Here is a 57,671-nt window from a genome sequence, read left to right as displayed (position 1 = left end):
CGGATCCGGGCGTCGAGCTGGTCCGCCGACGCCCGCCCCTGCGCCAGGTCCCGGTACAGCGAGTCCAGCCGCTCCTCCCCGTACTCGCTGGCGACGAATGCGGCCAGCGACCAGGAGGATTCGTAGGCCCGGCGCGCGGTGTCGCCCCCGGCTCCGAAGTCCGCGTCCGTCGGCAAGGCCGTCGGCGGACCGTGGGCGGCCACCGCGGCCGCCAGCGTCGGCGCGAGCGCGCCGAACGTCGCTTCGATGCCGCGGTAACCGACGTAGTCGGCGTACCCCTCGAGGATCCACAGCGGCGACCCGTCCTGGGTGACCGTGCGTGCGGCGATGTGCGTCAGTTCGTGCCGCAGCACCGACACCCGGGTGAGGTCCGTCAGCCGGTCGGCGGCCCCGGGGCTGAACACGATCCGCTGACCGGACGCGGTCCGCGACCGCAGGTCCACCGCGTCCGAGACCGAGACGGCGGCGATGTCGGCGCCGCTGTGCGCGGTGCCGACCAGCGACGCGAACTCCTCCTGGGAGCCGGCGACCACCACGACCGCCCGACGGGACCAGTCCTGGCCCCACGCGTCGGTGACGTGAGCGACCGCCTCGCCGAGATCACCGGCGAGGCGATCGACCATCGCCGACTGTCCCGGGTGACCAAGGACGATCGACGACCGACCCTCCTCACCGGGCACGACGCGCGCGATCATCGGGCCGAAATCCCAAGGGCCTCGCCAGGTTTCACGACCGGATCCGGGAACGCCCGCGTCGCTGACGAGCTTCCACTCGTCCCCGCGGCGGGCCAGCAGGAGTGCGACGGGCTTTCGCGTCGGCTGGGCGTCGGCGCCGGCGATCGCGTACCGGAAGTACACCGTCGGCGCCCACACGTCCGACGCACCGAGTTGGTCGGCCATCGCCGACCCGACCGGGACCTCCGGGTCGAGCCCGATGTCGTAGCCGAATTCGGAGAACGGCACCTGGGACGCGTTCCGGGCGCGCCGGATCTCCGCGTCCAGGAACCCGGGCGCCGCAGCGGAATCGAACAGCCCCGGAAGCGCCGCGGTGTCACCGGACCGCACCGCCCGCGCCCACTCGTCGAGCACGGCCTGCGCACCCGCGCGGCGCCCGTCCTCGTACGGGTTGGCGACCGGCGCGGCGTCGCGAACGTCGGGCACGTCGGCCTCGTGATCGAATGCCGTCAGCGACAGCACGAGCGCCACGGCGATGCCGAGGCCCCCGAGCCCCACCCACTCCCATCGCCGCACACGCCGCTTCGGCGGGGGGCTCGAGGTGTGATCTTCAGCGGACACGACCGAAAGTGTAGGAGCCGGAAACGCGAAAGGGCCCGATACCCCTGGATATCGGGCCCATTCGCGGACCGTGTATCGGATCGACGCCGACGTTTCAGTAGCGACGCGCCCCGTAGAACGGCATCGACGCCATCGATTCGACCTTCACCGGCGTGCCGTACGTCGACGCGTGCAGGACGTTTCCGTCGCCCGCGTACAGGCCGACGTGCGACGCGTCGCTGTAGAACAGCACGACGTCGCCGGGCTGCAGCGCGCTCCGGTCGACGGGGATGCCACCCTGAGCCTGCGCCTGGCTCGACCGCGGCAAGGTCTTGCCGATCTGCCGGTACGCCCACACGACCAAGCCGGAGCAGTCGTAGGCGTCGGGTCCCGTCGCACCCCAGCTGTAGGGCTTGCCCACCTGGGTGAGACCCGCCTGCAGCGCGGCGGATCCGGATCCCGGGGTCAGGCCGGCCAGGATACGACCGGCGTCGAAGCCGGACGGGAACGACGTGCCGGCGAGCTGCGCCTGCTCGGCGCCGGTGAGCCGGTCGTACGCCGCAGTGACCGAGTCGATCTGCTTCTGCAGCTCGCTCTGCTTGCTCTGCAGCTCGTCGCTCACCACCTTGGCCTGCTCGGTGGCCGCGCGCGCCGTGTCCGCGGACACCCGCGACGCCTCCGCGGCCGCCTCGGCGTCGGTCGCAGCCGCCTTGAACTGCGAGACCGCCTTCGACGTCTCGTTCGAGATCGCGTCGAGCGCCGACATCTGGTCGAGGAGTTGCTGCGGCGAGTCACTGACCATCACCGCGAAGAGCCGGTTGGTGCGCGCGCCCTGGTAGCTGGCGGCCGCGAGTTTGTTCACCGTGGGCCGGAACTGATCCATCCGAGCCTGTGCGGCTGCGAGAGCATCTCGGTCACCCGCGAGGCGGGCTTCGGCGTCGCGCTGCGCCGTCTGCTTGCCGTCCAGGTCGATCTGCGCGTCGTGCAGGGCCTCGGTGGTGCGTTCGGATTCGCGCGACAGCTCGGCGAGCCGCTCCAATGCCTCGGTCGGGTTGTTCACGACGGGGTCTGCGCCGGCCGAGGCGGCGGGCAGTCCGACGAGGGTCAGGGAGAGGACTCCCGTCGCCAGGGCAGTACACATCGAGCGCTTCATCTTCTGCGAGGGCACAGCAGCGCGACTCTCCGTTTCTGGATTCGTCTCCACCACACAGACCGGCGATGGGTTCCGCAAGGTCTCGAACAGGTTACGGAATGGCATATGTCCGTGTCTACTTCGGAGTCGGACAAATCGCGCATCGTCGTGAATGCCACAAACCACGCACGAAAAACGCCCGCAAATGCACGCGGGGCGGTCCCGACCGATGTCGGAACCGCCCCGCCCGCAAGAACTCCTAGCGCATCACGCGTAACGACGCGCGCCGTCGAAGGGCATCGACGAGACCGGAGCCATCTTCACCGGCTGACCCGCGGTCGACGCGTGGATGACGTTGCCGTTACCGGCGTAGATGCCGGAGTGGCTGCCGCCGTAGAACGAGATCACGTCGCCGATCTGGAGAGCGTCGCGCGAGACCGGGACACCTGCGGCGGCCTGGTCGTAGCTGGTGCGCGGGAGGCTCAGGCCGACCTGCTTGTAGGCCCACTGCACCAGACCCGAGCAGTCGAACGCGTCCGGGCCGGCCGCGCCGTACACATAGGGGGCGCCGAGCTTGCTCTCGGCAGCCTTGAACGCCTTCTCCCCCACGCTCATCACGGGTGCGGCCACAGGAGCGGGCAGCGCAGCGGCACTTCCCGTGCCGATGCCCTGCGTCACGGACGCGATCGCGGCGTCCACCTGAGCCTGCGTGACACCGGGAACCTCGACGGTGCCGACACCCGGGACGTTGATCGCGTCGGCCAGCGCCGGCGCTGCGGTGACCGTGACCGCTCCGACGGCGAGAGCGCCGGCAACGGCTGCGCGTCGCGCGGAACGCTTGAAAGTAGATGACGCCACGAGAAAGGGAACTCCGTTTCTTCCGTTCGTCCGCCGACCGAGTTAGCTGACGGGTTCGGGCTGGGAAGATCAGCCCTACCCGCCGACACCGCTTGCGCGGCTTCGACGGGATTCACCCCAGAGAAACTTGGGTTCCCGGCACGTCGCCCCCGAGGAGGCTTCGATTAGGCGGGCCCAGCGATGCCGCTCCGGGTGGGGCGGCAGACTCCGCTAGGTCTCGAGAAGATTACGAAAGCGCATCCGTCATGTCGATTCCAACGCGCGGAATTCGCCGCGTTCGCCCGTTTTGTCCGCCTTCGGCGCGGATCGGGCGACGCGAGATCACGACCGGATAACAAGCGGTTCGGTTTCACCGCGCCCCGGGGCGCCCCGGCGACGCCGCGGCGATCGGGACCCGACCGGCCGCGGTCGGCGTCGGCACTGGTCACCACCACTTCCGCCCGCGCGCCCGGCGGATCCACACCGCACCGCCGGGCCGCTCCCGGAGTCCCGCACACGGCGTCGAAACCGCTCTCGCACAACAGAGATCGCGAACCCCGCAGGCGTGGACGCGAAAGTCGAATTGTGATGCTCGTCTCTTCCCCGCGAAACAGGGTCCAAGGGCCCTGTCGGTGGACGGCCCTAGTGTCTCGTGACGTGAGTTCACCGCGCACCGCCCGCTCGACCGACGACGGTCAACTGACCTTCGACGAACTGGATGCCCCGCTGCGCGACACCACTTTCGTCGTCGTCGACCTCGAGACCACCGGCGGCAGCGCCGATTCCGACGCCATCACCGAGATCGGGGCGGTCAAGGTCCGGGGCGGCGAGATCCTCGGCGAACTGGGCACCCTCGTCGACCCCGGACGAGCGATCCCGCCGTACATCGTGGAGATCACCGGCATCACGACGGCGATGGTGCGCGGGGCCCCGCGGATCGACACCGTCCTGCCGACCTTCCTCGAGTTCGCCCGCGGGGCGGTGCTGGTCGCCCACAACGCCGGATTCGACGTCGGCTTCCTCAAGGCCGCTGCCGCCCGCGCCGGGATCCCCTGGCCCCGTTTCCAAGTGCTCTGCACCGTCAAGCTCGCCCGCCGGGTGCTCAGCCGGGACGAGGCTCCCTCGGTGAAGCTGTCGGCGCTCGCGACGCTGTTCGGCGCCGACACGACGCCGACACACCGCGCCCTCGACGACGCCCGGGCCACCGTCGACGTCCTCCACGCCCTCATCGGCCGCGTCGGTAACCAGGGCGTGCACAGCCTGCCCGAACTCCTCGACTACCTGCCGCGCGTGTCGGCGGAGCAGCGCGCCAAGCGCACGCTCGCGAGCAATCTGCCCCGCACTCCGGGTGTCTATCTCTTCCGCGGGCCGTCCGACGAGGTGCTGTACGTCGGGACGGCCGTGGATCTGCGCCGGCGCGTCCGCACCTACTTCACCGGCTCCGAGACGCGCGGACGTATGAAGGAGATGGTCGCGCTCGCCACCCGGCTCGACCACGTCGAGTGCGCGCACGCACTCGAGGCCGGCGTTCGGGAGCTACGTCTGCTCAGCGCGCACGTGCCGCCGTACAACCGGCGATCGAAGTTCCCGATGCGCGGATGGTGGGTCACCCTCACCGCGGAGACGTTTCCGCGCCTCTCCGTGGTCCGTACGCCCACCGCGGACTCGCTGGGCCCGTTCCGGTCCCGGACCGACGCCACCGACGCGGCGCTGACCGTCGCCGAGTTCTGCGGACTGCGGACCTGTACGACGCGGATCGGGAAGGGACAGCGGCACGGACCGAAGTGCCCGCCCCGCGAGATCGGCGGCTGCCCCGCGGTCGCCGACGACGAGGAGGGGTACAGGATCGCCCCCGACCTCGCGCGGGCACTGATTCGGGGCGAGGACGACACGCCGCTGCGGCACATGCGCGCACGCGTCGAGGAGCTCGCGGCCGCCGAACTGTTCGAGAGCGCGGCCCGGTTGCGCGACCGCGGGGCGGCCCTCGGGCTCGCCCTGCGCCGCATGCAGCGCCTGGCGGCACTCGCCGCCGTCGACGAACTGATCGCCGCCCGCCGCGCCGCCGAGGGCGGCTGGGAGGTCGCCGTCATCCGTTCCGGACGCCTGGCGGCCGCCGGCGTCGCCCGGCGCGGCATTGCCCCCATGCCGGTCGTCGAGGCGCTGGTCGCATCCGCCCAGACCGTCCTGCCCGACGCGACGCCCCTGCGGGGCGCCTCGCCCGAGGAACTGGCGGTCATCGCCCGTTGGCTCGACGGCGACGGCGTGCGGATCGTCCGGACGAGCCACGGCTGGTGCGAGCCCGCCCACGGGGCCGGGTCCTGGGAGCCCTGGTGCACGCTCGCGCGGGCCGCGCAACCGCCTACTGTGTTGATCGAACGTCAGCACAGTTAAGGAGCGACATGATCAACGCGATCGTCCTGATCCACGCCGAGGCCGACCGGATCCCGGAGACCGCGCAGGCGGTGGCCGACCTCGACGGGGTGTCCGAGGTCTACTCGTGCGCAGGCGACATCGACCTGATCGCGATCGTGAAGGTCCGCGACCACGCGCAGATCGCGGAGGTCGTCACCGAGCGCATCAACAAGGTGGCGGGCGTCATCAAGACCGCGACCCACATCGCGTTCCAGTCGTACTCGAGCGCGGACGTCGAGGCGGCCTTCTCGATCGGCGAGTAGGACCGCCCCCGACCGCGCGTGCCGGGCTCAGCGGGGGGCGGCCGCCAGTTCGACGGTCAATGCCGCCCACCGCTCGAGCAGGGCCGCGGCCGCCCCGGAGTCGATCGCGTGGGCGGCCTTGGCCAAACCGGCGGTCAGCGACTCCTCCAGACCCTTCTCGAGGCCGTCGAAGGCGGCGATCGCGCCGGCCGCGTTCAGCAGCACCGCGTCGCGGACCGGGCCCGCGTCGCCGGCGAAGATCCCGCGCGCGACCCTGGCGTTGTCGGAGGCGTCACCGCCCCGCAGGGCGTCGAGCGACACCCGGGCGATACCGAGGTCGGTCGGATCCAGCTTCTGCATGGTGACGGCGCCCCCGGACACCACGTGCACGACGGACGTGGTCGACGTGGTCAGCTCGTCGAGGCCGTCGTCGCCCCGCACCACCAGCGCGGAGTTGCCGCGCTCGGCGAGGACGCCCGCGATCACCTCGATCAGGTCCTCGAATGCGCAGCCGATGAGTCCGGCGCGCGGGCGAGCCGGGTTGGTCAGCGGGCCGAGGACGTTGAACACCGTCGGGATACCGATCTCCTTGCGCGGCGCTCCCGCGAACCGCAACGCGGGGTGGAAGACTGGCGCGAAGCAGAAGCCGATGCCGACCTCCTCGACGCACCGCGCCACGTCCGCGGCACCGAGGTTGATGTGCACGCCGAGCGCCTCGAGCACGTCGGCGCCGCCGCTCTTCGACGACGCCGCTCGATTGCCGTGCTTGACCACGCGGATCCCGGACGCCGCGACCACGACGGACGCCATGGTCGAGATGTTGACGGTGTTCGACCGGTCGCCGCCGGTGCCGACGATGTCCACCACGTCGGGCGACACCGGCACCGTGCGGGCGTGCCCGAGCATCGAGTCGGCGAGACCGCGCAGTTCGGCGGGCGTCGGACCCTTCATCTTCAGGGCGACGCCGAACGCCGCGATCTGCGCCGACGTCGCGGCGTCGGACATGATCTCGTCCATCGCCCACGCCGTGTCGTCGGCGGTCAGGTCCCGGCCGTCGGTGAGGGCGCCGAGGATCGCGGGCCAGCTCCGGTCGACTGCGCCCGCCACTCGATCCGTGCCCTGCGCTACCGACTGCCGCACCATCGCGATCCCTTTCGCTTTCGCTGCCCGTTCACCCGGTACCCGGTGGGCACCGTCGCCCCGCAGCTTAGTGCGCGTGCGCGCGACGTTGATCACTCACTGGCCGCGGACGGCTGCAGCCCTTCCCAGCCCAGCGCGGTCCCGTCCAGTCGCTGGGCCAGCCCGGCCATGCGCGAGCGCTCCTGCGAACAGTGCAGGGCGTCGAGAACCTGCACCCGCTCGAGCCGCAGGAGCACGTTCGTGTCATCCGACGGCTCAGGATCACCGACGGGTCGGTATCCGTCCTGGGCCGCGATGTCGACTGCCTGCTCGACGGCGGCAGCCGGCAGTCGCAGATGATGTCGGAGGACGGCCTCGGCGTTGGGAATCCACGCGGGATCGCCCACCGCACCGCGCTCGAGCACCGTCGAACAGGCCTCCACGTCATCGAATCCGGACGCCACCACGATCAGGTCCGGACGGGCCCGATCGAGCGGCGCGGGCGAGCGCCTGGACAGAATTCCGCCTATCCAACGAGCGACACCACGCCTGAGTTCCATGTGCCTACTTTGTCACGTCCGCCGATGGCCGCCTCGACCGCAGCGGAATAGCCCCTGACCTGCATCGACGCGCCGAGGCAGGACCCGGGTGGCTTTCCTTTACGACGAAGCGTCATACTTCTCAGCGTGACGAGCGCAGTAGGGACTTCAGGATCGGCAATCACCCAGCGCGTGCACTCGCTGAACCGGCCAAACATGGTCAGCGTCGGCACCATCGTGTGGTTGTCAAGCGAGCTCATGTTCTTCGCAGGGCTCTTCGCCATGTATTTCGTTGCACGAGCACAGGCGAATGGGAACTGGCCACCGGAGCCGACCGAGCTCAATCTCGCATTGGCCGTGCCGGTCACTCTGGTGCTGATCGCGTCTTCCTTCACCTGCCAGATGGGTGTGTTCGCGGCAGAGAAGGGTGACGTCTTCGGTCTCCGGCGGTGGTACACGCTCACCCTCGCCATGGGCACGTTCTTCGTGCTCGGCCAGGGCTACGAGTACTACCACCTGGTGCACGAGGGCACGACGATCTCGAGCAGCGTGTACGGATCGGTCTTCTACATGACGACCGGCTTCCACGGCATGCACGTCATCGGCGGCCTGATCGCGTTCGTCTTCTTGATCGTCCGCACCAAGGTCAGCAAGTTCACGCCTGCACAGGCCACTGCGGCGATCGTCGTTTCGTACTACTGGCACTTCGTCGACATTGTGTGGATCGGCCTGTTCGCCACGATTTATTTCATCCGTTAGCCAGCTGAACGACCAGGCAGCCCCCTGACGCTTCAGTCGTCCCGACAGACCAAAGGGATACAGATGAGTTCATCCCCCCCTCCCGCAATCGAGGGTGACATGCCCAACCGCACGACAGCAGGTTCCGCCGCCAAGGCGCGCCGCCAGCGCAAGCTGCGCCGCCGCGTCACCGGCGCGCTGATCCTCATGCTGGGACTCGTGAGCGCCGGTTTCCTCGCCTCCGCACTGACGCCTGCGCCGCAGGTCGCCACCGCGAGCGACGATTCCGCAGCGCTGATCCGCGAAGGCAAGCAGCTCTACGACACCTCCTGCATCACGTGCCACGGCGCGAACCTGCAGGGTGTCCAGGACCGCGGCCCCAGCCTGATCGGTGTCGGCGAGGCAGCCGTGTACTTCCAGGTGTCGTCCGGTCGTATGCCGGCCGCCCGCAACGAGGCGCAGGCTTCCCGCAAGCCCGCCAAGTTCGACGCCCGCCAGACCGACGCCATCGGCGCCTACGTCCAGTCGCAGGGCGGCGGCCCGACCCTCGTCCGTGACGAGAACGGCGAGATCGCACAGTCGTCGCTGCGTGGCGGCGACGTCGCGCGCGGTAGCGAGCTGTTCCGCATGAACTGCGCGTCGTGCCACAACTTCACCGGACGCGGCGGCGCGCTGTCCTCCGGTAAGTACGCCCCCGTTCTGGATCCGGCCAGCGAGCAGCAGATCTATGCCGCCATGGTCACGGGCCCCCAGAACATGCCCAAGTTCTCCGACCGTCAGCTGACGCTCGAGGAGAAGAAGGACATCATCGCCTACGTCAAGCAGTCGGGCGAGACCAAGAGCCCGGGTGGTTACGGTCTCGGCGGCATCGGACCGGGGTCCGAGGGCCTCGCCATGTGGGTCATCGGCATCGTCGCTGTCGTCGGCGCAGCACTGTGGATCGGAGCAAGGTCATGAGCGACGCCGGCAGCGGCGGCACGCCGAAGAAGTACACGGACGACGAACTCGACCGGATGACCCGGGACGAACTCGTCGAGCTCGGTACCAATCTCGACGGCGTCGATGTGGCGTTCCAGAAGGATCGCTGGGCGGTCGAGGGCACCAAGGCCGAGAAGCGCGCCGAGCGCTCGGTGGCCTTCTGGTTCACCCTCGCCGGCATCTCGGCGATCGCCTTCATCGGCATCTTCCTGTTCTGGCCCTGGGAGTACGCGGGCGAGGGCGACGACACCTACTGGGCGTACAACCTGTACACCCCGCTGATCGGCTTCACCATGGGTCTCGCGATCCTCGGTGTCGGCGTCGGCGCGGTGAAGTTCACCAAGAAGTTCGTCCCCGAAGAGGTCTCGATCCAGGATCGCCACGACGGCGGTTCGGCCGAGGTCGACAAGCGGACCCTCGGGGCCCAGCTGACCGACACCCTCGACAAGTCGACGCTCGGCCGTCGCAAGATGATCAAGCGCAGCCTGATCTTCGGTGGCGGCGCTGTCGGCATCATGGCGGTCATGCCGCTCGGCGGCATGATCAAGAACCCGTGGGCCAAGGGCGACAACTCCCCGCTGTGGGTGTCCGGCTGGACCCCCCGCTACCCGGGCGAGACGATCTACCTGCGTCGCGACACCGGTCGTCCGCACGACATCGTGCTGGTGCGCCCCGAGGACCTCGACGCCGGCGGCATGGAGACGGTGTTCCCGTTCCGTGAGTCCGAGCGTGGCAATGACGAGGAGCTGTTCAAGGCGCTGCGCGGCATCCGCAACGCGGTCATGCTGATCCGTCTGCGCACTGTGGACGCCCAGCGGGCCGTCAAGCGCAAGGGCCAGGAGAGCTTCAACTACGGCGACTACATCGCCTACTCGAAGATCTGCACCCACCTCGGCTGCCCCACCTCGCTGTACGAGCAGCAGACCAACCGAATCCTGTGCCCCTGCCACCAGTCGCAGTTCGACGCGCTGCAGTACGGCAAGCCGATCTTCGGTCCCGCCGCTCGTGCTCTTCCGCAGCTGCCTATTACTGTGAACGAAGAGGGCTACCTCGTCGCCAACGGTGACTTCATCGAAGCCCTCGGCCCGGCATTTTGGGAGCGTCGACCGTGACCACTACCACTCCATCCAGAGTTGCCGCCCAAGCAGAGGCAGTCGACTCTCGCTACCATCTCGCGGCCGGTATGAAGCGGCAGATCAACAAGGTCTTCCCGACCCATTGGTCGTTCATGCTCGGCGAGATCGCGCTGTACAGCTTCATCATCCTGTTGATCTCGGGCGTGTACCTCACGCTGTTCTTCGACCCGTCGCTGGCCGAGGTCACCTACAACGGCGCATACGAGCCGCTCCGCGGCGTCGAGATGTCCCGCGCGTACGAGACCACGCTGAACATCTCCTTCGAGGTTCGCGGCGGTCTGTTCGTCCGGCAGATCCACCACTGGGCTGCGCTGATGTTCGCCGCGTCGATCATCGTGCACCTGCTGCGCATCTTCTTCACCGGCGCGTTCCGTCGCCCGCGTGAGGCGAACTGGGTCATCGGCTCGCTGCTGCTGATCCTGGCGATGTTCGAGGGCTTCTTCGGCTACTCGCTGCCTGACGACCTGCTGTCCGGTACCGGTCTGCGCGCCGCGCTGTCCGGCATCACCCTGAGTGTTCCGATCGCCGGCACCTGGCTGCACTGGCTGATCTTCGGCGGCGACTTCCCCGGCGAGCTGATCATCCCGCGTCTGTACGTCGCGCACGTGCTGCTGGTTCCGGGCATCCTGCTGGCCCTGATCGCCGCGCACCTCGCGCTGGTCTGGTACCAGAAGCACACGCAGTTCCCCGGCCCCGGCCGCACCGAGCAGAACGTCGTCGGCGTCCGGATCCTCCCGGTGTTCGCCCTCAAGGGCGGTGCGTTCTTCGCGTTCACGTTCGGCATCCTGGCCATCATGGGTGGCGTCCTGCAGATCAACCCGATCTGGAACATCGGCCCGTACAACCCGTCGCAGGTGTCGGCTGGTTCGCAGCCCGACTTCTACATGATGTGGACCGACGGCATGGCGCGTCTGTGGCCGGCGTGGGAGATCTACCTGTTCAACCGGTACACGATCCCCGCCGTGTTCGCTGTCGCGCTGATCATGGGCATCGTGTTCGCGCTGCTGATCGCCTACCCGTGGATCGAGAAGAAGTTCACGAAGGACGACGCGCACCACAACCTGCTGCAGCGTCCGCGTGACGTCCCGGTCCGCACCGGTATCGGCGCGATGGCCATCGCGTTCTACCTGGTGCTGACGATCTCCTGCGTCAACGACATCATCGCCTACCACCTGGACATCTCGCTCAACGCGATGACCTGGATCGGTCGTATCGGCATGGTCGTGCTGCCTCCGATCGCGTACTACGTGACCTACCGCTTCTGCCTGGGTCTGCAGCGCAGCGATCGCGCGGTGCTCGAGCACGGCATCGAGACCGGCATCATCAAGCGCCTGCCGCACGGTGAGTACGTCGAGATCCACCAGCCGCTCGGCCCGGTCGACGATCACGGCCACCCGATCCCGCTGGAGTACCAGGGTGCTGCGATCCCGAAGAAGATGAACAAGCTCGGTTCGGCCGGCAAGCCCGGTTCGGGCACCCTGCTCACGCCCGACCCGGTCGAGCAGAGCCAGGCGCTCGAGGCTGCGCACCACGCAGCCGAGCACGAGCAGCTGCAGATTCTCACGGAGTACCAGGACCGCGTCCGCGGAAACGGCTCCGGCGACGGCGAAGCGCACTAGTTCGCCGAGACCGACGAGGAAGGCCCCGAACCGATTCCGGTTCGGGGCCTTTCCCGTTCTCGGGGGCCTGGTGTGGGCGACCTCTCCCCCGTCACGTCCTGACGGGCGTGGGCCTCAGGCGACCAGAAAGTTCGGGTCGTCGCGGTTGGATTCGACGTCGGCGCTCATCTCGATCATGTAGTAGCCCTCGGCGTCCGGCACGAGTGTGCGGTCCCCCCGACTGTGCCGGTTGATCGCGTTGTGCGCCACGAGCCGATTGTCGGTGCCGTACACGGTGAACGACCAGAACTCACCGACGTCGGGAGCAAGGAACCGGGCTCGGTACTTCTTTCCACCGGAAGCGTTGACGGGCAGACCGTCGGATCCTGTCTCGACTTTCATGTACACGGATTCCACCGGGGGCAGACCCCACTGGCCGAGGTACGTGCCCTCCGCGAACAGATCCCGCGCACCGTCCTGCAGAGCCTCCCCGGTGCCGAGCAACTTTCCGGCGCTCGTCAACGTCGGCGCGAGATCGACGAGGTGCTGCATACCGAGCTTCTCGCCGCGTGCGGCGGCCTCGAGCTGTTCATCGGTGAACTCGGTTCGCCCGGACCCCAGCCCGACGGTCCGATACTTGTCGAGCCATGCCGAGTCGGCGTCTCGTACAGAAACTTGTAGACCTCGTCCATCGAGTACGCGTACAGGTATGCGTCCCTGGCCAACTCGTCGGAAATCCCGGTGGTCTTCACACGGTCATCCTTCCGTCGTCCAGCACGACCTTGCCCACGTGTCATTACGCCATTGGTGACCTTGCCGACAATCGCATGGTGCGGTACGGATCTCGAGCACGACACGCCTGCATCGCTCGACCCTCGAGGATCACCCCGCTCGGGTGCTGGTGCGGCCCCCGGCGGCGTGACTTATCCTCACGGCTACCGACCACGTCGTGCAGGAGGCAGTTTTGAACGATCACAACAACGCACTCACTCCCGAATCCTTCGGAATCAGCGTCCCGGACCGGATCGAGACGCCGGTTGGCTCCTTCGACTTCTTCGACGGTGTGCCGTTTCCCGAGACGACCCGCAACCTGTACGACGGCCTCGACTTCCTCCGCGGGGTCGAGGCCTTCCTCAACGCGATGCCGGGTGCGTCTCTGGTCGCGATGCGCAAGGGATTTCGCAGCGTCGGCATCGACGGGCTGCACATGCTGGCGTACACCGATCCCCGCGCGAACTCGGGGGGTTTCTTCCTCACCCCGAACACCGAGACCACCTACGGGTCGATGTTCATCGACCTGCGCGACGGCCCGGTGGTGATCGAGCCGCCGAAGGAGTCGTTGTGTGTGGTCGATGACTTCTGGTTCCGCTACGTGGCCGACATGGGGATCGCCGGACCGGACAAGGGTGCGGGCGGCAAGTACCTGTTCCTGCCGCCCGGATACGAGGGCGACGAGCCCGACGGCTACTTCGTCTACCGGCCGCCGACCTACACGAACTGGGTTGTGTTCCGCGCCCTCGGCGGTGTCGAGGCGATGCGGCAGACCCGCGTCTACCGGCTCGCGGACGCACAGAACCCGCCGGACCTCACGTTCGTCAACATCGCGGACAAGAAGTTCAACACCGTGCACGCCAACGACTTCTCGTTCTTCGAGGAGGTCGCCGAACTGGTCGATGAGGAGCCGGCCGACTCGCTCGACCCCGAGCGGGCCGGACAGCTCGCCGCGATCGGCATTCAGCACGGTCGGAAGTTCGCCCCGGACGAGCGACTGCGCGGCATCCTCGACTCGGCGGCGAAGACGGCCGCCGGCATGAGCCGCGCGCTCGTCTATTCCCCCCGCAATCCGGACAGCTTCGTCTTCGAGGGGTCGTCGTGGAAGGAGGCGTTCGTCGGCGGTAGCTACGAGTTCCTCGACCGGAACGCGCGACTGCTCGATGCGCGCGCCCAGTTCCACTACTTCGCCACCGTGATCACCCCGGCGATGGCGCACGCGCAGGTCGGTGCCGGGTCCGCCTACGCCTACACGGCGGAGGACTCCGCCGGGCGGATCCTCGACGGCGGCAAGACCTATCGGCTCGTTCTGCCGCCGAACCCACCGGCAAAGAACTTCTGGTCCGTCGACGTGTACGACACGCAGACCCGGTCGCTGCTGCAGACGGACAACCCCTATCCGAGCCTGATGAGCCTGTCCGGCACGGTCGAGGCCGAGGACGACGGGTCGATCGTGCTGTGGTTCGGGCCGGCCGCGCCTGCGGGCAAGGAGGCCAACTGGATCCAGACGGTTCGGAACAAGAGTTGGTTCCCGATTCTCCGCCTGTACGGCCCGCTCGAACCGTGGTTCGACAAGACCTGGCAGCCGAGCGAGCTCGAACGGATCGACATCCCCCGGGCCTGATCCCGACAGCGAAACCGTCGAAGGCGCCGAACCCCTCGCGGGATTCGGCGCCTTCGACGGTTGTGGTCGAGCGAGAGCTAGTGCTTCTCGGGTCCGAGGTGGTACTCGAAGACCAGTCCGGCAGAGGCGGTGAGGACCAGCACCACTGCGATGACGATCATCCACGGCTGGAAGAAGGCCAGCGAGATCGCGGCGAACGCGGCGGCACCGGCCAGCAGGATGGGCCAGAAGCTACCCGGGCTGAAGAAGCCCAGATCGCCGGAGCCGTCGGAGATCTCCGCCTCCTCGTAGTCCTCGGGGCGGGTGTCGAGACGACGCGCCACGAACCGGAAGTACGTTCCGACGATGAGGCTCAGACCCGCCGACAGGACGATCGCGGTCAGGCCGGCCCACTCGATTCCGGTGCGCGACATGGCGGTGAAGACGCCGTAGACGATCGCAACGAGAATGAAGAACACCGTCAGGATCTCGAAGAGCTTGGCTTCGATCTTCATATCAGTTCTTGTCCTTGGTCAGGGGTGCTCGGGCGGTCAGTTGCCGCTGGCCGATGCCTCGCGCACGGTGCGGTCGGTGTGGAACGGCGAGGTCGAAGTCGCGGTCGGCGACTCACCGATCGACGCCAGTGCCTCGGCAGTGTTCAGGCCCTTGCCGCCTTCCTCGACGGACTTGCGAGCCTCGATGTACTTCTCGAACTTCTCGGGGGTCACGGCGCGGACCTCGAAGTTCATCATCGCGTGGAACGTGCCGCACATCTCGGCGCAACGGCCCACGAACGCGCCTTCCTTCTCGATCTCACTGATCTGGAAGACGTTGTCCGAGTGGTTCTCCTTCGGGTTCGGGTTCACGTCACGCTTGAACAGGAACTCCGGAACCCAGAAGGAGTGAATGACGTCCGAGGACGCGAGCTGGAACTCGATGCGCTTGCCGGTCGGGAGAACGAGGATCGGAACCTCGTTGCTGGAGCCGACGGTCTCGATCTTGTCGTAGTGCAGGTAGGACAGGTCCTGCGTGTTCTTGCCGTGGATCGGGCCGACCTTCTCCTTGCCGTGCTCGTCGACGCCCTCCGGCTTCGACGCGGCAAGTGCGGCCGCGGTGGCCTCCTCGTCGGTGCCCTCGTACTTGGCGGCGCCGTTGCCGAGGTCGATGGTGCGGTAGCCGAACTTCCAGTTCCACTGGTACGCCGTGACATCCACGACGACGTTCGGGTTGTCCTTCTTCTCGGTCACGTAGTTCTGGACGACCACGGTGAAGTAGAAGAGCACAGCGATGATCACGAACGGTACGGCCGTGTAGAAGAGCTCCAGCGGCACGTTGTATGCCGTCTGACGCGGGAACTCGGGCGAGTCCTTCTTCTTACGGTGGAAGACGACCACCCAGAAGGTGAGGCCCCACACGATGACACCCATGACGAGGGCGGCGATGACCGACCACGTCCACAGTTCGCGCATACGTTCGGCCTGCGGGGTAACTCCCGATGGCCACCCGAAGCGAAGCACCGAATTGTCGATTGAACAACCCGACAGCAGCATGGCAGCTATGCCCAGAGATGCTGCCAGCCCGGCTCGCCGAAGGATCCGACCTTGCGCCACGTTCACGCCTTCCTGATCGCCGCAATTCCACTAGGGCACACCCGAAGGGAAGGCCCAATTACTACGCAGCGTAGACCAAAGGCGCCGATCCTCCACTGTCGGGTGGGCGCACGTGTTGCAGTCGGGACCAACGACCCTCCAACGTACGCGCCCCACCTGGGATTCAGCTGAGATCGCGACGCACACGCGCGGTCCGCCGACGGTCCCTGCGCGGAAACTGCGGCATACTTCCTTGGGGAATTCGCCGTCCGCAACGGGGCGGTCGTGTCCCGACCGACAATCGACTCTGAATCGAGGTACTGGACGCTGTGTGCGGACTGCTCGGACTACTCACCACCGACGGCACCAGCGACGACGCTGTCGCTCGCGTCGATGCGGCCATGCACTGCCTGCGCCACCGTGGCCCCGACGAGCACGGGACATGGCACGACGACGACCTGATCTTCGGCTTCAACCGGCTGTCGATCATCGACCTCGAGCACTCGCACCAGCCGCTGCGCTGGGGACCGCCGGAGAACCCGGAGCGCTACGCGCTCACCTTCAACGGCGAGATCTACAACTATCTCGAGGTCCGCGCCGAGCTCGCGAAGGATCACGGCGCCCAGTTCCGCACCGAGGGTGACAGCGAGGCCATCGTCGCCGCGTACCACTACTGGGGCGCCGACGCGGTCCGCCGGCTGCGCGGCATGTTCGCGTTCGCGGTGTGGGACACCGAGACCCGCGAGCTGTTCGTGGCCCGCGACCCGTTCGGGATCAAGCCGCTGTTCATCGCGACCGGAACGAACGGCACCGCGTTCGGCAGCGAGAAGAAGAGCCTGCTCGAGCTGGCCGACGTCATCGGCATCGATACCGACCTCGATCCGCGCGCGATCGAGCACTACACGGTCCTGCAGTACGTGCCCGAACCGGAGACGCTGCACGCGCAGATCGGTCGGCTCGAGTCCGGCTCCTACGCACGACTGGCGCCGGGCAAAGCGCCCGAGGTGACCCGCTACTTCACGCCGAAGTTCCCGGCCGTGCCGTTTGCCGCCGGCAGCGAACAGGCCCGCTATCGCGAGATCGCGGAGGCGCTCGAGGACTCGGTCGCCAAGCACATGCGCGCCGACGTCACCGTGGGCTCGTTCCTCTCGGGCGGCATCGACTCGACCGCGATCGCGGCGCTCGCGATGCGGCACAACCCGAACCTGATCACGTTCACCACCGGTTTCGAGCGGGAGGGCTACTCCGAGGTCGACGTCGCCGCGGAGTCCGCGGCCGCGATCGGCGCCCGGCACGTGGTCAAGGTGGTCTCCCCCGCCGAATTCGCGGCCGCGATCCCCGAGATCATCTGGTACCTGGACGATCCGGTCGCCGACCCGGCACTGGTGCCGCTGTGGTTTGTCGCGAAGGAAGCCCGCAAGCACGTCAAGGTGGTCCTATCAGGCGAGGGCGCGGACGAGCTGTTCGGCGGCTACACGATCTACCGCGAACCGCTGTCGCTCAAACCGTTCGAGTACCTGCCGGCGCCGCTGCGCCGGGCCGCCGGCCGGCTCTCCGATCGGATCCCGGAAGGCACCCGAGGCAAGAGCCTGCTGCACCGCGGCTCGATGACGCTCGAGGATCGCTACTACGGCAATGCGCGCAGCTTCAGCGACGCCCAACTGCGGGCGGTGCTGCGCGACTTCCGCCCCGAGTGGACACACCAGGACGTGACGGCACCGATCTACGCGCAGTCCCGGGACTGGGACCCGGTGGCGCGCATGCAGCACCTGGACCTGTTCACCTGGATGCGCGGAGACATCCTGGTCAAGGCCGACAAGATGACGATGGCGAACTCGCTCGAGCTGCGCGTGCCATTCCTCGACCCCGAGGTCTTCGACGTCGCGTCGCGGGTGCCGCTGGATCAGAAGATCACGAAGGACACCACCAAGTACGCGCTGCGACAGGCGCTCGAGGGCATCGTCCCGGCGCACGTGCTGCACCGCGCGAAGCTGGGCTTCCCGGTTCCGCTGCGGCACTGGCTGCGCGGCACCGAACTGTTCGACTGGGCGCACCAGCAGATCGCCGAGTCCGGCACCGACCACATCTTCGACAAGGCCGCGGTCACGCGGATGCTGAACGAGCATCGCGAGGGCACGTCGGATCACAGCCGCCGCCTCTGGACGGTCCTGTGCTTCATGGTGTGGCACGGCATCTTCGTCGAGAAGCGCATCGTGCCGCAGATCCAGGAGCCGGTGTACCCCGTCAGCCTCTGACGGCGGGAACCACCGCCGAGACGACTCCGCCCGGATTCCTTCTCGAGGAATCCGGGCGGACGTGTCTGCGACGGGCTACGGCAGCAGCGTGGCGATCTCGGCGGCGGCGTCCTTGCCGTACGCCTCGGTGAGGCGCTTGATCGCGTCGTCGCGCTGGAACGTCCATTCCTGGGTGCCGACGGTCTCGAGGACGTACACGGCGACCAGCGAGCCGAGCTGCGCGGAGCGCTCGAGGCTCAGGCCCGCGGAGTGCGCGAGCAGGAAGCCGGCGCGGAACGCGTCGCCGACACCGGTGGGGTCGACCTTGCCGCGCTCGGGCACGACGCCGACGCGGACCCAGTTGCCGTCGCCGTCGACGATCTCGACGCCCTTCGCACCGAGCGTGGTGACCCGCAGCCCGACCTGGGCGCGGATCTCCTCCTCCGACAGGCCGGTCTTCTGCTGCAGCAGGCCCCACTCGTACTCGTTGGTGAACAGGTACTTGGCGCCATCGATGAGCTTCTTGGCGTCGTCGCCGGACAGCCGCGCGAGCTGCTGGGACGGGTCCGCCGCGAACGGGATGCCGAGCAGGCGGCACTCGTCGGTGTGACGAACCATGGCGTCGGGGTCGTTGGCGCCGATCAGCACGAGGTCCAGGTCACCGGTCTCCTTCGACAGCGCCGCGAGCTCGATCTCGCGCGCCTCGCTCATCGCACCCGGGTAGAACGACGCGATCTGCGCCATGTCGTCGTCGGTGGTGCACACGAATCGGGCGGTGTACGCGGCGTCGGAGACCCGCACCCCGCGGCAGTCGACCCCGTTGGACTCGAGCCACGTGCGGTACTCGGCGAAGTCCATGCCCGCCGCACCGACCAGCAGCGGCGAGCCACCGAGCACACCCATCGCGTAGGCGATGTTGCCGCCGACGCCACCGCGGCGGATCACGAGGTCGTCGACCAGGAAGCTCAGCGAGATGTGCGCGAGCTGATCGGCGAGCAACTGGTCGGCGAAGCGGCCCGGGAACCGCATCAGGTGGTCGGTGGCGATGGAACCGGTAACCGCAATAGTCACGCGCGGGTGCCTTTCAGCTCTGGGTGGACGGTGAATGGGGTGCGCAGACAACGGTGCGCAACGCAGTCTGACGCGGAGCCCGCCGGTGAGGCAGACTCCGCGTCAGCGTGCGTCAAGAAGGTTGTACGGGACTCAGTTGAACGAGTCGCCGCAGGCGCAGGACCCGGTGGCGTTCGGGTTGTCGATCGTGAAGCCCTGCTTCTCGATGGTGTCGACGAAGTCGATGGAGGCGCCCTCGACGTAGGGAGCGCTCATCCGGTCGACGGCGAGGTTGACGCCACCGAAGTCGACGACGAGGTCACCGTCGAGGCTGCGGTCGTCGAAGAACAGCTGATACCGCAGGCCGGCACAGCCACCGGGCTGCACGGCGATGCGCAGCGCAAGGTCGTCGCGTCCCTCCTGATCGAGCAGCGCCTTCGCCTTCGCGGACGCAGTCTCGGTCATCGTGACGCCGTGAGTGGCGGTCTCGTTCTGCACAGTCATGGGCTCTCCCTGTCGCTCGTGCCAAACCCGTGATCGCTTCAACGGTACTCTGCGTCCCGCTATTCCTCACGTGTCGGGCCATCCAGTGCGAACCCCGACGCACCCCGCCAGCCACCTGCGACGGACGACGTCAGCGCCTCCAGCCGCGACGCCGCCTCCGCCATGGCCCGGTCGACCGATCCGGCGAAGTCCGCGACCGAGAACGTCGCCACGATGCCGGCCGCCCGGACCGACTCCCGGTCGACGGCGACCTGGCCGGCGATCACGACGGTCGGCACCCCGCCGTGGGCGGCGGCCCCGGCGAGCGCCGTGACGAGCTTGCCGCGCAGCGACTGGTGGTCGAACTTCCCCTCGCCGGTGATCACGATGTCCGACGCCGCCACCTGCGCGGCCTGGCCCGTGCACCGCGCGACGACGGACGCGCCCGATTCCCGGACCGCCCCCAGCGCGAGCAGGGCGGCTCCGAGCCCACCCGCGGCGCCCGCCCCGTCGAGGTCGGCGACGTCGCGACCGCACGCCGCCCGCAGCTCGGCTGCCCAGGCGGCGTTGCGCTGCTCGAGCACCTCGATCGCGGCGTCGTCGGCACCCTTCTGCGGTCCGAAGATCCGCGCGGCGCCGTGCTCGCCGAGTAGCGGGTGCTCGACGTCGGTCGCCGCGACCAGGTCGATCCCGTCGAGTCGTGTCCGAGCCCGGTCGAGGCCGCCGAGCGCGGCGACCATGCCACGGCCGCCGTCGGTGCAGCAGCTGCCGCCGAGTCCGACCACGATCCGCCGCGCGCCCGCGTCGACGGCCGCGGCCACCAACTGCCCCACCCCGCGACTGTGGGCGCCGAGCGCCGTCTCCGGCGTGGGCGGGCCGCCGAGGAGTCCCAGCCCGACGGCCTGCGCCGATTCGACGTACGCGACGCCGTCGGCGAGCACCCAGCGCGCGTCGGTGGCGCGGCCCAGCGGTCCGTCGACCCGTGTGGTGCGCAGACCGCCGACCGTGCCGGAAATCACGTCGACGAATCCGGGACCGCCGTCGGACTGCGGGGCCAGGACGATGTCGTCGTCCGGCCTCGCGGCCAACCATCCCGCGGCCATCGCGGCGGCCGCCTCTACCGCAGTGAGGGTTTCGCCGAACGAGTCGGGGGCGATCAGCACACGCATCAGCGCAGTGTATGGCGGCCACTCGACCTCGGCATTTCGATCCCCGGCCTGGAGGTTCGACGCGTGGTCGGTTTCGCCAGGACGTCGGTTATCCCATAGCCTGGAGGCGTGAAGCTGCTACGCCGAGGCGACTCCGACAATTCCGACAAGCGCGACGTCGAGGTCATCGAGTCCACCGCGGAGACCACCACTGGGGCGTCCGGGACGACCGAGACCGGCGCAGCATCGACGCCGGGCAAGGGCCGTCCCACCCCCAAGCGCCGCGAGGCCGAGGCCAAGCGCCGCGGCCCGATCGCGCCCGCACCGCTCACCGCCAAGGAGGCGCGCGCCCGCCGCAAGTCGACGCGCGGTTCCAAGGAGGAGCGCAAGGCAGAGGCCGCCGTCCGTCGAGCCGAGTCGGCCGACCGTCGCGCCCGCATGCTCGCCGGCGAGGACAAGTACCTGCTGCCGCGTGACAAGGGTCCGGTCCGCGCCTACGTGCGCGACCTCGTCGACAGCCGCCGCAACCTGGTCGGACTGTTCATGCCGCTGGCGCTGATCCTGATCATGGCGATGTTCCTCAGCCCCGTCATCCAGAGCTTCGTCACGCTCGGCATGCTCGTGATGATGCTGTTCATGGCCGGCGAGGGCTACTTCCTCGGCCGGATGATCAACAACCGCGTCCGCGAGCGTTTCCCGGACTCGACCGACGGCGGCTTCCGGCTCGGCTGGTACGCGTTCGTGCGTGCGTCGCAGATCCGCAAGATGCGCGCCCCCAAGCCGCGCGTGGGTCCCGGCGACGCCGTCTGACCGTCTCTTCCATCGGGCCGGTCCTCGCTCTGCGGGGACCGGCCCGACGCTGTTGGTAGCGTCTATCCCCGTGCCCTCCCCCGTTTCGAATCCCCCGCGCCGCACGCTCGTGCTCGGCGGCGCCAGGTCGGGGAAGTCCGCGCACGCGGAGGGCCTGCTCGGCGACAACGACGGGCACCCCGTCCGCTACGTGGCCACCGCGCGCCGCTATCCCGGCGACGACGACTGGGCGGACCGGATCGATCTGCACCGGCGCCGCCGGCCCACGTCGTGGACGACGGTCGAGACCGGTGGCGACGGAAGCCTCGTCGAGCTGCTCGCCGCGGCCTGCACGCACCCGCCGACGCTCGTCGACGACCTCGGCACGTGGCTCACGTGCGAGCTCGACGACGCCGCGGCGTGGGAGGCCCCGCGCGGCACGATCTCTCCCCGCACGGACGCCCTCGTCGACGCGGTCGCCGGATTCGACGGCAGGCTGCTGCTCGTCAGCCCCGAGGTCGGTCTCGGCGTGATCCCGGAGACCCGCTCGGGCCGACTGTTCCGCGACGAGATCGGCGCCCTCAACTCCCGCCTCGCCGAGGTGTGCGACGACGTCGTCCTGGTGATCGCCGGTATCGCCATGCCGCTCAAATGATCGCTGCTGAAATGAAAGGTCAAGCGTGACTAGCGAATCCGTCAGTCCGTCGGCTCCCCTCTTCGAGCCGCCCGTCCCGCCGGACGCCGAGGTCCGAGCGCAGGCGCAGGCTCGCCAGCTGCTGCTGACCAAGCCGACCGGCTCGCTCGGCCGACTCGAGGAGCTGTCGGTGTGGGCGGCCTCGTGCCAGGGCGAATGTCCCCCGCACGTGTTCGCGCGCCCCCGCGTCGTCGTCTTCGCCGGCGACCACGGCGTCGCGCGGGGCGGCGTGTCGGCGTACCCGCCGGAGGTCACCGCCCAGATGGTGGCCAACATCGAGGGCGGCGGCGCCGCGGTCAACGTACTTGCCTCGATCGCCGGTGCCGGCGTGCGCGTGGTCGACATGGCCGTGGACGCGGACACCGATGCGTCCGTCTCGACCTACAAGGTCCGCCGGTCGTCGGGGTCGATCGACCGCGAGGACGCCATGACCCACGAGGAGACCCTGCGCGCGATCGCGGCCGGGCGCGCGATCGCCGACGAGGAGGTCGACTCCGGCGCCGACCTCCTGATCGCCGGCGAGATGGGCATCGGCAACACCACGCCCGCCACCGTCCTGGTGGCGGCCGTCACCGACACCGAACCGGTCGCCGCCGTGGGGCGCGGCACCGGCATCGACGACGCCGGCTGGATGCGCAAGACCGCGGCGATCCGCGACGCGCTGCGCCGGGCGCGGCCGCACGTGCGCGACGCCGTCGGCCTGCTCCGCACGGCGTCGGGCGCGGACCTGGCCGCCATGGCCGGCTTCCTCGCTCAGGCCGCGGTCCGCCGCACGCCCGTGATCGTCGACGGCCTCGTGGTTACCGCGTCGGCGCTCGTGGCGGAGGAGTTGGCGCCGGGTGCGCGCGAGTGGTGGGTGGCCGGGCATCGGTCGACCGAGCCCGCGCACACGATCGCGCTGCGACACCTCGGCCTCGATCCGATCCTCGGCCTGAACATGCGCCTCGGCGAGGGTTCGGGCGCGGTGGCGGCCCTTCCGGTGCTCCAGGGCGCGGTGGCGACACTCGCGCACATGGCGACCTTCGACCAGGCGGGTGTGAGCAACAACACCGCACCCGAGGCCGAGCCGGAATCGGACTGACCGTGCGGGGTGCGGTCACCGGGCTGTCCCTGGCACTGTCCTGGCTGACGGTCCTGCCGGTCCGCGGCCCACAGGACATCGGCCGACCCGAGGGGCGCCGCGCGATGGCCGCGGCCCCGCTGGTGGGCGCCCTCCTCGGGGCCGGCGCAGCGGGCCTGCTGTGGCTGCTGCTGTGGGGCGGTCTGGGAATCGCGTTGGCGGGCCTGCTGGTGGTCGGGGCGCTGGCCCTGTCCACCCGCGGCATGCATGTCGACGGCCTCGCCGACACCGCCGACGGTCTCGGCTGCTACGGGCCGCCCGAACGCGCGCGGGAGGTCATGCGCAGCGGCGGCGCCGGCCCGTTCGGCGTGGCCGCGCTCGTCGTCGCCATCGGCGTCCAGGCCGTGGCGCTCGGCACGCTCGGCGCGAACGGCGCATGGGTGGCGGTGGCCGTCGCCGTCACGGCCGGCCGGGTTGCGGCCGTATTCGCATGCCGCCGTGGGATTTCGGCGTCGAGTACGACGGGTTTCGGTGCGCTCGTGGCGGACTCGCAGCCGGCGTGGGTGGCCGTGTCGTGGGCAGTGGCCTCGGCGGTCGCGGCGGTGTGGGCGGTTCCCCAGCGGTGGTGGCAGGGCCCCGTCGTCGTCCTGGTCGCACTTGTCGCGGCGTCACTGCTGGTCCGGCACTGTGTGCGCCGGTTCGACGGCATCAACGGGGACGTTCTCGGGGCCGCAATCGAATTCACGGTCGCGGCGACGGCCGTCGGGTTCCTGCTCGGAGGCTGATCCCGAACGGCATCCAGGTGAAATCGGTTCTCGAGGATCACGGGGCAATCGCGACCTGACCACCGTTGGCCTGCAAGATCGCACCGTTGATATAGCTGGCGGCCGGTGAGACCAGGAACACGACGGCGTTGGCGATTTCGTCGGCGGCGGCTGCGCGGCCGAGCGTGGTGAGCTGCCCCAAACCGTCGGTAAGCCCGGGCGTCACGGCGGTCCCGGGGGTTTCCGTCGGTCCGGCCTGCACTGCGTTCACCCGCACCCCGGAGCGACCGAACTCATCGGCCCACACGCGGGTCAACAGTTCGACGGCGGCCTTGGTCGCGCCGTAGATGCCGCCGGTACGCGCGGGTATCGCGGCGGCGATGGAGCTGAGGTTGACAACGACCCCGTGGCCTCGCTCGGACATGGCCGGCACCAGCTGCTGTACGAGGATGTACGGCGCACGCAGGTTGAGATTGACATGCTCGTCGAAGAAGGCGTCGTCGGTCTCGGCGGTGCCGGCGAACTTGTAGACACCGGCATTGTTGATCAGGATGTCGACGGGGCCGGCCTCGGCCGCCAACCGACGTGTCTCGTCAGGGTCCGATAGATCAGCCGAGACGAAGCGTGCCTTCCCGCCCGCGTCTTGGATCTCCTGCACGGTTTGGGCGCCTCGCTGCGCGCTGCGTCCGTGCACTACCACCTCTGCGTCGAGTGCTGCCAGCTGTGACGCGATCGCGCGTCCGATGCCGGCGGTCGCCCCCGTTACCAGTGCGGTCGAGCCTTCCAATGATGCCGCCATGAGGATCTCCTCCCAGCGTTCTTCCGACGTTGACTCCCCATCAAGCATGCGCTGGATGGCTGAGACCGGCTAGTACCGAGCGGGGGGTGCAGAGCACATCGGGCCCTCCCGCCGAAAGCGGAAGGGCCCGATATCGATTCGTCGGTGCGTGCGCTCAGCGCAGCTTGGTCATCCAGTCGTGGGTGTCGGCGAAGGTGCCGCGCTGGATGCCGGTGAGGGTGTCGCGCAGCGCCATCGTGATCTTGCCGGGCTCGCCGTCGGCGATCGTGAACTCGCCCTCCGCGGACTTGACCCGACCGACCGGGGTGATGACGGCCGCGGTACCGCACGCGAACACCTCGGTGATCTCGCCCGACGCGGCCTTCTCGCGCCACTCGTCGGTGCTGATCTTGCGCTCCTCGACGGCGAAACCGGCGTCGGTCGCCAGCGTCAACAGCGAGTCGCGGGTGATGCCGGGCAGCAGCGAACCGGACAGCGACGGCGTCACCAGACGTGCGTCGGGGCCCGAGCCGAAGACGAAGAACAGGTTCATCCCGCCCATCTCCTCGACGTACTTGCGCTCGATGGCGTCGAGCCACACCACCTGGTCGCAGCCCTCGTCCGACGCCTGCGCCTGCGCGAGCAGCGACGCCGCGTAGTTGCCGGCGAACTTGGCCGCGCCGGTGCCGCCCGGTGCGGCCCGCACGTACTCACGCGAGAGCCACACGCTGACCGGCTTGACGCCGCGCGGGAAGTAGGCGCCCGCCGGGGAGGCGATCAGCAGGTAGCGGTACTCCTTGGCCGGACGGACACCCAGGCCCGCCTCGGTGGAGAACATGAACGGGCGCAGGTAGAGCGAGTCCTCGCCGCCGGCGGCGGGAACCCACGCCTCGTCGACGTCGAGCAGTGTCTCGATCGATCCCACGAACAGCTCGTCGGGCAGCTCCGGCATCGCCAGACGACGGGCCGACTGACGCAGACGCTCGGCGTTAGCGGTGACACGGAACGACGAGATGCCGCCGTTCGGCTGGCGGTAGGCCTTGAGGCCCTCGAAGATCGCCTGGCCGTAGTGCAGGACCATCCCGGCCGGATCGAGCGCGATCGGCCCGTAGGGCAGCACCTCGGCGTCGTGCCAGCCGCGACCCTCGGTGTACATGATCGACACCATGTGATCGGTGAAGTACCGACCGAATCCGGGCGACTCCAGAACCTTGCGCCGCGCCTCTTCGGTAGCGGGGGAAGGATGCTGGGTACGCACGAATTCTAGGCCGTCATTCATAAGCCGTGATCCTATCTAACAGAGTTTCGCCGCTTACCTGGTGTCGGAGTGTTACTTGGTGCGGACCGGCACGAACGGCGGCGTGACGACCTCGCATCGGAGGCTACGCCCGCGCACGTCGACGGTGATCTCGTCGCCCGCCGCGACGCCGGACCCGGTGTCCAGCAGCGCCAGGGCAATACCCACCTTGAGGGTCGGCGAGAAGGTGCCCGACGTGGTCTCGCCGATCGCGGCTCCGTCCTTCGACACGGTCTGGCCCTGACGGAGCACGCCGCGGTCGAGTGCCTTGATCCCCCACATGCGCCGCGCCGGTCCGGCCGCCTTCTCCGCGACCAGCGTCTCGCGACCCCAGAACTGCGGCTTGTTCCATCCGATCGCCCACCCGCAGCGGGCCTGCAGCGGCGAGATCTCCAGCGAGAGCTCGTGACCGTGCAGCGGGTAACCCGCCTCGGTGCGCAGCGTGTCACGCGCGCCCAGACCCGCGGCCTCGCCGCCCTGGGCGCGAACAGCGTCGATCAACGCCCGGAACAGCGCCTCGCCGTCGGCCCACCGGGGCAGCAGCTCGTAGCCGCGCTCGCCGGTGTAGCCGCTGCGGCAGACGCGCACCGGCACGCCGTTCCAGTCGGCGTCGACGAAGCCCATGTACTCGATGTCGGTCGGCAGCCCCAGCGCCCCGAGGACGTCGGCGGCCTTGGGCCCCTGCACCGCGAACACGGCGTAGTCGCGGTGCTGGTCGGTGATCTCGAGACCCGCCGGTGCCGCGGCCTGCAGGCGCGCGACGACGTCGGCGGTGTTGGCGGCGTTGGGCACGAGGAAGATCTCGTCGTCGGCGACGTAGTACGCGATCAGATCGTCGACGACGCCGCCGGTCTCGGTGCAGCACAGCGTGTACTGGGCCTGGCCGGGCCCGATCTTGCCGAGGTCGGCGGTGAGGGTCGCGTTGACGAAGTCCGCCGCGCCGTCGCCCTTGACGAGCGCCTTGCCGAGGTGGCTCACGTCGAACAGCCCGACCGACTCGCGCACCGCGGTGTGCTCGGCGACGGTGCCCGCGTACGAGACCGGCATCTCCCAGCCGCCGAACGGGGCGAAGGTCGCGCCGAGGTCGACGTGAACGGAATGAATGGGGCCCTGCAGCAGCTGCGCGTCGCTCATGAGGCACAACGCTAGCCGACGCCGTCAGCGCACTAACATCGGATTTCGGCTACCAACTTCCCAATTGCCCCACCGCAGGAGATGCCCGTGCCCTCAACCTCTTCCCCCACTCGCAACCTCGGACCCGACCTGGCGCTCGCCGGCTCGCTCGCCAAGCGCGTCGACGTGCTCGTGATCGGTTTGACGACCGGCTCCGACGGGCCCGAGGCACTCGTGGGCGCCGGGGTCGACGAGGACGTGCTCGCGGGTCTGCTCGACGACCTGCAGGCCGTCGGCGCGACCGGCAAGGCCGAGGAGCTCACCCGCGTGCCGGCACCGGCCGAGCTGTCCGTCGCGAGCGTCCTGGCCGTCGGCCTCGGCGCCGCCGACAAGATCGACGCCGAGCAGGTCCGCAAGTCGGCCGGCGTGGCCGCGCGCGCCCTGTCCGGCGTCGCTACCGCGGCGACGACGTTGGCGTCGGTCGACCTCGGCGCCGCCGCGGAGGGCTTCTTCCTCGGCGCCTACGCGTTCAGCGAGTTCAAGTCCAAGTCCGCCCCCGGCGCCGATGCGCGGCCGCTCGCCCGCGTCGAACTGCTCGTCGAATCGCCGCGCGCCAAGGCGTCGAAGGACACGCTCGCCCGCTCGGCCGCGATCGCCGAATCCGTCGCGACCGCCCGCGAGCTCGTCAACACCCCGCCCAGTCACCTGTTCCCGGCCGAGTTCGCCGCCCGCGCCAAGGCCCTCGGGACCGCCGCTGGCCTGACGGTGAAGGTTCTCGACGAGAAGGCACTGGCAAAGGCCGGCTTCGGCGGCATCGTCGGCGTCGGCCAGGGCTCGTCGCGCCCGCCGCGCCTGGTGCAGATGACGTACTCGTCCGGTCGCCGCCGCGGCGTCAAGAAGGTCGCGCTCGTCGGCAAGGGCGTGACGTTCGACACCGGCGGCATCTCGATCAAGCCGGCCGCCGGCATGGAGAACATGACCTCCGACATGGGCGGCGCGGCAGCCGTCGTCGCGACGGTCGTGCTCGCCGCCAAGCTGCGCCTGCCCGTCGACGTCACCGCTTGGGTGCCGATGGCCGAGAACATGCCGTCGGCGACCGCGCAGCGCCCCGGCGACGTGCTCACTCAGTACGGCGGCACCACCGTCGAGGTCATCAACACCGACGCCGAGGGCCGACTGATCCTCGCCGACGCGATCGCGCGGGCCTGCGAGGACAACCCCGACTACCTCATCGACACCGCCACGCTCACAGGCGCGCAGATGGTCGCGCTCGGCAACCGCACCGCCGGCGTCATGGGCACCGACGAGTTCCGCGACCGGGTGGCCACGATCTCGCAGGAGATCGGCGAGAACGCGTGGCCGATGCCGATGCCGGCCGAACTGCGCGCCGACCTCAACTCGCGGGTCGCCGACCTGGCGAACGTGACCCCGCACCGCTGGGGCGGCATGCTCGCGGCCGCGATCTTCCTGAAGGAGTTCGTCGCCGACGGCGTGCAGTGGGCGCACATCGACGTCGCGGGACCGGCCTTCAACACCGGTGGCCCGTTCGGCTACACCGGCAAGGGCGGCACCGGCGTCCCGGTCCGCACGATGATCTCCGTGCTCGAGGACATCGCCGCCAACGGTTAGGCGCTCCGCGCCCGTGCGCGCTCGCGGTGGTTCCGACCACCGACAGTGCGCACGGGCGGCGCGGCCGCCTAGTCGAACTCGCGCTGGCGTTCGCGTTTCCGCTCGATCCGGCGACGGTTGTCGTAGTCGCGCATCCGCTGCGGGTATCCGGTCTTGCGCACGTCGTAGACCGGGATCTTCAGCTCCTGGCCGAGCTTGCGGGCGCCCCGCTCGCCACCGACCTTGCGCCGGGTCCATTCGCCGTCGTACGCGACGAGCACCACGGTCAGCTCCGTCACCGTGGTCTCCGGTTCGATGTAGGCCTCGACGCCGCGGTGCGAACGCGCCCAGTCCGCCAGGTGACGCGCGTCGGACTCGCCCCCCGCCTTCGGACGCGCCGCACCCCGACGCGTGAAACGGTCGAACAACCCCACGTGAACTCTCCTCCCGGCGCAGCGCGGACGACCCCGCAGCGATCTGTCCGATTTTGCCAGCCGCGGCGAGCGCCGACGAGGAAACGACCATGACCCGCCCCTCTCAGGGACACGACCCGCCCCTCGCCGGACACGCTCCGGGCATCAATGAAAGGATGGGCGGAGCGGGCAGCACGACGGGTCCGAAGCGCAGCACACCACCGGAGTGAGGCGCCTCGGAAACGTCGTACACCGCCGCCGGAACCGTGCTTCTCGAGCACAATGGTTTTCGACCACAAGTCGACAAAACTCAACAAACCCGAACACAACCGTCGAGGAGTCAAAAGAAATGGCCTTCTCCGTCCAGATGCCAGCCCTTGGTGAATCGGTCACCGAGGGAACTGTCACGCGGTGGCTCAAGCAGGAAGGGGACACGGTCGCAGTAGACGAGCCCTTGCTCGAAGTCTCCACCGACAAGGTCGACACCGAGATCCCGTCCCCCGCTGCCGGCGTTCTGACGAAGATCGTCGCGCAGGAGGACGACACCGTCGAGATCGGTGGCGAGCTGGCCGTGATTGGTGAGGCCGGAGAGGCTCCCGCGCCCGCTGCTGCTCCCGCTCCGGCGGCTGCGCCCGCTGCTCCTGCGCCCGCCCCGGTCGCCGAGGCCGCCCCGGCTCCGGCCGCTGCTCCCGCACCCGCCGCCGCGCCGGCCGGTTCCGCGACCGGCACCCCGGTCACGATGCCGGAGCTCGGAGAGTCCGTCACCGAGGGCACCGTCACCCGCTGGCTCAAGGCCATCGGCGACGAGGTCGCCGTGGACGAGCCGCTCCTCGAGGTCTCGACCGACAAGGTCGACACCGAGATCCCGTCCCCCGTCGCCGGCGTGCTGCTCGAGATCAACGCGCAGGAGGACGACACCGTCGACGTCGGCGGCCAGCTCGCTGTCATCGGCTCCGGTGCGCCCGCCGCTGCCGCCCCGACCGCTCCCGCCCCGGCGCCCGCGCCCACCCCGGCTCCCGCAGCTCCGGCAGCTCCGGCTCCCGCCCCGGCGGCTCCGGCGCCTGCCCCGGCTCCCGCCGCTGCCGTACCGGCCCCGGTCCCCGCCGCACCGGCTGCTCCCGCTCCGTCGACCGACGGCGCCCCGTACGTCACGCCGCTGGTCCGCAAGCTCGCCGCGGACAACAACGTCGACCTGTCGAAGGTGAACGGCACCGGCGTCGGTGGCCGCATCCGCAAGCAGGACGTCCTCGCCGCGGCCGATGCCGCGAAGGCTCCCGCCGCCGCACCGGCCGCTGCCGCTGCTCCCGCGGCAGCAGCTCCGGCCCCGGCCGCGACCGCCGGCGTCCGTCCCGAGCTGGCCCACCTGCGTGGCACCACGCAGAAGGTCAACCGGATCCGCCAGATCACGGCAGTCAAGACCCGCGAGTCGCTGCAGAGCACCGCGCAGCTGACCCAGACCTTCGAGGTCGACGTCACCAAGATCGCGGCGCTGCGGGCCCAGGCCAAGGCCGACTTCGCCGAGCGCGAGGGCGTGAACCTCACGTTCCTGCCGTTCTTCGCGAAGGCTGTCGTCGAGGCGCTCAAGGTTCACCCGAACGTGAACGCGAGCTACAACGAGGGCGCCAAGGAGATCACCTACCACGCTGCCGAGCACCTGGGCATCGCGGTCGACACCGAGCAGGGCCTGCTCTCGCCGGTGATCCACAACGCCGGCGACCTGTCGCTGGCCGGTCTGGCCCGCGCGATCGCCGACATCGCCAAGCGCGCGCGCACCGGTGGCCTCAAGCCGGACGAGCTGTCCGGCGGCACCTTCACCATCACCAACATCGGCAGCCAGGGTGCACTGTTCGACACCCCGATCCTGGTTCCGCCGCAGGCCGCGATGCTGGGCACCGGCGCGATCGTCAAGCGCCCGGTCGTGGTCCAGGACGAGAACGGCAACGAGTCCATCGGCGTTCGCTCGATGTGCTACCTGCCGCTCACCTACGACCACCGCCTGGTCGACGGCGCGGACGCCGGTCGCTTCCTGACGACCATCAAGCAGCGCCTCGAGGAGGCGTCGTTCGAGGCCGACCTGGGCCTGTAAGGGTCCACGACCTCACGAACTCGACGTGAGTCGGAACCGAGGGGCACCATCTCCACGAGGGATGGTGCCCCTCGGCGTTTCCGCAAGGCGTCGTTTCCGAGATCGAGGAGGACTCCCATGCGCGTGCTCATCGCCGGATCGTCCGGGCTGATCGGGGGTGCACTCGTCGGGGCACTGCGCGGCGACGGCCACGACGTCGCCCGCCTGGTCCGGCGGCATCCGACCGGCACCGACGAAATCGAGTGGAATCCGCAGACCGGTGTCGTCGATCCCGCCGCGCTCCGCGGCGTGGACGCCGTCGTCAACCTGTGCGGCGCGGGCATCGGCGACCGGCGCTGGTCGGGCGCGTACAAGCAGGCCCTCCGCGACAGCCGCCTCACGACCACCGACGTGCTGGCCCGTGCCGTCGTGGACGCCGGCGTCCCGGTCCTCGTCAACGGCAGTGCGGTCGGCTACTACGGCGACACCGGGGACCGGATCGTCGACGAGCGCTCCCCGTCCGGTGGCGGATTCCTGGCGCAGTTGTGTCGCGACTGGGAGGCCGCGACCGCCCCCGCGCGCGACGGCGGCGTCCGCGTCGTGTCGCTGCGCACCGCGACCGTGCTGTCCCCGAAGGGCGGGATGCTCGGGCGGCTGCGCCCGTTGTATTCGGTGGGGCTGGGCGGCCGGCTCGGCGGCGGTCGGCAGTACATGTCGTGGATCTCCCTGGCCGACGAGGTCGCCGCCATCGAGTTCGTGCTGACACAGAACGACCTGCGCGGCCCGGTAAACCTGTGCGCGCCCGAACCCGTCACCAATGCGGGTTTCAACAGTGCGATGAGCCGTGCGGTGCATCGCCCGGCACCGTGGATGGTTCCGGGATTCGCCGTATCGGCGTTGATCGGCGAGTTCGCCAGAGAGGCTGTTCTGATCGGACAGCGCGCCATCCCCACCGCCCTCGAACGCGCCGGATTCTCGTTCCGGCACGCAACCATCGACGCCGCACTCGGGTACGCCTTCGGACGGTGAACTGTCGAGATGCAGCGAATGCGCATGTCACGATGCGAGTCCGGTGTGGGCGCCGGACTGACCGGCTTTGCTACCCGCGGTAGCCTCGAGTGATGTCCACCACGGTCGTCGTCGAGCAGTCCCGCGCGATTCCGATCACGCTCCAGCGAGCCTTCGACCTGACCTTGCCGATCCCGCTGACTGCGATCTTCTCCCGGCGCTACGGCCTGCTGCCGCCGATCAAGCGGGTCCGCGGGCAGGACGGGATCTGGGGCCGCGTCGGACAGTCGCGCACGGTCGTCACCACCGACGGCGGAACGATGCGAGAGCTGCTGACCGAGATCGATGCCCCGCACTCGTTCAGCTACCGGCTGAGCAACATCACCGGTCCGCTGAGACCGCTGGTCGACAGCATCGACGGATCTTGGGAGTTCACGCCGAAGGGCACCGGAACCCTCATCACCTGGCGATGGGTCCTGCACCCGAAGGGTCTCGGGCGGCCCGTGATGCCCCTCGTCATCTCGATGTGGCGCGGCTACGCCAGGCAGGCATTGGAGCTGCTGTCCGAGCAACTCCTCACGCCGGATTCCGCTGAGCGCGCGCCAGGCGTCTGAGCCGCGGTCCGGCAGGCGTAACGTCTTCAGCCATGAGCAGTGCCACCGCGTCGGCCCGATTCAGTTCCCAGCCGATGGCCGTCGAGAGTCTCGGACGCATCGACTACATGGAGGCGTGGGAGCAGCAGCGCGTCCTCGCCGGATCCCGTGCCGACGACGAGGGAACCGACACCCTGCTCCTCCTCGAGCATCCCGCCGTCTACACCGCCGGCCGCCGGACCGCCCCGGAGGACCGCCCGATGGACGGCACCCCGGTCATCGACGTCGACCGCGGCGGCAAGATCACGTGGCACGGGCCCGGTCAGCTGGTCGGCTACCCCATCGTCAAGCTCGCCGAGCCCGTCGACGTCGTCAGCTACGTCCGCCGGATCGAGCAGGCGCTCATCCAGGTGTGCACCGACCTGGGCCTCACGTGCGGACGGGTCGAGGGCCGGTCGGGCGTGTGGCTCCCGGCCGAGATGGTCGACGGACAGTGGCTGCCCGAGCGCAAGGTCGCCGCGATCGGCGTGCGGGTGCAGCGCGGGGTAGCCATGCACGGCTTCGCCCTGAACTGCAACGCCGCCCTGGACGGCTTCGACAACATCGTCCCGTGCGGTATCCGGGACGCCGGCGTGACGACGCTGTCGCGCGAACTCGGCCGTGACGTCACGATCGACGACGTCACTCCGGCGGTCACCGAGTCCGTCCTCGCGGCCCTCGACGGGGCTCTGCCGGTGACGGTGCACGACATCGAGCGGGTGACGTTCGACACCGCGGTCCGGGCACCCGAGTTCACCACGGTCCGGTTCGGCTGAGGCGCTCCGCCCAGCCCGGAGCGAAAGATCGGTCAGGCGTACGATCGAGGCCGTGACTGTCGCCCCAGAAGGACGGAAGCTGCTCCGCATCGAGATCCGAAACGCGGAAACTCCGATCGAACGCAAGCCCAATTGGATCCGGACCCGCGCGAAGATGGGTCCCGAGTACACCGAGCTCAAGGGCCTGGTGAAGAACGAAGGCCTGCACACGGTCTGCGAGGAAGCCGGCTGCCCCAACATCTACGAGTGCTGGGAGGACCGCGAGGCCACGTTCCTCATCGGTGGCGAGCAGTGCACCCGCCGTTGCGACTTCTGCCAGATCGACACCGGCAAGCCGGCCGCGCTCGACCGCGACGAGCCGCGCCGCGTCGCCGAGAGCGTCCAGGCGATGGGGCTGCGCTACTCGACGATCACCGGCGTCGCCCGCGACGACCTGCCCGACGGCGGCGCGTGGCTGTACGCGGAGACCGTCCGGCAGATCCACGCGATGAACCCCGGCACCGGCGTCGAGAACCTGGTCCCCGATTTCAACGGCAAGCCGGACCTGCTGGCCGAGGTGTTCGAGTCCCGCCCCGAGGTGCTGGCCCACAACCTCGAGACGGTGCCCCGCATCTTCAAGCGGATCCGTCCCGCGTTCCGCTACGAGCGGTCGCTCGGCGTCATCACCGCCGCCCGCGACTTCGGTCTGGTCACCAAGTCGAACCTCATCCTCGGCATGGGCGAGACGCCGGACGAGGTCCACCAGGCGATGGTCGACCTCCACGAGGCCGGCTGCGACATCCTCACGATCACCCAGTACCTGCGCCCGTCGCCGCGGCACCATCCCGTCGAGCGGTGGGTCAAGCCCGAGGAGTTCGTCGAGCACTCCAAGGCCGCCGAGGAGATCGGCTTCGCGGGAGTCATGGCCGGGCCGCTGGTCCGCTCGTCGTACCGCGCCGGCCGCCTCTACGCGCAGGCGATGGCGCACCACGGTCGCGCGCTTCCCGAGGGCCAGGCCCACCTCGCCGAGGGGGGCACCGCCTCGCAGGAGGCCAGTTCGGTCCTCGAGCGTCTCGCCCGCGCCTGACGTGCACGTCCCCCTCACCGCGCGCGCAATAGTGCGCGGTGAGGGACGTATCCTGTGAGGTATGGCGAACGGCAGTAAGTCCGGAAAAGCGGGCAAGGCAAGCAAGGAAGCGAAGGCTGCGGCGAAGGCGGCCCGCAAGCAGGCGTCGAAGGAACGCCGGACTCAGCTCTGGCAGGCGTTCCAGATGCAGCGCAAGGAAGACAAGCTGCTGCTGCCGCTGATCATCGGCGCCGTGGTGCTGAGCGCGGTCGTGTTCTTCCTGATCGGCCTGATCTTCGGCATCGAGTGGTTCCTGCTGCCGATCGGCATCCTCATCGGTGTCCTGCTCGCCTTCATCATCTTCGGCAAGCGCGTCCAGAAGACGGTCTACGGCAAGGCCGAGGGCCAGGCCGGTGCCGCCGCGTGGGCGCTCGAGAACATGCAGGGCGCGTGGCGCGTCACGAACGCCGTCACCGGAACGACGCAGCTCGACGCCGTGCACCGGGTGATCGGCCGTCCCGGTGTGATCCTGGTCGCCGAGGGTTCGCCGCAGCGCGTCAAGGGCCTGCTCGCGCAGGAGAAGAAGAAGACCGCGCGCCTGGTCGGCGACACCCCGATCTACGACTTCGTCGTCGGCAACGGCGAGGGCGAGGTGCCCCTGTCGCAGCTCACCAAGCAGCTCAACAAGCTGCCGCGCAACATCGACACCAAGCGCATGGACTCCATCGAGTCGCGTCTGGCCGCGCTCGGCAGCCGCAGCGGCGCCGCGATGCCGAAGGGCCCGCTGCCTCCGGGCGCGAAGATGAAGGGCATGCAGCGCACGATCCGTCGCCGCTGACCGTCAGGTTCTACAAGCTGAAGGGACCCTTCGTGCGCTGCGAGCGCACAAAGGGTCCCTTCAGCTTGTAGCGGGCGCGGTCATCAGCGCACGCGAATCAGGCCGGTGCCGGTGGCGCGGTCGTGCATGCCGCGGCCGTCGACGTCGGTGATGACAGCGGGGACGATGAACACCATCAGCGCCTGACGGGCCAGCGCCCGGACGAATCCGACCTTGGCCGGCGCGTCGACGCGCGCGACCTGCAGCCCCAGCATGTACTGGCCCGGCGTGAACGAGAACAGCGTGACGCAGACGACGCCCACCACGAACCACAGCATCATGGTGTAGGTGCCGAGCCGCGGGTTCTGCAGCGGCTCCTCCCCGATCAGGAGCAGGACGACGCCCGCCGCGGTGAGCCAGTCGATGGCGAGGGCCGCGACGCGGCGACCGGTCGGAGCCAGCGATCCGGGACCTTCGGCGGGCAACCCCAGGAGCTCACCTCGATACGCCTGCGCCGTGGTCTGATTCTTCGGCAGTGCCGCCGAGGGTCCGGAGAGCCAGGAACCGGTCATACGTGCCATGCCGTCCAGGATAGGCGTCGACGTGCGCGGACCGGCCCGACGGAGTCGGATCGGTGCTGCTCGTCACACCGAAATGCCGTGGGAATGCTCACATCGGACCCCGTACGCGCGCCGAACGCCGACGTGTAACACCGGCGAAACATAGGCTTGATTAACGGGCAACACCGGCTCTCTACCGTCTTGCCTCGACGAAACCGCCGAAACCCGACCGGCAGGTAACCGACTGAAGGAGCACCACGTGGCTTTCACCACGGCCGAAGAGGTCATCAAGTACATCGCCGACCAGGATGTCGAGTACGTCGACATCCGCTTCAGCGACCTGCCGGGCGTCCAGCAACACTTCTCGATTCCGGCGTCCGCCTTCAACCAGGACGTCTTCGAGGACGGCCTCGCGTTCGACGGTTCCTCGGTTCGCGGTTTCCAGTCGATCCACGAGTCGGACATGATGCTGCTGCCCGACGTCTCCACGGCGCGCATCGATCCGTTCCGCAAGGCCCGCACGCTGAACATGGACTTCTTCGTCCACGATCCGTTCACCCGTGAGGCCTACAGCCGCGACCCCCGCAACGTCGCACGCAAGGCCGAGGAGTACCTGAAGTCCACCGGCATCGCCGACACCGCGTTCTTCGGTGCCGAGGCCGAGTTCTACATCTTCGACTCGGTCCGCTACGACTCGCAGATGAACGGTGCGTTCTACGAGCTGGACTCGATCTCCGGCGCCTGGAACACCGGCAACGACGTCAACGCCGACGGCAGCCCCAACCTGGGCTACAAGGTGCGCGCCAAGGGCGGCTACTTCCCCGTCGCACCGTACGACCACTACGTCGACCTGCGTGACGCGATCTCCACGAACCTGACCAACGCGGGCTTCGAGCTCGAGCGCGGCCACCACGAGGTGGGCACCGGCGGTCAGCAGGAGATCAACTACAAGTTCAACACGCTGCTCGCGGCTGCCGACGACCTGCAGCTGTTCAAGTACATCGTGAAGAACACCTGCTGGCAGTACGGCAAGTCGGCCACCTTCATGCCGAAGCCGCTGTTCGGCGACAACGGCTCGGGCATGCACGTGCACCAGTCGCTGTGGAAGGACGGCAAGCCGCTGTTCCACGACGAGGCCGGCTACGCGGGCCTGTCGGACATCGCCCGCTGGTACATCGGCGGCATCCTGCACCACGCGCCGTCGCTGCTGGCGTTCACGAACCCGACGATCAACTCGTACCACCGCCTGGTTCCGGGCTACGAGGCCCCGATCAACCTGGTGTACAGCCAGCGCAACCGCTCGGCCGCGGTCCGTATCCCGATCACGGGCAACAACCCGAAGGCCAAGCGCATCGAGTTCCGCGCGCCGGACTCCTCGGGCAACCCGTACCTGAACTTCGCCGCGCAGATGATGGCCGGCCTGGACGGCATCAAGAACAAGATCGAGCCGATGGCTCCGGTCGACAAGGACCTCTACGAGCTCCCGCCGGAGGAGGCCCGCAACATCCCGCAGGCCCCCACCAGCCTGTCCGCCGTCATCGATCGCCTCGAGCAGGATCACGACTACCTGACCGAGGGTGGCGTGTTCACCACCGACCTGATCGAGACCTGGATCTCGATCAAGCGCGAGCAGGAGATCGCCCCGGTCAACCTGCGTCCGCACCCCTACGAGTTCTCGCTCTACTACGATTGCTGATCCGCTGGGCCACCTGACCTGCACCGATCAGGTCAGGTAGCCCACTCGGTCCGCAGTACCTCCGGACGAGTCCATCCGCGCCGCGATCCCCGTGATCGCACTGCGGGTGGACTCGTCCGTGTCGTGCGCCGGACACTGGAGGCATCACCGTCTGCTCGGAGGATGACCGATGGCTCTCGACGACTTCGTTCTCGTTCCCGGCGCCGGCGGTGTGGGCCGCGTCGTGGTCGACCAGTTGCGTGCGCACGACGTGCCGGTTCGTGTGATGGTCCGTCACGACGACGAGCGCGCTGGCGACGTGCGCGCGCTCGGGGCGGAGGTGGTGATCGGCGACCTGACCCGCCCGGAGACGGTCGCGGCAGCGCTGGAGGGCGTGCGCCGACTGTACTTCGCGATGAGCGTCTCTCCGGACCTGCTGCTCGCGACGACCGTGGTGGCCACGGTCGCGCGGGAGTACGGGAAGCTCGACGCCCTGGTGAACTTGTCGCAGATGACGGTGTCCCAGATGACCGCGACGAGCACCTCCGAGTCGCGCCAGCAGCGACTGCACTGGCTCTCGGAGCAGGTGTTGAACTGGTCGGGTTTACCGGTGGTCCACCTGCGGCCGACCGTGTTCCTCGACAATCCGCTGTTCACCACTCTGGCTGCGCAGTCGATCCGGGAGCGGGGCACGCTCGCGCTGCCGTTCGGCACCGGACGGTCGTCGCCGATCGCTGCCGGCGACGTGGCGCGGACCGCGGCGACGGTGCTGCGCGACCCGGGCCCGCACATCGGACACGTGTACGAGCTGACCGGGCCGCACTCGCTCGACATGGACGGCGTCGCGGCCGAGTTCTCCCGGGCTCTGGGGCGGTCGGTGACCTACGAGGACGTGCCGCTGGACCGCTGGCGTGCCGACGTGCTCGCCAAGGCCGGGCTGCCACCGCACACCGAGCAACACATCGCGACCATGGCGCGACTGCACCGGGAGAACCGCTACGACCGGGCGTCCGACGACGTCGTGCGCCTGACCGGGACACCGCCCCGGACCGTGGAGGCGTTCGTGGCCGAGCGCAGAGACTTCTACCTCGGCTGAGCGTTCTCCCCGGACATACGACGAGCCCCGTTCACACGGAGAGTGTGAACGGGGCTCGGGTCTGTCGAGCGGGGCCCGGATCAGTAGCGGCTCGCGCCGGAGAAGGGCATCGCGTCGATCGACGAGACCTTCACGTTCTCGCCCTCGGTCGGGGCGTGGACCACCTTGCCGTTGCCGATGTAGATGCCGACGTGCTCGTTGTCGTAGAAGCCGACGACGTCACCGGGCTGCAGGTTGGCCTTGGACACCGAGGTGCCACCGCCCACCTGGTCGTAGCTGACACGGGGGACGGAGATGCCGGCCTGCTTGTGGGCCCACTGCACCAGGCCGGAGCAGTCGAAGGTGCTCGGGCCGGTCGCGCCCCACACGTACGGGGAACCGATCTTGGACTGCGCGGCGTTCGCGACGGCCTGGCCGTGCGATGCCACCTGGGTCGGCTGGAGCGAGGTGTTGCCCCAGCTCGGAGTGGTGAGGGGCTGTGCCATCGCGGGGGCGACGGGGATCATGAGGGCGCCGGCGGTCACTGCGCCGAGCAGCAGTCCACGGGTCGTGCGGGTCAGGCGGGTGGTCTTCAGGGCCATTCGAGGGTCCTCCGGGTCTTGCTTGTGGTCCGACACTTGGTCTGGCATCGGTGTTCGGGCACAACCCAGAGTTCCGGCGTTATCGGAACGAGACATCGGTAGAACTACCCGCAGGGGTACGTGTTTGCCGATGCACGTATACGTACCCGGGTTCGATCCATCCGACGGCAGGGTCGAAGAAAATCCCTCTGACCAGGAAATATCCGAGTCTCATACCGGAATCGGAGAAATCGATGTGACTGTCCGGTTCGTGAAACACCGCACACCACCACGTCCGACGTCCGGGGCCGGATAACAGTCCACGCTCGGAAATCACGCCGTGGGAGGGAGAAAATCACGGCCCCGCAACGTGGGTTGCGGGGCCGTGACAGCTCTGCCGGGGAGGTCAGGAGGCGGAGCCGCCGAGCGACGGCAGGCACCGGTAGGTGGCGACGACCGCCTTGTGATCGGTGGGCCACGGGAACGGCGACTCGACGAAGTTGTCCCTGGTGTCCTCGGCCGTGCGCTGGTTTCGGACGATCGATTCGCGCGGCCCGACGATCCCCGCGGACCGCAGTCGCAGGCGGGTGCTGTTGCTCGCGAACACATAGTCGATGCGATCGCGCTCGTCGGCCTCGGGCGCCCACGTCAACTTCGACACCGCGACGTCGGGGTTGTCCGACGGCCACGTGAACCCGGGGTGCGTCACCGGGTTCGGGTACGTCGCGCGATAGGCGTCGACGAAGCCCGCGTCCTCGAGCAGGCGGGTGGACTCCCACGGCACCACCACACCGTTGTGGTCGAACAGGTCCCGGGTGGCGGCCGTCCAGTCGAGGTGGGACGGCTCGTTGAAGTCGCCGCCCAGGATGACGACGCGTCCCTTGTCCTGCTCGGCCGCCGCGTCCGCGAGGAAGTGGGAGATCACGGCGGGTCGTCCGGATGCGGTGTTGACGCGCTGAACCGCGATCGGGTCGGTGACCGGTCCGTTCGGCATCTTGTTCCAGCCGAACTCGGAGAACTCACCGGGCGCGGGGACCCCGGCTCCGTATCCGCGGGGCAGGTAGGTGGCGTACCACTGGTACTGCAGATGCGCGGAGTAAGTCGCGACCTCGAGGTCGCCCACGGTCACGACCGCCTTGACCATGTAGTCGAGATTCGCCGTCTCCTTGATCGGAAACACCGAGAGGATCCCGGCGTCCGAGGAGGTCGCCGCCTCGAAACGCAGACCCTGCGCGCCCAGCAGCTCGGCGAGTGCCGCGGTGGCGCCGCCGGCCTCGGACAACAGCACGATCGAGGCGCGCGTCGAACGGATGATCTCGGCGATCCGCTCGAGTCCGTTCGCGATCTGCGTCCCGCCGTGCCAGGTGTTCAGGGACAGCACCCGGATGTCCCGCCAGGGCGCGGCGCCGGCCTGCGGAGCGTTCCGGATCGCTCCCGCGCCCAGTGCCGCGGTGCCTGCCGCCGCGGTCAGTACCTTCATCGCCTGCCGTCGTGTCAGTGAACTCGTCACACCGTTCTCCTCGTCTGCCACCCTGCACGGCGATGGCATCAGAGGAAGCTGAACGAGTCACGAACCAGCCGCCACCGGCACACGGGCTCACGGTGACGACAAACCGAACGCTCCGGCTCCCGGGAAGGCCCGCGCCCCTCAGGCTGGGAGTTTGCTCGCCAGAACGTCGACCTTGGTGATGCTGGGATGCGTGACGAGGAGTTCGTCGGCCCGCGCCATGAGCGCCTCCGCGACGCGGCCGGCGAGGTGCGCCTGGCGTCCGGCGTCGTCCGGGAAGGCGTCGAAGATCCCGAAGGTCGCCGGACCGAACCGGAGCGCGAACCACGCCACGGTGTCCGGTTCCTGTTGCACCAGGGCCAGTGCACTCTCGAGGAACTCCGCGACCTGCTGCTCCTTGCCGCGCTTGGCCTCTACGCGAACCAACAGTGCTGCCTTGACCATGGGACGCCTCCCGCGATCGACGAGTTCGATACCGGCACCTCTTACTGTTCTCGCGCGCGCCGAGGCCGTCAACGCGCACGCGAACAGTGGTCCGATCAGGCTCCGGAGCGATGCCCTCAGTGGGCGCCGCCGCCATCGGGATGTGCCACGCCCCACTCGACCGGAGTTCGCGGCGAGAACTTCATGCATCGCACCCGATCGTGTGACGAGAATCAACAACGCGGCCCGAACCCCGGGAAGCACCCTGGATCGCGAACGTATACATAGGTATTCGCCTGTCAGCGATGGCATAATCGGCACGTCAGACGACGGAACAGATAGATGAACAGATAGATAAGGACACCAATGACGCGCGAGGACGATCTGACGGATCTGGGAGTGCTGCTGCCGGCAGGCGCCTCGGGACGCTCCGATCAGACGTCCAAGCAGTACCTGCGCCTGCGCGCCGACATCCTCGACGGTACGTTCCCGCGCGGCGCCGCCCTGCACGAGACACAGCTCAGCGAGACGTACGGCGCCTCCCGCACGCCTATTCGGGAGGCGCTCAACTGGCTCGCCCACGACGGCCTGCTCGAACGCGCGTCCCGAGGTTTCCGAGTGCGGTCCGGCAGCCCGGAGGACGTCATCGAGATCTACGCGGCGCGCGTGGCCCTCGAAGCCGAGGCGGCCGGCGCCGCGGCCCTGCGCCACACTGATCTCGACATGGCGCGTCTCGAGCGACTGCACTCCTCGTGCTGCCACACCAACGACGACGACGCGGCCCGCACCGACAACTTCCGCTTCCACGAGGCACTGTGGCAGGCCGCGCACAACACGACGATCATGACGCTGCTCGTGCGCCTCACCACCCAGCTGCGCATCTACGACAGCGGCCCGCCGTCGAACTACGGCGAGCCGGACCTGCTGAACTCCGAGCATGAACAGATCCTCGACGCCCTGCGCGCCCGGGACGAGAGAGCAGCCCGCGAGCACATGCGCACGCACCTCGAACACAGCCGGGAGCAGCGAATCCGCCTGTTCGCGAACGGCTGAAAGCCACAGCCGCCCGACGCCACCGCGTGGCGGGGTGGGTGGACCCCACCCCGTCTCGCGCTACTCGCCCCCGAACACCCGCTGCACCACGGCCTTCGCGCGCCGGGTGACCCGCAGGTAGTTGTCGAGGAACTCGTTGGCGTCGCCACCCGGCCAGCCCGCCACCTGGGCGACCGCCGAGAGCACCTTGCCCGGGCCCGGCAGCTGGTCGGTCGGCTTGCCGCGCACCAGGACCAGCGCGTTGCGCGCCTTGGTCGCGGTCAGCCACGCGTCGCGCAGAAGCTCGATGTCGGTCTCGCTCAACAACTCCGCGGCGCCGATCGCGTCGAGCGTCTCGAGGGTAGACGTGTTGTGCAGCGACGGGACCTCGTGCGCGTGCCGCAACTGGATCAGCTGGACGGTCCACTCGACGTCGGCGAGTCCGCCGCGGCCGAGCTTGGTGTGCGTTGCCGGGTCGGCGCCGCGGGGCAGACGCTCGGAGTCGACGCGGGCCTTGATCCGTCGGATCTCCCGGACCGCCTGCTCCGACACCCCGCCCTCGGGGTAGCGGGTCTTGTCGATCATGTGCAGGAAGCGCAGCCCCAGGTCTTCGTCGCCCGCGACGGTGTGCGCCCGGAGCAAGGCCTGGACCTCCCACGACTGCGCCCACTGCGCGTAGTACGCCTCGTACGACGCGAGCGTCCGCACCAGCGGGCCGCTGCGCCCCTCGGGACGCAGGCCGATGTCGACCTCGAGCGGCGGATCGGTGCTGGGCGCACCCAGCAGGGTCCGCACCCGGTCGCCGATCAGGTTGGCCCACTTGACCGCCCGCGTCTCGTCGACGCCCGCGCGGGGGTCGCACACGAACAGCACGTCCGCGTCGGAGCCGTAGCCGAGTTCCCCGCCGCCGAGCCGGCCCATGCCGATCACGGCGAACGTCGCGGGAGCGGGTTCGCCCGACTCCGCCTCGCTCGCCCGGATCACCGCGGCCAGCGCCGCATTGAGCACCGCGGCCCACACCGACGACAGCGCCCGGCACACCTGCGGGACGTCGAGCATGCCGAGGATGTCGGCGCTCGCCACCCGCGCCAGTTCGTACCGGCGCAGCGACCGCGCCGCTCCGATCGCCCGCACCGGGTCGACGTACCGCGCCGACGACGAGAGGATGCCGCGTGCGACGTCCTCGGGCTGCGGCTCGAGCAGCCGCGGTCCGGACGGGCCGTCGGCGAACAGTCGGATGACGTCGGGCGCCTTGATCAGCAGGTCGGGGATGTAGGCCGACGAGCCGAGCACGGTCATCAGCCGCTGCGCCACCGCCGCCTCGTCGCGCAGCAGACGCAGGAACCAGGTGGCGTCGACGAGCGCGTCCGAGAGCCTGCGGTACGCGAGTAGGCCGGCGTCGGGATCCGGTGTGTCACCGAGCCATTCGAGCAGCGTCGGCAGCAGCAGCGCCTGGATCCGGCCCTTGCGCGACGCGCCGCTGGTGAGGGCGGTGAGGTGACCGAGAGCGTTCTCCGGGGCCGAGTAGCCGAGTGCGGCCAACTGCCGGACGGCGGCGTCCGGGCTGAGTCGCAGCGCCTCCTTGTCGATGCGTGCGACCGATTCGAGCAGCGGGCGGTAGAACAGCTTGGCGTGCAGGCGCCGGACCCGGTGGGAGTTGCGCTTGATCTCCGCCTTCAGCACCCCCAACGCGTCGTTGCGCCCGTCGGGACGCATGTGGGCGGCGCGGGCGAGCCAGCGCAGCGCCTCCTCGTCCTCCGGCGGCGGCAGCGTGTGCGTGCGCTTGAGCTTCTGCAACTGGAGGCGATGCTCGAGCAGCCGCAGGAACTCGTACGAGGCCGTCAGGTTCGCGGCGTCGTCGCGACCGATGTACCCGCCGGCCGCGAGGGCGGTGAGCGCGTCGACGGTGCTCTTGACGCGCAGCGACGTGTCCGCGCGGCCGTGCACCAACTGCAGCAGCTGCACCGCGAACTCGACGTCGCGCAGGCTGCCGCGCCCCAGCTTCAACTCGCGCTCACGCAGTTCCGGGGGCACCGAGTCCTCGACCCGCCGCCGCATGGCCTGCACCTCGGGCACGAAGTCCTCGCGCTCGGACGCGGTCCACACCATCGGTCCCACCGCGTCCGCGTACTGCCGACCGAGCTCGAGGTCGCCGGTCATCGGCCGAGCCTTGAGCAGCGCCTGGAACTCCCACGTCTTGGCCCACCGCTTGTAGTAGGTGACGTGCGAGTCGAGGGTGCGCACCAGCTCGCCGCGCTTGCCCTCGGGACGCAGCGCCGCATCGACGTCGAAGAACGCCGACGACCCGACGCGCATCATCTCACCGGCGATGCGGCTCGACAGCGCGTTGGACGGCTCGGCCACGAACACGACGTCGACGTCGCTGACGTAGTTGAGTTCGCGGGCACCGCACTTGCCCATCGCGATCACCGCGATCCGGGCCGGGCACGGCTCGTCCGGGCAGACGGCGGCGACCGCCACCGACAACGCGGCCGTCAGGGCGGCATCCGCCATGTCCGAGAGCTGTTGCCCCACTGTCTGATACGGGACCACCGGCTCGTTCTCGACGGTGGCGGCGAGGTCCACGGCAGCCAGGACCATCATCTGGTCGCGGTAGCACTTCCGCAGCGCCGCAACGGCGTCCGGACCGGTGACCGCGGCGCGGTGCAGCATCGGCGAGGCGTTGGGTCCGGTCTCGGGGGTGGCCCCGACGGAGGCCAGCAGTCGACGCGTCAGCTCCGTCTTCGGCGGCAGGCTCACGTCGCCCGCCAGCAGCTTCCACGACGCCGGGTCGGCCACCAGGTGATCGCCGAACGCGCTCGACGCTCCGATCAGCGCGAAGAGCCTGCCCCGCAGGCCCTTGTCGGTGCGCAGCGCGGCGTCGAGCTCGCCCCACGCGTCCCCGAGTTCCTCCCGCAGCCGCCCCAGTGTGCGGAGCGCGAGGTCCGCGTTCGCGGCCCGGGACAGCGCCCACAGCAACTCGACGCCGTCGAGGTTGGACCACCCGAGTGCGTCCAGCTCGGCCGGCGCGGTCGGCTCGATCAGTCCGAGCCGCCCCACACCGGGCACCGCGGACCTCGCGTACGGCGGCCTCACCGGCCGCCGCCGGTCTGGACGTCGTCACGCACCGAACGTGGACTGGCCGGATGGGGCACGCGGTTCACCTCTTCGGGATCGACGGGATCAGGGCGGCCCTTACAGGCCGAGGTAGGCCTTCAGCTCGAAGGGAGTTACCTGGCTGCGGTACTCCTCCCATTCACGCCGCTTGTTGCGGAGGAAGAAGTCGAAGACGTGCTCGCCGAGCGCCTCGGCGACCAGCTCGGACCTCTCCATCTCCCGCAGCGCGTCCGCCAGGCTGCCGGGCAGCGGCTTGTAGCCCATGGCCCGACGCTCGGCGTCGGTGAGGGCCCAGACGTCGTCCTCGGCCTCCGGCGGCAGCTCGTAGCCCTTCTCGATGCCGCGCAGGCCGGCGGCGAGCAGGACCGCGAACGACAGGTACGGGTTGCAGGCCGAGTCGGGGCTGCGGACCTCGACGCGACGCGACGACGCCTTGTTCGGCGTGTACATCGGAACCCGGATCAGCGCGGAGCGGTTGGACGGACCCCACGTGGCCGCCGTGGGCGCCTCGCCGCCGTGGACCAGACGCTTGTACGAGTTCACCCACTGGTTGGTGACGGCGCTGATCTCGTTGGCGTGCTCGAGGATTCCGGCGATGAACGCCTTGCCGGTCTCCGACAGCTGCATCGGATCGTCGGGGTTGTGGAAGGCGTTGGTGTCGCCCTCGAACAGGCTCATGTGGGTGTGCATCGCCGAGCCGGCCTGATCGCTGAACGGCTTCGGCATGAACGACGCGCGCACGCCCTCGTCGATCGCGACCTCCTTGACGACGTACCGGAACGTCATCACGTTGTCGGCCATCGACAGCGCGTCGGCGTAGCGCAGATCGATCTCCTGCTGGCCGGGCGCGCCCTCGTGGTGGCTGAACTCCACCGAGATGCCCATCGACTCGAGCGCGTCGATCGCGTGGCGACGGAAATTCGGCGCCCGGTCGTGGACCGCCTGGTCGAAGTAGCCGCCGCTGTCGGCCGGGATCGGGGTGGTGCCGTCGACGGGACCGTTCTCGACCAGGAAGAACTCGATCTCGGGATGCACGTAGCACGAGAAGCCGAGGTCGCTGGCCTTGCCGAGCTGACGGCGCAGCACGTGCCGCGGGTCCGCCCACGACGGCGTTCCGTCGGGCATGGCGATGTCACAGAACATGCGCGCCGAGTGCTGCGCACCGTCCTTGTGCGCCCACGGCAGGATCTGGAACGTCGACGCGTCGGGCTTCGCGACCATGTCGGCCTCGGAGACCCGAGAGAAGCCCTCGATCGCCGAGCCGTCGAAGCCGATGCCCTCCTCGAAGGCACCTTCCAGTTCCGCGGGCGCGATCGCCACCGACTTGAGGTACCCGAGCACGTCGGTGAACCACAGTCGGACGAACCGAATATCGCGCTCTTCGAGGGTGCGAAGCACGAACTCCTTTTGGCGATCCATGTCCGTGAGACTAAGCACGTAGCGTTAAATCTGTGTTACATCATCAACTACCTGGCCCTGAAGGACCAGGTTTGCAGCTCACTTCTCTAACTGGGTGCTAGAGCGGCGGCTGCTCGAGGCACGGTTGATTGGGCGGCCCAATAGTCCTTGTGTCCGAGGAGAGCGATGTTGCGGGCGGCATTGTGGTCTGCGTGCGCGGCCCACCCACATTCTCGGCACCGGAACACCGCTTGCGTACGACGGTTCGCCGCGTCACAGTGCCCGCACTGTGAGCAGGTGCGCGAGGTGTTGCGCGGGTCGACGACCTGCACGGGCACCCCCGCCATCTCCGCCTTGTACTCGATGTGTGTGCGTAGCTGGGCGTATGCCCACGAATGCACCCGTGCTCGTTGTTTCTTGGCCAGCCGTACCCGTTCGCGGATACCCGACAGATCCTCTATCGCGATACCACGTCCGGTGCGTTGCGCCTGAGCGACAATCTTTTTCGACAATTGATGGTTGATGTCGGTGGCGAACCGGCGCTCCTTCCGACGCCGAGTCTTCAGTTTCCGCTTCGCGGACTTCGTTCCCACCTTCTGCAGGGCGGTCCGAACGGCGCGGTATCTCTTTCGCCGCCGTGTCACGGCCCCACCCGACCACCGGTCATCGAGGCTGTCCGGATCGTCGTCGGTGGTCACTGCCAGGTTCACGACTCCGAGGTCGACGCCCAGCCATCCTGCGGCAGGATCCTCGGCTGGAACGACCGGTTCCGCAGACGGTTGATCGACCACGGCGTACAGGTAGAACTCGCCGTCGCGGAACACTAGATCGGACTCGCCTTTGCGGTCCGCCAACAACGTCCGCTGCCATGGCGCGCACACGAACCGCACACCCTTCAACCGTCCCGCGATCGTCCAGATGGACACCATCGACGACTCGACCTGCCAGGACAGGCACCGGTCGTCGAACGGTTGCGCCGCCAACACCCGGAAACGGATCGGGGACTCCGCCACTGCCACATACCGCTTCGACCCGACCCGGCCATAGTTCCCGGCCTTCAGATTCGACGAGGGCGCAGCATATGCGTTCGCAACCTTCTTGATCACGCGGATCGCGGGCTGCGCCGACAGCCCAGCGGCCTTCAACTGCGCGTACACCGACTTCTGCAGCGCGAACGCACGACGATCAGACGCCGTTCGAGCGACGTCGGATACACGATCAGCGGCCTCGTTGCACGCCACCAACGTCGCCTTCAGCGCTGCGGCCTGCTCGCCCGTGGGAACGAGCTTGACCACAACGATCCGCTTCATTCCCACCGCCTTCCGTTTCGTGACCCAGCGTCGGCGTGGTGCCCTCGCCGGACCCGATACCGACCCGCTGCGGGCAGATCATGGCACAGGCCTACGACACATTCGGAGCCACGCTCGCCGAGTCCAACGGCCCGAACCACCCACCCAGTAGCTGCCGGTCCACGACACAAACCAGATCAGCTTCCTCCCGGCCCTGAAGGAGGACCAGGCTTCCGCTAATTGGTCAGGTGAAATTCGTCTCGTCCGCCCCAGCTCAACAGGTGAGGTCCGGATCGGGTGTGGTCAGATCCACGAAGTACGCGGTCACGGGGTCGTCCACGCACGCAACGCCGTCGAACGCCGCGGTGTGCTGAGCGCCTCGGTACGTGATGAGCGAGGCGCCGAGTTGCTTGGCCAGGTCGACCCCAGCCTGGTACGGGGTCGCCGGGTCCTCGGTCGTCGACACCACCACCGACGTCGGCAGCCCCTGCACGTCGATGCGGTGCGGCGCGCCGGTGTTCGGCACCGGCCAGAACGCGCACATGTCGAGCGGCGCGTTGCCGGTGCCGCGGCCGTCGTCGAGGAACGGTGCCGCCTGCCGGTACCGCGTGTCGGCCTCCCCCGCGACCGCGCGGTCGGTCAGCGGCGGGTCGTCGACGCACCGGATCGCGTTGAACGCGTCGTTGATGTTCGAGTAGCTGCCGTCGTCCCCGCGGCCCTCGTACATGTCCGACAGCAGCAGCAGGGTGTCGCCGCGCCCCTGGGTCAGCTGGGTCAGCCCGCCGCGCAGCGAACTCCACAGGTTCGGCGAGTACAGCGCCTGCTGCACACCGGTGACCGCGTCCCCGTAGCTCAGGCCGCGCGGATCCGTCGTCGCCGCCGGCCGGGTCATCAGCGGGCCGACGAGCGCCCGGAACCGGGCGTTGGCCGCGGCCGGATCGGTGCCCAGCGGGCAGTCCGCCGACGTCGCGCACTGGGCGGCGAAGGCGTCGAACGCCTGCTGGAATCCGGCCCCCTGCAGCACGACCTCCTCGACGGGATCCTGCTCGGGATCGAGCGCGCCGTCGAGCACCATCGCGCGGACGTTCGTCGGGAAGGTCTCGGCGTACGCCGTGCCGATCCGGGTGCCGTACGAGAAACCGAGGTAGTTGAGCTTCGCGTCGCCGAGGACCGACCGGATGACGTCCATGTCGCGCACCACCTCGCGCGTGCCGACGTGCGCCAGCAGCGGCAGCCCGGACCGTTCGGCACAGCGCTGCGCGTAGGTGCGGTTCTTCTGCTCGGTTTCGGCGATCCCCTGCGGGCTCATGTCCACGTCGGGGTCGCGCCGCTCGGCGTCGGCCTCCTGCGGCGTCTGGCAGCGCACCTGCGGCGTCGACGCACCCACCCCGCGCGGATCGAAGCCGATGACGTCGAACCGCTCGGCCACCTCGGTGCCGTCGGTCACCGAGGCGCTGCCCAGCCCCGACGCCCCGGGACCGCCGGGATTGACCAGCAGCGAGCCGAGCCGCGCACCCGTCGCCCGCGACCGGGAGATCGCGATCTGCGCGGTGTCTCCGCCCGGGTTCGCGTAGTCGAGCGGAACCGTGACCGTCGCGCACTCGAGTTTCGGGCTCAGCGCCTCGCCGCCGGTCGCGTAGCTGTCGCACGACCCCCACCGGACGTCCTGGGTGTAGAAGGATTCGAGGCCCGGCGGGACGACGCCCGCGCCCGGCGCCGCCTCCGCGGCGACCGGTGTGCCCGCGATGCTCCGCGCGCCGTCGCCGGCCGCCCCGGAGCTGCAGCCGACCGCGAGCACGGCGACCGTCCCGATCGCGGCGGCCAGGAGCGTGCGGGGTCTGGACTGCATGCCTTCGATCGTGCCACGCCGCGCCGAAACGCCAGCTCCCCCGCGTTCGGGCACCCGCACCGACCGTGCCCGACCCGCGACTACGACCAGTCCCGACAACGCGGCGAGCAGGTGTGACGAACGGCACCGAAACGGCTCTTCGCGGCCCCGCGACACGGTGGCAGACTTGAGCCGTCATCACCCAACCCGGGGACCCGCACACGCGGGCCTCGAGGCCAGAAAGGGACAACGATGTCCGAGACCGCTCCGTACGGTTCGACCAGCTCCGCACCCTCCGACGCACCCAAGCGCAAGACCCGGATCCATCACCTCCAGGCGATGAAGACCGAGGGCACCCGCTGGGCGGAGCTGACCGCGTACGACTACTCCAGTGCCCGCCTCTTCGAGGAGGCCGGCATCCCGGTTCTGCTCGTCGGCGACTCGGCCGCCAACGTGGTGTACGGCTACGACACCACCGTGCCGGTCACGATCGACGAGATGCTGCCCCTCGTCCGCGGCGTGGTGCGCGGCGCGCCGCACGCCCTCGTGATCGCGGACCTGCCGTTCGGCACCTACGAGGCGTCACCGCAGCAGGCGCTCGAAACCGCCTTCCGGTTCATGAAGGAAGGGCAGGCCCACGCCGTCAAGCTCGAGGGCGGCGAGCGGGTGGCCCCGCAGATCGCGGCGCTCACCGCGGCCGGAATTCCCGTCCAGGCCCACATCGGCTTCACCCCCCAGTCGGTCAACAGCCTCGGCGGCTTCCGGGTCCAGGGCCGCGGCGACGGCGCCGAACAGCTCATCGCCGACGCCATCGCGGTCCAGGAGGCCGGCGCCTTCTCCGTCGTGATGGAGATGGTTCCCGCCGAGCTCGCCGGCCAGGTGACCCGCAAGCTCACCATCCCGACCGTCGGTATCGGCGCCGGCCACGAGTGCGACGCGCAGGTGCTGGTCTGGCAGGACATGGCCGGCTTCACCAGCGGCAAGACGGCCAAGTTCGTCAAGCGGTTCGGCGAGGTCGGCGGCGCCCTGCGCGACGCCGCCGCCGCGTACGCGACCGAGGTCGCGGCCGGCACCTTCCCGGGCCCCGAGCACAGCTTCTGACGCCCGAATTTCCGCGTCCGGGATCGGGGGCGTCGGCCGAGCCATCGGCGGACGCCCCCGAATCTTTGGCACACTCGACATTCCCGACCGCCGCAACCGGTCCCCCGAGAGAAAACCGAGGTGCACCATGACCGAACGCCGAGGACGCCTCGCGGCCACCGTCGCCGCGACCGCGGCACTGGCCGCGCTCGCCGCCGGGTGCAGCAGCACCGGCGAGTCCCCGACGCCCGGCAACAGCGCCCACACCGCCGACGCGACGTCGTCGTCGGCACCCTCGACGCCCGGCGGCGCGAGCGGGCAGGTCGCTGGCGTCACCGCCACGCAGGCCGCGCAGCTGTGCTCGGATATGGAAGCGCAGCTGCAGAATTGGCGGACCTACACGCCGACCCTCGGCAAGGGCGGCCTGAACACGGTCGTGATCTCGTGGGCCACCGCGAACGGCATGGACCTGGTGAAGCTCGCCGGGGATCGCGGACAGATCGACACGATCACGACGCAGCAGTGCCCGCAGGTGCGCCAGGGCGCGCTGGAGGCGCTCGAGATCCAGAACCTGGCGTCCGGGCTGATCGGGTTCTGACCCGTGCGGACGCTGTATCCCCCGATCGCGCCGCACGCGACGGGATTCCTCGCCGTCGGTGACGACCAGCGCGTGTACTGGGAAGTGAGCGGCAACCCCGACGGCAAGCCGGTGGTGTTCCTGCACGGCGGCCCCGGTGGCGGGACCGATCCGGCGCACCGGCAGTACTTCGACCCCGCGGCCTACCGCATCGTGCTGTTCGACCAGCGCGGCTGCGGACGCTCCACCCCACACGTCGCGGACGGTGCCGACCTGTCCGTGAACACCACCGATCACCTCGTCTCCGACATCGAAACGCTGCGTGCCCATCTCGGCGTCGACCGCTGGCAGGTGTTCGGCGGGTCGTGGGGGTCGACGCTGGCGCTGACGTACGCGCAGCGATTCCCGGAGCGGGTCACCGAACTGGTGCTGCGCGGCATCTTCCTGCTGCGCCGCAGCGAGGTCGACTGGTACTACAACGGCGGGGCCGGGCACATCTTCCCCGAGCGGTGGGAGAAGTTCCTCGCTCCCGTCCCGCCCGAGGAGCGCTCCGGAGACCTGGTCGAGGCGTACCACCGGCTGCTGCACTCCGACGACCCCGACGTCGCGCTGGATGCCGCGATCGCGTGGTCCAGCTGGGAGGGCGCGACCAGCACGCTGCTCCCCCGGCCCGAGCGGGTCGAGGAGACGTCGGCGCCGCGTTTCGCGTTGGCGTTCGCGCGGATCGAGAACCACTACTTCCGCAACGCCGGCTTCATCGACGAGGGACAGCTGCTGCGCGACGCGGCGACCCTGGCATCGATCCCCGGCGTCATCGTGCAGGGCCGCTACGACGTGGTGTGCCCGGCGACCAGCGCGTGGGAACTGCACCGCGCGTGGCCCGCCTCGGAGCTCCACATCGTCGACGACGCGGGCCACGCCGCCGCGGAACCGGGCATCACGCACCACCTGGTGGAGGCCACGGACCGCTTCCGCGCGTGACGGTTTCCGTCGACGCGCACCGTCCATACTGGTAGACCTGAACCGTGGCAGCACGAAAGCACGGCACCGCTGTCGCCGACGTGATCGTCCCGGCGACACGGCAACACTACGAACGACTCTCGTCGCTCGCCGCCGACGTGCGCGCCGACGCCCCCGATTCGGTGCACCAGATGCGGGTGTCCGCCCGACGCCTCCGCAGCCTGCTGGGCTCGTTCCGGCACGCCTTCCCGCGGGAGGCCACGGACACCGCCCGCGCCGAACTGCGCTGGCTCGGATCGGTTCTCGGCAAGGCCCGCGACGCCGAGGTCCTCGCGACCCGGTTCTCGGACCTGATCGACGCCCAACCGGCCGATCTGGTGGTGGGATCGGTGCACCAGCGGCTGGTCGGGGCGCAAGAGGACCTGTACCGCGCCGCGCACGCACACGCGGTCGAGGTGCTCGCCGAGGCCCGGTACGCGGCGCTGTGCGCCCTGCTCGACGAGGTCACCTCGGGCGACCACGCCGTCCCGGCCGAGATGACGCTCCGGGCGGGGCTCGACAAGGCGTACCGGCAGCTCCGCAAGGCGGCCGAGAAGGTACGCGCGCTCGAGCGCCAGGACGGCGCGGACATCGGCCCCGCCCTGCACCGGGTGCGCAAGCGCGCCAAGAAGCTCCGGTACGCGGCCGAGGCCGTCGCGGTGACGGAGCCGTCCGCCGCCGACCTCGGCACCGCCGCGAAGGCGCTGCAGACGATGCTCGGCGACCACCAGGACGGCGTCCTCGCCCGCGGTTGGATCATCGACACGGCCGCGCAGGCCCGCGAGGACGACGAGGACACGTTCACGTACGGGCTGCTCTACGCCACCGAGGAGCAGCGTGCGATTCGGGCCGTCACCGACCTGCCCCGACACGTCAAGGCGATCCGCCGCGCCCACCGGGAACTCGACTTCACGACCTGACGCCGGAACGGGCTGGAGGTCGTTGATCGAGCCGTTGCCTGCCTGGCGGCCGCCCGGTCCGCTTCGACTTCGAGAATGACAAGGGCCGCAACGTCGGCGACCGATCCTTCGCCGCACTCAAATCGTGGCGGGGCCGTCCGCTCAATCGGGCCTCTAGCGTGGCGGGGAAAGGAAGGCCCTGTCGGATGCCGCGCCGATCTCAGCGAGCGCGGTTGCGCACGGATTCGGTGCAAGCGGTAGCGCCGCCAGGATCTCCGGTGCCGCATCGGTAGCGTCAGCACCCCACTCGGCCACCAAGGACGCCCAACCGATAACTCGCTGATTGTGCGGGCCGGGATCAATGAGCGCCGCAGCCAACTGTGCTCGTACGCGGCGGAGCAGTTCCGGCGTGCACGGTACTCCGGCCCATCGCATCGCGGACGGCAACGGTGTGGCCATGCTCTCCAACGGCACCGGGGTCATCACGGGCGCGGGCGCGGTATCCAGGTGCTCGAGTAACGCAGTCTGCCAGTGCTCGGGTGCTGCGTCGTTTCTGATGCTGGTCAGGAGCAGGGCGAGCACATCAGGCGTGAGCGGACCATGCGCATTGTCGAGTAGAGCTGCCGTGACCGCTTTGGCCTCGTCCCAGTGTCCGGTCTCGGCCAGCAGCGACACAGCGCTGGTTCGCACCTCGGGATCCGGGTGCCTGGCGAGTGTGTGAGCCCGCGCCACGATCTCGTCGGCATCGCCCGGCTGGATTTGGAGTCGTGTGCTGAGCGCCGCGGCGGCGTCCTTCGCGGTCTTAGGGCCAGCCGCGATCATCGTGTCCAGGAGCGGCCACGGAACACGGAGTTCAGCGAGGGCCCCAGCGGGGTCTTCGATCCGCACGCGCTTTTGGAAGTCGCTGACGACATCCCAGGTGGAAGCCAGCTCGGCGATCGACTCCGGAGTTTCCCGACCCTCCACGATCTCGCCCCAGGCCACCGCGAAACGCTCGATAGTTTCCCCAGACTGTCGAACCTTCCGGGCGAGATCAGGAGCGAGCTGCCCTTGGCGAGACAGACCGAGCAGCGCGTCCGCGCGAACCGAGGCCGGGACACCTGATCCAGCCACGTCGGTCAGTAGTTCGGTGACGGCAGGTAGCGGGGTGTCGAGCCAAGTGCATGCCGCCACCACGGCCTCTGCCACCTCCGCGTCGGTGCTGCGACCGAGGGCTGCGACGGTGGTCAGGCATTCCCGGAAAGCGCCACGGGACTGAGCGTCGAACTCCGGGCCCGCGACACCGCTGTGTTCGTCGGTGAGCGCGCGCCCGGCATACACACTCGACCCGAAGAAGTCGATCACCCCAAGCGCTTCAACCCGCCCTGTGCACGCGTCCGCAACGATCATTGCGGCGGGGATCGGGAGCGCCGCCGGGGTCGAGGTGTAGAGGCTGCCTTGGTGCACGATCGACCCAGCGAGCTCCCACGGCGCCTCCGGGTCCGTCATGCACGCACGCAGCAACTCCGGCACATCGGTGGCTTCACCGTAGGCATGCCTCAATTCCTGCCACTGGACGGCCGCGATTCTCGATTCCCAATCGATCGATTCAGTCATTCTCATCTCGCTGCGAGGAGTACGGACGCTCGTTTGTGCTGGGTGCATCTACGCCGGGAACGCGAACTGCACCGAGCGGCCCACGACGTCGGCGCCGACCAGCCGGACCTTCACCTCGTCGCCCTCCGCCGGATCCCCGATGCACTTGGCGATCACCGAGATCGCGGGCACGAAGACCTCGGCGCCGCGCTTGTCCCCCGCCGCCCGCAGGACCGTCGCGTCGAACACCTCCCCGACGCGTCCGGCCAGCAGCGTGGCTTCGGTGAGGTCGACGCAGGCACGGTCCACCTTGTTCGCGCGCGCATCCGACGCCCGCATCACGCCGGGCAGGCTCGGCAGCGCCATCCGCACCCATTCGGGGATCTCGACCCCCGCGGACACCGCCAGGCACACCTCGGTGGTGAACCGGTCGGACAGCCGCCGCAGCGGCGCCGTGACGTGCGCGTAGGAGTCGCCGATCCCCGAATGCCCCTGCACGGCGGGCAACTCGCCGTCGAAGGCGACGTAGTCGGCGCCCCGGAGCAGGGTCGTCGCCTCCGTCATCATCACGAGCGACGTCGCGGTGTTCGGATCGAGCGCGGCGAGCACGTCGCCGACGCGGCGACCGTCGGTCCAGGGCACGCCGAGTGCGCCGGCTGTGCGGCGCAGCGAAGCCACCGCGCTGTCCGGCGGTGGCGGCATCGTCCGCAGCAGGCCGACCCCCGCCTCGAGCATCAACCGGGCCGCGCACATGCCCGTCAGCAGGGACACCTCCGCGTTCCAGTCGTCGGCCTCGGTCCGCGGCTGGATCTCGACCTTCCATCCGTCGCCGTGCCGCACGACCCGCTGCTCGGGCAGGCGCAGTTCGATCGCGCCCCGCTCGATCGCCGCGACCGCCCGCAGCCTGCCGAACTCGGGCAGCGACCTGATCGACGGGTGCAGGGTCCCGGTCTCCGAATGCGCCTGCACCGTCTCGTAATCGAAGCGGGCGACCGAGCGGACGAGAGCCCTCGTCACGGCCACCGACGTCGGCTGGGCCCGCCCGTCGAGCTCGATCCGCCACAGGGCGGCCGGACGGACGACGTCGGGCAGCAGACTGGCCGCGTCCTCCGACAGGGCCCGCGGGTGCAGCGGCACCGAACCGTCCGGCAGGTAGAAGGTCTGTCCACGGTCCCGTGTGGCGCTGTCCAGCGCGCCGCCCGGCAGCACGACCGCCGCCACGTCGGCGATGGCGTAGTGCAGCACGAAGCCGGACTCGGTCCGCTCGAGGTGCAGTGCCTGGTCGAGATCCATCGAACCCGGCGGGTCGATCGTCACGAGCGCGAGATCGGTCCGGTCCTCGCGCTCGCCGATCCGCGTGTCCACCGCACCGGCCACCTCGGCGAGCACCTCGGGGGAGAACTCGTCACGAAGGGCGAATTCAGCTCGCACCGTGTCGAAGTCGACACCGTGCGCGGTGACCCGGGCCATTCCGACGGCCCGCGGCCTACCGTTCAATCGTTCCACTCGGCGTCCGCGTCGTCCGCTGCCTTGTTGCGTTCCGCCGCCGTCTGCAGCGCACGCTGGGCGCTCTCCCGGTCGGGGTACGGCCCCATGCGGTCGAAGACGTTGGCCGACTTCCCCTGGCTGACCGACCCGTCCGAGAGGCTGAAATACCACTGCTTGTCGTCGTCGCTCATGCCCTCAGTGTGCCCCGAGACCGGCCCGGTCACCATCGCATCCGCCGACGCGAAGTGATCGTTGTGTGAAGTCGCCGTGAAGTTGTCGACGTAGATCTGTGACAAAACCGCTCGGCCTGCTAATCTCTGCGCGTACGGCGCACTCGCGTCGACGCCCCCGCGTCACCGAACCGCCGGTGCACCTGTCCCTCATGTACCGACGCGATGCGTCAGAGATCGGAGTCCTGCATGTCCTACATCATCTTCGACACCCTGCTTCCGTACCTCGGCAAGACCGACGCCGAGTACTGGGCCAAGCTGCTCATCGTGAACCCGCTCGGCGGCTACTTCGGGTAGCGGCACCTACGACGAAGGCCCCCGGTATCACCGGGGGCCTTCGTCGTATCGAGGCTAGGCGGACGAGTCGGCGTGTAAGCCGGATCCTGTCCCCGGCACTTGCGCGCCGGGTGGCGACCATCCATCTGGGCACACCGTCGCCGGGTACCTCGAGCGGTTCACCCGCAGGCTCGGGCGAGCAGCCCTCGATCACCTGCGCAGCCGCACACCGTGTCCCGGAGGACACCGGTGCGGCCTTCAACCTTGCTCCGGGCGGGGTTTACCTAGCCACCCCAGTCACCTGGGGTGCTGGTGCGCTC

General features: G+C 69.3%; 52 protein-coding genes, 1 other RNA gene and 1 riboswitch (2 of these 54 cut by a window edge). Of the genes, 26 read left to right on the top strand and 27 right to left on the bottom strand.

Annotated elements, in window-relative coordinates; all coding sequences use genetic code 11:
- From ABI214_RS24530 to ABI214_RS24520, 3 genes are all read right to left on the bottom strand, one after another.
- On the bottom strand, positions 1-1,211 hold the 5' portion of the coding sequence (locus ABI214_RS24530) for a peptidase MA family metallohydrolase (protein WP_348612004.1). Its footprint begins 73 nt before the window's first position; 1,211 of the gene's 1,284 nt are visible here — the first part of the coding sequence; the start codon lies at positions 1,209-1,211; its stop codon lies beyond the left edge, outside the window.
- Positions 1,212-1,389: 178 nt separating this feature from the next.
- Positions 1,390-2,442, bottom strand: a complete 1,053-nt coding sequence (locus tag ABI214_RS24525; RefSeq protein WP_348605015.1) for an NlpC/P60 family protein — start codon at positions 2,440-2,442, stop codon at positions 1,390-1,392.
- A gap of 231 nt (positions 2,443-2,673) precedes the next feature.
- Positions 2,674-3,264 (bottom strand): C40 family peptidase, encoded by a 591-nt coding sequence (locus ABI214_RS24520; RefSeq protein ID WP_348605014.1) that lies wholly within the window; start codon positions 3,262-3,264, stop codon positions 2,674-2,676.
- Between the two features lie 15 nt (positions 3,265-3,279).
- Positions 3,280-3,445, bottom strand: a riboswitch (cyclic di-AMP (ydaO/yuaA leader).
- Positions 3,446-3,831: 386 nt separating this feature from the next.
- Between ABI214_RS24520 and ABI214_RS24515 the strand changes: the two genes are divergently transcribed.
- Both ABI214_RS24515 and ABI214_RS24510 read left to right on the top strand, forming a co-directional pair.
- Entirely contained in the window at positions 3,832-5,634 is a 1,803-nt protein-coding gene (locus ABI214_RS24515) for a DEDD exonuclease domain-containing protein (protein ID WP_408586428.1), read from the top strand.
- A gap of 8 nt (positions 5,635-5,642) precedes the next feature.
- The gene (locus ABI214_RS24510; RefSeq protein ID WP_280759017.1) at positions 5,643-5,918 is read left to right on the top strand and encodes an Lrp/AsnC family transcriptional regulator; all 276 of its coding nucleotides are present in this window, start codon (positions 5,643-5,645) and stop codon (positions 5,916-5,918) included.
- 27 nt (positions 5,919-5,945) lie between these two features.
- Here ABI214_RS24510 and trpD read toward each other — a convergent pair whose 3' ends face one another.
- Positions 5,946-7,040, bottom strand: coding sequence for an anthranilate phosphoribosyltransferase (gene trpD / locus ABI214_RS24505; protein WP_348605012.1), 1,095 nt, complete (start codon positions 7,038-7,040; stop codon positions 5,946-5,948).
- Between the two features lie 89 nt (positions 7,041-7,129).
- The gene (locus ABI214_RS24500) at positions 7,130-7,576 is read right to left on the bottom strand and encodes a hypothetical protein (protein ID WP_348605011.1); all 447 of its coding nucleotides are present in this window, start codon (positions 7,574-7,576) and stop codon (positions 7,130-7,132) included.
- A gap of 126 nt (positions 7,577-7,702) precedes the next feature.
- On the opposite strand from ABI214_RS24500, the gene ctaE reads away from it, so the two are divergent.
- The 4 genes from ctaE (at position 7,703) to qcrB (ending at position 12,026) form a co-directional block, all read left to right on the top strand.
- Positions 7,703-8,314: an aa3-type cytochrome oxidase subunit III gene (gene ctaE, locus ABI214_RS24495; RefSeq protein ID WP_348605010.1), complete on the top strand. Its 612-nt coding sequence runs from the start codon at positions 7,703-7,705 to the stop codon at positions 8,312-8,314.
- 63 nt (positions 8,315-8,377) lie between these two features.
- The gene (gene qcrC, locus ABI214_RS24490; protein WP_348605009.1) at positions 8,378-9,250 is read left to right on the top strand and encodes a cytochrome bc1 complex diheme cytochrome c subunit; all 873 of its coding nucleotides are present in this window, start codon (positions 8,378-8,380) and stop codon (positions 9,248-9,250) included.
- Positions 9,247-10,383, top strand: a complete 1,137-nt coding sequence (gene qcrA, locus ABI214_RS24485; RefSeq protein WP_348605008.1) for a cytochrome bc1 complex Rieske iron-sulfur subunit — start codon at positions 9,247-9,249, stop codon at positions 10,381-10,383. Before qcrC ends, qcrA begins: the two co-directional genes overlap by 4 nt.
- The gene (gene qcrB / locus ABI214_RS24480; RefSeq protein ID WP_348605007.1) at positions 10,380-12,026 is read left to right on the top strand and encodes a cytochrome bc1 complex cytochrome b subunit; all 1,647 of its coding nucleotides are present in this window, start codon (positions 10,380-10,382) and stop codon (positions 12,024-12,026) included. Before qcrA ends, qcrB begins: the two co-directional genes overlap by 4 nt.
- A 114-nt stretch (positions 12,027-12,140) precedes the next feature.
- Here the strand turns inward: qcrB and ABI214_RS24475 are convergent, their stop codons facing one another.
- Positions 12,141-12,557 carry a DUF1214 domain-containing protein gene (locus ABI214_RS24475; RefSeq protein WP_348605006.1) on the bottom strand — a complete coding sequence of 139 codons (417 nt, stop codon included), beginning with the start codon at positions 12,555-12,557 and terminating at the stop codon, positions 12,141-12,143.
- A 412-nt stretch (positions 12,558-12,969) separates the two neighbouring features.
- On the opposite strand from ABI214_RS24475, the gene ABI214_RS24470 reads away from it, so the two are divergent.
- Positions 12,970-14,400, top strand: a complete 1,431-nt coding sequence (locus tag ABI214_RS24470; RefSeq protein ID WP_348605005.1) for a DUF1254 domain-containing protein — start codon at positions 12,970-12,972, stop codon at positions 14,398-14,400.
- 77 nt (positions 14,401-14,477) lie between these two features.
- Here ABI214_RS24470 and ABI214_RS24465 read toward each other — a convergent pair whose 3' ends face one another.
- Positions 14,478-14,894 (bottom strand): cytochrome c oxidase subunit 4, encoded by a 417-nt coding sequence (locus tag ABI214_RS24465; RefSeq protein ID WP_348605004.1) that lies wholly within the window; start codon positions 14,892-14,894, stop codon positions 14,478-14,480.
- A gap of 36 nt (positions 14,895-14,930) precedes the next feature.
- Positions 14,931-15,995, bottom strand: a complete 1,065-nt coding sequence (gene ctaC, locus ABI214_RS24460) for an aa3-type cytochrome oxidase subunit II (RefSeq protein ID WP_348605003.1) — start codon at positions 15,993-15,995, stop codon at positions 14,931-14,933.
- 302 nt (positions 15,996-16,297) lie between these two features.
- On the opposite strand from ctaC, the gene asnB reads away from it, so the two are divergent.
- Complete coding sequence (asnB, locus tag ABI214_RS24455) at positions 16,298-18,223, top strand: asparagine synthase (glutamine-hydrolyzing) (RefSeq protein WP_348605002.1); 1,926 nt, start codon at positions 16,298-16,300, stop codon at positions 18,221-18,223.
- 75 nt (positions 18,224-18,298) lie between these two features.
- Here asnB and ABI214_RS24450 read toward each other — a convergent pair whose 3' ends face one another.
- From ABI214_RS24450 to ABI214_RS24440, 3 genes are all read right to left on the bottom strand, one after another.
- Positions 18,299-19,273 (bottom strand): carbohydrate kinase family protein, encoded by a 975-nt coding sequence (locus ABI214_RS24450; RefSeq protein WP_348605001.1) that lies wholly within the window; start codon positions 19,271-19,273, stop codon positions 18,299-18,301.
- A 132-nt stretch (positions 19,274-19,405) separates the two neighbouring features.
- A complete protein-coding gene (locus tag ABI214_RS24445; RefSeq protein WP_225020360.1) occupies positions 19,406-19,756 on the bottom strand; it encodes a HesB/IscA family protein in 351 nt (116 codons plus the stop codon).
- A 59-nt stretch (positions 19,757-19,815) separates the two neighbouring features.
- On the bottom strand, positions 19,816-20,904 hold the full coding sequence (locus ABI214_RS24440; RefSeq protein ID WP_348605000.1) for a glycerate kinase family protein: 1,089 nt from the start codon (positions 20,902-20,904) through the stop codon (positions 19,816-19,818).
- Between the two features lie 108 nt (positions 20,905-21,012).
- On the opposite strand from ABI214_RS24440, the gene ABI214_RS24435 reads away from it, so the two are divergent.
- From ABI214_RS24435 to ABI214_RS24420, 4 genes are read left to right on the top strand one after another with little or no spacing between them, the layout of a single operon-like run.
- On the top strand, positions 21,013-21,693 hold the full coding sequence (locus tag ABI214_RS24435) for a DUF3043 domain-containing protein (protein WP_348604999.1): 681 nt from the start codon (positions 21,013-21,015) through the stop codon (positions 21,691-21,693).
- A 49-nt stretch (positions 21,694-21,742) separates the two neighbouring features.
- On the top strand, positions 21,743-22,327 hold the full coding sequence (locus tag ABI214_RS24430) for a bifunctional adenosylcobinamide kinase/adenosylcobinamide-phosphate guanylyltransferase (RefSeq protein ID WP_408586534.1): 585 nt from the start codon (positions 21,743-21,745) through the stop codon (positions 22,325-22,327).
- Positions 22,328-22,352: 25 nt separating this feature from the next.
- Positions 22,353-23,447, top strand: coding sequence for a nicotinate-nucleotide--dimethylbenzimidazole phosphoribosyltransferase (gene cobT / locus ABI214_RS24425; protein WP_348604997.1), 1,095 nt, complete (start codon positions 22,353-22,355; stop codon positions 23,445-23,447).
- Between the two features lie 2 nt (positions 23,448-23,449).
- The gene (locus ABI214_RS24420; RefSeq protein ID WP_348604996.1) at positions 23,450-24,211 is read left to right on the top strand and encodes an adenosylcobinamide-GDP ribazoletransferase; all 762 of its coding nucleotides are present in this window, start codon (positions 23,450-23,452) and stop codon (positions 24,209-24,211) included.
- Between the two features lie 37 nt (positions 24,212-24,248).
- On the opposite strand, the gene ABI214_RS24415 is transcribed toward ABI214_RS24420, so the two are convergent.
- The 3 genes from ABI214_RS24415 to gcvT all read right to left on the bottom strand — a co-directional run bounded on the left by ABI214_RS24415 (position 24,249) and on the right by gcvT (position 27,399).
- Positions 24,249-25,037, bottom strand: coding sequence for an SDR family NAD(P)-dependent oxidoreductase (locus ABI214_RS24415; RefSeq protein WP_348604995.1), 789 nt, complete (start codon positions 25,035-25,037; stop codon positions 24,249-24,251).
- Positions 25,038-25,143: 106 nt separating this feature from the next.
- A complete protein-coding gene (locus ABI214_RS24410; protein ID WP_348604994.1) occupies positions 25,144-26,247 on the bottom strand; it encodes a branched-chain amino acid aminotransferase in 1,104 nt (367 codons plus the stop codon).
- A 51-nt stretch (positions 26,248-26,298) separates the two neighbouring features.
- Positions 26,299-27,399, bottom strand: a complete 1,101-nt coding sequence (gene gcvT / locus ABI214_RS24405; RefSeq protein WP_348604993.1) for a glycine cleavage system aminomethyltransferase GcvT — start codon at positions 27,397-27,399, stop codon at positions 26,299-26,301.
- 81 nt (positions 27,400-27,480) lie between these two features.
- Here gcvT and ABI214_RS24400 point away from each other — a divergent pair, with 81 nt between their 5' ends.
- Positions 27,481-29,007, top strand: a complete 1,527-nt coding sequence (locus tag ABI214_RS24400) for a leucyl aminopeptidase (RefSeq protein ID WP_348604992.1) — start codon at positions 27,481-27,483, stop codon at positions 29,005-29,007.
- A gap of 68 nt (positions 29,008-29,075) precedes the next feature.
- Here the strand turns inward: ABI214_RS24400 and ABI214_RS24395 are convergent, their stop codons facing one another.
- Positions 29,076-29,420 (bottom strand): oxidoreductase, encoded by a 345-nt coding sequence (locus tag ABI214_RS24395; protein ID WP_348604991.1) that lies wholly within the window; start codon positions 29,418-29,420, stop codon positions 29,076-29,078.
- Positions 29,421-29,748: 328 nt separating this feature from the next.
- On the opposite strand from ABI214_RS24395, the gene sucB reads away from it, so the two are divergent.
- From sucB to ABI214_RS24365, 6 genes are all read left to right on the top strand, one after another.
- The gene (gene sucB / locus ABI214_RS24390; RefSeq protein ID WP_348604990.1) at positions 29,749-31,485 is read left to right on the top strand and encodes a 2-oxoglutarate dehydrogenase, E2 component, dihydrolipoamide succinyltransferase; all 1,737 of its coding nucleotides are present in this window, start codon (positions 29,749-29,751) and stop codon (positions 31,483-31,485) included.
- Between the two features lie 117 nt (positions 31,486-31,602).
- The gene (locus ABI214_RS24385) at positions 31,603-32,493 is read left to right on the top strand and encodes a TIGR01777 family oxidoreductase (RefSeq protein WP_348604989.1); all 891 of its coding nucleotides are present in this window, start codon (positions 31,603-31,605) and stop codon (positions 32,491-32,493) included.
- A gap of 92 nt (positions 32,494-32,585) precedes the next feature.
- Positions 32,586-33,086 (top strand): SRPBCC family protein, encoded by a 501-nt coding sequence (locus tag ABI214_RS24380; protein WP_348604988.1) that lies wholly within the window; start codon positions 32,586-32,588, stop codon positions 33,084-33,086.
- A gap of 32 nt (positions 33,087-33,118) precedes the next feature.
- Entirely contained in the window at positions 33,119-33,880 is a 762-nt protein-coding gene (lipB, locus tag ABI214_RS24375; protein WP_348604987.1) for a lipoyl(octanoyl) transferase LipB, read from the top strand.
- A gap of 52 nt (positions 33,881-33,932) precedes the next feature.
- The gene (lipA, locus tag ABI214_RS24370) at positions 33,933-34,946 is read left to right on the top strand and encodes a lipoyl synthase (RefSeq protein ID WP_348604986.1); all 1,014 of its coding nucleotides are present in this window, start codon (positions 33,933-33,935) and stop codon (positions 34,944-34,946) included.
- A gap of 61 nt (positions 34,947-35,007) precedes the next feature.
- On the top strand, positions 35,008-35,763 hold the full coding sequence (locus ABI214_RS24365) for a DUF4191 domain-containing protein (protein ID WP_348604985.1): 756 nt from the start codon (positions 35,008-35,010) through the stop codon (positions 35,761-35,763).
- Between the two features lie 83 nt (positions 35,764-35,846).
- Here the strand turns inward: ABI214_RS24365 and ABI214_RS24360 are convergent, their stop codons facing one another.
- Positions 35,847-36,323: an RDD family protein gene (locus ABI214_RS24360; protein WP_348604984.1), complete on the bottom strand. Its 477-nt coding sequence runs from the start codon at positions 36,321-36,323 to the stop codon at positions 35,847-35,849.
- 238 nt (positions 36,324-36,561) lie between these two features.
- On the opposite strand from ABI214_RS24360, the gene glnA (ABI214_RS24355) reads away from it, so the two are divergent.
- Both glnA (ABI214_RS24355) and ABI214_RS24350 read left to right on the top strand, forming a co-directional pair.
- Positions 36,562-37,998, top strand: coding sequence for a type I glutamate--ammonia ligase (glnA, locus tag ABI214_RS24355; RefSeq protein WP_127914028.1), 1,437 nt, complete (start codon positions 36,562-36,564; stop codon positions 37,996-37,998).
- A gap of 169 nt (positions 37,999-38,167) precedes the next feature.
- Positions 38,168-39,073, top strand: a complete 906-nt coding sequence (locus ABI214_RS24350; protein WP_348604983.1) for an NAD(P)H-binding protein — start codon at positions 38,168-38,170, stop codon at positions 39,071-39,073.
- Between the two features lie 80 nt (positions 39,074-39,153).
- Here ABI214_RS24350 and ABI214_RS24345 read toward each other — a convergent pair whose 3' ends face one another.
- The 3 genes from ABI214_RS24345 to ABI214_RS24335 form a co-directional block, all read right to left on the bottom strand.
- Positions 39,154-39,654, bottom strand: coding sequence for a C40 family peptidase (locus ABI214_RS24345; protein ID WP_348604982.1), 501 nt, complete (start codon positions 39,652-39,654; stop codon positions 39,154-39,156).
- 385 nt (positions 39,655-40,039) lie between these two features.
- Positions 40,040-41,143: an endonuclease/exonuclease/phosphatase family protein gene (locus ABI214_RS24340; RefSeq protein ID WP_348604981.1), complete on the bottom strand. Its 1,104-nt coding sequence runs from the start codon at positions 41,141-41,143 to the stop codon at positions 40,040-40,042.
- 138 nt (positions 41,144-41,281) lie between these two features.
- Positions 41,282-41,584 carry a putative quinol monooxygenase gene (locus tag ABI214_RS24335; protein ID WP_348604980.1) on the bottom strand — a complete coding sequence of 101 codons (303 nt, stop codon included), beginning with the start codon at positions 41,582-41,584 and terminating at the stop codon, positions 41,282-41,284.
- 345 nt (positions 41,585-41,929) lie between these two features.
- Between ABI214_RS24335 and ABI214_RS24330 the strand changes: the two genes are divergently transcribed.
- Positions 41,930-42,616 carry a GntR family transcriptional regulator gene (locus ABI214_RS24330; RefSeq protein ID WP_348604979.1) on the top strand — a complete coding sequence of 229 codons (687 nt, stop codon included), beginning with the start codon at positions 41,930-41,932 and terminating at the stop codon, positions 42,614-42,616.
- A gap of 60 nt (positions 42,617-42,676) precedes the next feature.
- Here ABI214_RS24330 and ABI214_RS24325 read toward each other — a convergent pair whose 3' ends face one another.
- The 4 genes from ABI214_RS24325 to ABI214_RS24310 form a co-directional block, all read right to left on the bottom strand.
- A complete protein-coding gene (locus tag ABI214_RS24325) occupies positions 42,677-45,691 on the bottom strand; it encodes a bifunctional [glutamine synthetase] adenylyltransferase/[glutamine synthetase]-adenylyl-L-tyrosine phosphorylase (protein WP_348604978.1) in 3,015 nt (1,004 codons plus the stop codon).
- A 99-nt stretch (positions 45,692-45,790) separates the two neighbouring features.
- Positions 45,791-47,131 carry a type I glutamate--ammonia ligase gene (gene glnA / locus ABI214_RS24320; RefSeq protein ID WP_348604977.1) on the bottom strand — a complete coding sequence of 447 codons (1,341 nt, stop codon included), beginning with the start codon at positions 47,129-47,131 and terminating at the stop codon, positions 45,791-45,793.
- Between the two features lie 86 nt (positions 47,132-47,217).
- A complete protein-coding gene (locus tag ABI214_RS24315; protein ID WP_348604976.1) occupies positions 47,218-48,420 on the bottom strand; it encodes an RNA-guided endonuclease InsQ/TnpB family protein in 1,203 nt (400 codons plus the stop codon).
- Between the two features lie 253 nt (positions 48,421-48,673).
- Positions 48,674-50,248: an alpha/beta hydrolase gene (locus tag ABI214_RS24310; RefSeq protein WP_348604975.1), complete on the bottom strand. Its 1,575-nt coding sequence runs from the start codon at positions 50,246-50,248 to the stop codon at positions 48,674-48,676.
- A 231-nt stretch (positions 50,249-50,479) separates the two neighbouring features.
- On the opposite strand from ABI214_RS24310, the gene panB reads away from it, so the two are divergent.
- The 4 genes from panB (at position 50,480) to ABI214_RS24290 (ending at position 53,803) form a co-directional block, all read left to right on the top strand.
- Complete coding sequence (panB, locus tag ABI214_RS24305) at positions 50,480-51,328, top strand: 3-methyl-2-oxobutanoate hydroxymethyltransferase (RefSeq protein ID WP_348604974.1); 849 nt, start codon at positions 50,480-50,482, stop codon at positions 51,326-51,328.
- Positions 51,329-51,455: 127 nt separating this feature from the next.
- Positions 51,456-51,905, top strand: a complete 450-nt coding sequence (locus ABI214_RS24300) for a hypothetical protein (protein WP_348604973.1) — start codon at positions 51,456-51,458, stop codon at positions 51,903-51,905.
- Between the two features lie 3 nt (positions 51,906-51,908).
- The gene (pip, locus tag ABI214_RS24295; RefSeq protein WP_348604972.1) at positions 51,909-52,865 is read left to right on the top strand and encodes a prolyl aminopeptidase; all 957 of its coding nucleotides are present in this window, start codon (positions 51,909-51,911) and stop codon (positions 52,863-52,865) included.
- Between the two features lie 44 nt (positions 52,866-52,909).
- Entirely contained in the window at positions 52,910-53,803 is an 894-nt protein-coding gene (locus ABI214_RS24290; RefSeq protein ID WP_348604971.1) for a CHAD domain-containing protein, read from the top strand.
- 153 nt (positions 53,804-53,956) lie between these two features.
- On the opposite strand, the gene ABI214_RS24285 is transcribed toward ABI214_RS24290, so the two are convergent.
- The 4 genes from ABI214_RS24285 to rnpB all read right to left on the bottom strand — a co-directional run.
- Positions 53,957-55,378 (bottom strand): hypothetical protein, encoded by a 1,422-nt coding sequence (locus ABI214_RS24285; protein WP_348604970.1) that lies wholly within the window; start codon positions 55,376-55,378, stop codon positions 53,957-53,959.
- Positions 55,379-55,426: 48 nt separating this feature from the next.
- A complete protein-coding gene (locus ABI214_RS24280) occupies positions 55,427-56,827 on the bottom strand; it encodes an RNB domain-containing ribonuclease (protein ID WP_348612001.1) in 1,401 nt (466 codons plus the stop codon).
- 23 nt (positions 56,828-56,850) lie between these two features.
- The gene (locus ABI214_RS24275) at positions 56,851-57,036 is read right to left on the bottom strand and encodes a hypothetical protein (RefSeq protein ID WP_348604969.1); all 186 of its coding nucleotides are present in this window, start codon (positions 57,034-57,036) and stop codon (positions 56,851-56,853) included.
- A gap of 395 nt (positions 57,037-57,431) precedes the next feature.
- An RNA gene (gene rnpB, locus ABI214_RS24270) (RNase P RNA component class A) lies at positions 57,432-57,671 on the bottom strand; it runs 188 nt beyond the window's last position.

The organism is Prescottella soli (assembly GCF_040024445.1).
Lineage (GTDB): Bacteria > Actinomycetota > Actinomycetes > Mycobacteriales > Mycobacteriaceae > Prescottella > Prescottella soli.
This window is presented reverse-complemented; position numbering and strand designations above follow the sequence as displayed.

Coding starts and splice junctions, on each gene's coding strand:
- gcvT (WP_348604993.1), bottom strand. CDS start 27,399: ATGAGCGACGCGCAGCTGCTGCAGGGCCCCATTCATTCCGTTCACGTC.
- ABI214_RS24365 (WP_348604985.1), top strand. CDS start 35,008: ATGGCGAACGGCAGTAAGTCCGGAAAAGCGGGCAAGGCAAGCAAGGAA.
- ABI214_RS24465 (WP_348605004.1), bottom strand. CDS start 14,894: ATGAAGATCGAAGCCAAGCTCTTCGAGATCCTGACGGTGTTCTTCATT.
- ABI214_RS24275 (WP_348604969.1), bottom strand. CDS start 57,036: ATGAGCGACGACGACAAGCAGTGGTATTTCAGCCTCTCGGACGGGTCG.
- ABI214_RS24350 (WP_348604983.1), top strand. CDS start 38,168: ATGGCTCTCGACGACTTCGTTCTCGTTCCCGGCGCCGGCGGTGTGGGC.
- ABI214_RS24285 (WP_348604970.1), bottom strand. CDS start 55,378: ATGACTGAATCGATCGATTGGGAATCGAGAATCGCGGCCGTCCAGTGG.
- ABI214_RS24440 (WP_348605000.1), bottom strand. CDS start 20,904: ATGCGTGTGCTGATCGCCCCCGACTCGTTCGGCGAAACCCTCACTGCG.
- qcrC (WP_348605009.1), top strand. CDS start 8,378: ATGAGTTCATCCCCCCCTCCCGCAATCGAGGGTGACATGCCCAACCGC.
- ABI214_RS24335 (WP_348604980.1), bottom strand. CDS start 41,584: ATGGTCAAGGCAGCACTGTTGGTTCGCGTAGAGGCCAAGCGCGGCAAG.
- ABI214_RS24330 (WP_348604979.1), top strand. CDS start 41,930: ATGACGCGCGAGGACGATCTGACGGATCTGGGAGTGCTGCTGCCGGCA.
- ABI214_RS24345 (WP_348604982.1), bottom strand. CDS start 39,654: ATGGCCCTGAAGACCACCCGCCTGACCCGCACGACCCGTGGACTGCTG.
- ABI214_RS24400 (WP_348604992.1), top strand. CDS start 27,481: ATGCCCGTGCCCTCAACCTCTTCCCCCACTCGCAACCTCGGACCCGAC.
- trpD (WP_348605012.1), bottom strand. CDS start 7,040: ATGGTGCGGCAGTCGGTAGCGCAGGGCACGGATCGAGTGGCGGGCGCA.
- ABI214_RS24510 (WP_280759017.1), top strand. CDS start 5,643: ATGATCAACGCGATCGTCCTGATCCACGCCGAGGCCGACCGGATCCCG.
- ABI214_RS24410 (WP_348604994.1), bottom strand. CDS start 26,247: ATGAATGACGGCCTAGAATTCGTGCGTACCCAGCATCCTTCCCCCGCT.
- glnA (WP_348604977.1), bottom strand. CDS start 47,131: ATGGATCGCCAAAAGGAGTTCGTGCTTCGCACCCTCGAAGAGCGCGAT.
- ABI214_RS24315 (WP_348604976.1), bottom strand. CDS start 48,420: ATGAAGCGGATCGTTGTGGTCAAGCTCGTTCCCACGGGCGAGCAGGCC.
- qcrA (WP_348605008.1), top strand. CDS start 9,247: ATGAGCGACGCCGGCAGCGGCGGCACGCCGAAGAAGTACACGGACGAC.
- ABI214_RS24500 (WP_348605011.1), bottom strand. CDS start 7,576: ATGGAACTCAGGCGTGGTGTCGCTCGTTGGATAGGCGGAATTCTGTCC.
- sucB (WP_348604990.1), top strand. CDS start 29,749: ATGGCCTTCTCCGTCCAGATGCCAGCCCTTGGTGAATCGGTCACCGAG.
- ABI214_RS24280 (WP_348612001.1), bottom strand. CDS start 56,827: ATGGCCCGGGTCACCGCGCACGGTGTCGACTTCGACACGGTGCGAGCT.
- ABI214_RS24515 (WP_408586428.1), top strand. CDS start 3,832: ATGCTCGTCTCTTCCCCGCGAAACAGGGTCCAAGGGCCCTGTCGGTGG.
- panB (WP_348604974.1), top strand. CDS start 50,480: ATGTCCGAGACCGCTCCGTACGGTTCGACCAGCTCCGCACCCTCCGAC.
- ABI214_RS24360 (WP_348604984.1), bottom strand. CDS start 36,323: ATGGCACGTATGACCGGTTCCTGGCTCTCCGGACCCTCGGCGGCACTG.
- lipB (WP_348604987.1), top strand. CDS start 33,119: ATGAGCAGTGCCACCGCGTCGGCCCGATTCAGTTCCCAGCCGATGGCC.
- ABI214_RS24380 (WP_348604988.1), top strand. CDS start 32,586: ATGTCCACCACGGTCGTCGTCGAGCAGTCCCGCGCGATTCCGATCACG.
- ABI214_RS24310 (WP_348604975.1), bottom strand. CDS start 50,248: ATGCAGTCCAGACCCCGCACGCTCCTGGCCGCCGCGATCGGGACGGTC.
- ABI214_RS24445 (WP_225020360.1), bottom strand. CDS start 19,756: ATGACTGTGCAGAACGAGACCGCCACTCACGGCGTCACGATGACCGAG.
- ABI214_RS24300 (WP_348604973.1), top strand. CDS start 51,456: ATGACCGAACGCCGAGGACGCCTCGCGGCCACCGTCGCCGCGACCGCG.
- ABI214_RS24385 (WP_348604989.1), top strand. CDS start 31,603: ATGCGCGTGCTCATCGCCGGATCGTCCGGGCTGATCGGGGGTGCACTC.
- ABI214_RS24415 (WP_348604995.1), bottom strand. CDS start 25,037: ATGCTTGATGGGGAGTCAACGTCGGAAGAACGCTGGGAGGAGATCCTC.
- ABI214_RS24475 (WP_348605006.1), bottom strand. CDS start 12,557: ATGCAGCACCTCGTCGATCTCGCGCCGACGTTGACGAGCGCCGGAAAG.